The organism is Nocardiopsis sp. NPDC101807 (assembly GCF_044766605.1).
GTDB classification, from domain to species: domain Bacteria; phylum Actinomycetota; class Actinomycetes; order Streptosporangiales; family Streptosporangiaceae; genus Nocardiopsis; species Nocardiopsis tropica.
Window position 1 is genome coordinate 342,346 of sequence record NZ_JBIWMK010000004.1, and the last position, 57,671, is coordinate 400,016.

The following is a 57,671-nucleotide window of genomic DNA, read 5'->3' on the forward strand; positions in this document are numbered from 1 at the left end:
GGGCGGGCGGGCGCGGCCCCCCCCCCCCCCCCCCCCCCCCCGCCCCGGCCCCGCCCCCCCCGGCCCCCGCCCCCCCCCCCCGGGCCCCCCCCCGGGCCGGGGTCAGCGGCGCTCGGCCGCGGCCGGGGCGGCGCCACCGGCGGCCAGGCGCCGCTCCATGAGGTCTCCGTACAGGGCCAGGAGCTCGGTGCCCACACCCTGCTCCCGCGCCGTGCGCATCAGGGTCCTGTTGCCCTCGATCTGCATGGCGAGGTTGGAGTCCGTGTCCGTCGTGTAGTCGCCGGTCCCCGCCTGTTCGGCCATGACCGGGGCGGCCGCGGGGGCCATCGCGACGAGCCAGTCGGCGAGGAGTCCCGCGAACCCCCTCAGGGGCACGTCCTCGTCCCGGACCAGGGCGAGGGCGTGCTCCATCCCGGCGAACATGCCGTTCATCGCGCTGAGCAGGGCCACGTCCTGGAGCGGCCCCAGACCGGCGTCCCCGCCGACGTACCTCGCGCCGAGCGGCGCCTCCAGGGCGGTCCGGTGCTCCTCGAACACCTCGGACCCGCCGCTGTACAGCACGTAGCCGCCCGCCTCGGGGACGCCCACCATCGGGGGGACCGCCATGATGCCGCCGCTCAGGAACCGGGCCCCGCGCTCCCGGGCCCACTCCGCGCGGGCGCGGGCCTCGGCCGGGGTCCCCGTCGTGACGTCCACCAGGTCCCTGCCGGAGAGGTCGGCTCCCTCCAGGGCCTCGCCCACGGAGGCGTCGTCGAGCAGGCAGGTCACCACGAGGCGGGCGGAGGCGACCGCCTCGGCGGCGGTCGCGGCGACGTCGGCGCCCTCGGCGGCGAGCGGCTCGGCGCGGGACGGGGTGCGGTTCCACACGGTCAGCGGGTACCCGGCGGCGAGCCAGGTCCGGGCGAGGGCGGCGCCCATGGCCCCCAGCCCGAGCAGGGCGATACGGGGCTCGGCGGTCGGGTCGGTGCCCGGTGAGGTCTTCGTCATGTCGACTAGGCTCGTCCACGGCGCGGGGGCCGACAAGTACGCACTGTGGAGTGCGTGCTCACCCGCGGGTAAGCGTGCAGGCGGAAGGGGTGCGGGGATGGTCACCAGACGAGGGGCGGACGCCTACCACTGCGGTATCGACGCGGCGATGGACGTGATCGGCGGCAAGTGGAAGGTGCTCATCCTCTGGGCCCTGGACGAGCGTCCCCACCGCTTCGGCGAGCTGCGGCGCGCGCTCGACGGCGTCACCGAGAAGGTCCTCGCCTCCCACCTGAGGGAGCTGGAGGACGACGGCATCGTGCACCGCGAGGACTTCGGCGAGGTGCCGCCCCGGGTCGAGTACTCCCTGACCCCGCTCGGCCGCTCCCTGAACGACGCGCTCGCCCCGCTGGGCGACTGGGGGCGCGCCAACATCGGAGGGGTCCCGCCCGAACCCGGGGAGCCGGTCCGGGGCCCGGGGCAGCCGGTCGGCGGCTGACAGGGCGCCGGGGGAGGGGGAGGCGCCCCGGAACGGCACGGGCGGGGAGCCGCCGAGAACGGGCCGGATCAGGCCTCCGGCTCGTCGGTGTCCCCCTCGCGGCTCGCGAGCAGGCGGCGCAGGGACGCCACACGGGCGGGGTCGAGCGCGCCGCGCTCCAGCGCCGCGCCGACCGCGCAGTCGGCGGAGTCGGGCTGGTGCGCGCATCCGGGCGGGCAGCCCTCGGCCGCCTCGGCCAGGTCCGCGAAGCCCGCCACGATGTCCTCCGGGGAGATGTGCGCCAGGCCGAAGCTGCGCACCCCGGGGGTGTCGATCAGCCAGCCGCCCTCGAACGGCAGGGCCGCGGCCGACGTGGACGTGTGGCGGCCCCGCCCCGTCACCGCGTTGACGTGGCCCACCGCCCGGTCGGTGCCCGGGACCAGCCGGTTGACCAGGGTGGACTTGCCCACACCGGAGGAGCCCACCAGGACCGTGGTCCGGCCGGAGAGGCGCTCCCGCAGCCCCTCCAGGCCGCCCTCGGGGCTGAGGACCTCGAAGGGCACCCCCAGGGGCTCGTACACGCGCACCAGCTCGTCCGGTGCGGCGAGGTCGGCCTTGGTCAGGCAGAGCAGGGGGGAGAGCCCGGCGTCGTACGCGGCCACCAGGCAGCGGTCCACGAAGCGCGGCTGCGGGGCCGGGTCGGCGAGGGCGCAGACGATGGCCAACTGGTCCGCGTTGGCGACGATCACCCGCTCGACCGGGTCGGTGTCGTCGGCGGTGCGGCGCAGCACCGACCCGCGGTCGCGGACCCGCACCACCCGGGCCAGCGTGTCCGCCCGGCCGGACAGGTCGCCGACCACGTCCACGCGGTCGCCGACGACGATGGAGCCCCGGCCCAGCTCGCGGGCCTTCATGGCGACCACGGGGACGCCGTCGACCAGGCACCGGTACCGGCCCCTGTCGACGGCGGTGACCATGCCCTCCACGGCGCCCTCGTGCTTGGGCCGGTTGCGGGTACGGGGCTTGGAACCGCCCCGGGCGCGCACGCGGATGTCGTCCTCGTCCAGGTGGCGTCCCCCGCCCCGCGTGCGGCTCATGCCAGGGCCTCCGCCCACAGGCCCGGGAAGTCGGGCAGCGTCTTGCGCGTGGTGGCGATGTTCTCCACCTCCACCCCGGGCACCGCGAGCCCGATCACCGCGCCGGACGTGGCCATCCGGTGGTCGTCGTAGGAGTGGAACACCCCGCCGTGCAGGGGGCGCGGCCGGATGACCAGGCCGTCGGGCAGCTCCTCCACGTCACCGCCCAGCCGGTTGACCTCGGCGGCCAGGGCGGCGATCCGGTCGGTCTCGTGGCGGCGCAGGTGCGCGATGCCGGTCAGCCGGGAGGGCGTGGAGGCGAGCGCGGCCACCGCCGCGACGGTGGGGGTGAGCTCGCCGACGTCGCGCAGGTCGGCCTCGATGCCGCGGACCTCCCCGGTGCCGCGCAGGGTCAGGCCGGCCTCCGACAGGGTCACCTCCCCGCCCATCCGCGTGAACAGCGAACGGAGCTCGTCCCCGGGCTGGGTCGTGCGCCCGGGCCACCCCTCGACCGTCACCTCGCCCCCGCTGACCAGCGCGGCCGCCAGGAACGGCGCGGCGTTGGACAGGTCCGGTTCCACCGTGACGTCGCCGACCCGGACGGGTCCCGGTTCGACCCTCCAGGAGTTCTCCTCCACCGACACGGACACCCCGGCGGCGCGCAGCATCTCCACCGTCATGTCCAGGTGCGGCCGGGACGGCACCGGCGGCCCCGAGTGGCGTACGTGCACGCCCTCGGCGAAGCGCGCCCCGCTCAACAGCAGGGCCGACACGAACTGGGACGAACCCGAGGCGTCCAGGACCACCTCGCCCCCGCGCACGCCGCCGGTGCCGCGGATGGTCATGGGCAGCGCGCCCCGGCCGCCGTCGTCGATGTCGGCGCCCAGCGCCCGCAGGGCGCCGAGGAGCTCGCCCACGGGCCGCTCGCGGGCGCGCGGGTCCCCGTCGAAGCGCACCTCGCCCGCGGCCAGGGCCGCCAGCGGGGGCACGAACCGCATCACCGTGCCCGCGTTGCCGACGTCGACCGAGGCCGGTCCGCGCAGCGCGGCGGGCGTGACCTCCAGGTCGTCCCCGACCTGTGAGACCCCCGTGCCCAGCGCCCGCAGGGCGTCCACCATCAGCTCGCTGTCCCGGCTCACCAGGGGCCGGCGCACCACCGACGGCGTCTCGGACAGCGCCGCCAGGATCAGGGCGCGGTTGGTGACCGACTTGGAGCCGGGCAGGGCCAGCCGGGCGCGCACCGGCCGCTCGGCCACGGGCGCGGGCCAGTGGGGGCCCTCGGCGGCGGTCCGGGGGGTCGTGTCGGTCTGGGCGGGCTGCGAGGACATGGAGTCGGGCATGACCCAAGGTTATCGGGACCGGAAAAGGACGGGGAGCCGTGGAGACCGGCCTGTGGACGGCCGGGGACGGACGGCACACCCCTCCTCGGCACGGCCGGGAGGGGAGCGGCCCCCGCGGGGCCGAGGACGGCCCGGGACGGACGTATCCTTGGTGACGCCATGGTGTATCTGGATCACGCTGCCACGACCGAGGTCCGTCCCGAGGTGGTCGCCGACATCGCGGCCGAGCTCGGCTCCCTCGGCAACCCCTCCTCCCTGCACGGCCACGGCCGCGCCGCCCGCCGCACCGTCGAGGAGTCCCGCGAGCGGATCGCGCGGGCGCTCGGCTCCACCCCGCACGAGGTGGTCTTCACCGGAGGCGGGACCGAGTCCGACAACATCGCCGTCAAGGGCCTCTACTGGGCGCGCAACGCCGAGGACCCCGCCCGGCGGCGCATCCTCACCAGCGCCGTGGAACACCATGCCGCCCTCGACCCGGCCCACTGGATGGCCGAGCACCAGGGCGCCGTCCACGAGGCGCTGCCCGTGGACGCCCTGGGCAGGCTCGACCCCGCGGCCCTCCGCGAGGCCGTCGAGCGGGACCCCGGGTCGGTCGCGCTGGTCTCCGTCATGTGGGCCAACAACGAGGTCGGCACGGTCCAGCCCGTCGAGGAGCTCGCCGCCGTCGCCGCCCAGCACGGCATCCCCTTCCACACCGACGCCGTCCAGGCGGTCGGGGCGGAGCCGGTCGACTTCGCCGCCGCCGGCGTCACCGCCCTCACCGTCAGCGGGCACAAGCTCGGCGGCCCCGTCGGAGCCGGGGCGCTGCTGATCGCCCGCGGGACCGCCCCGACCCCCGTCCTCCACGGCGGCGGCCAGGAGCGCGACATCCGTTCCGGGACCCTCTCGACGCCCCTGCTGAGGGGCCTGGCCACGGCCGTCGACCGTGCCGTCGCCGAACGCGAGGAGCACGCCAAGCACCTCGCGTGCCTGCGCGACGAACTGGAGGAGGGCGTCCGCGCCGTGGTCCCGGACGTGGTCGTCAACGGCGACCGCGAGCGCAGGCTGCCCGGGATCTCCCACCTGTCGTTCCCCGGCTGCGAGGGCGACGCACTGCTGATGCTCCTCGACGCCCGGGGCATCTCCTGCTCCACCGGCTCCGCCTGCTCCGCGGGCGTCGCCCAGCCGAGCCACGTGCTCCTGGCGATGGGGGCGGACCCCGACACCGCCCTGAGCAGCCTGCGGCTGTCCCTGGGGCGCACCTCCACGCGCGAGGACGTCACGGCCCTGGTGGAGGCGATCGGCCCGGCCGTCGAGCGGGCGCGGGCCGCCCGCGCCAAGCGCCGCCGCTGAGGCGCGGGGCCTGCCCCGCGCCGGTCCCGGGCCGCGCGGACCGCTCCGCGCGGCCCCCGCGCCCTCGGGGAGGGCGGCCGGGGGCTCGGGGCGGCCGGGACCCGCGTGCCCGGCGTCTCGGGGCGGTGCGGCTAGCCGGCGCGGTTGACGGTGACGGACTCGATGACCACGTCCTGCGTGGGGCGGTCGTTCGCGTCGGTCTCCGTGACGGAGATGGAGTTCACGATCTCCATGGACTCCTCGTCGGCGACCTGGCCGAAGATGGTGTGCTCGCCGTTCAGGTGGGGGGTCGGCGCGACGGTGATGAAGAACTGGGAGCCGTTCGTGCTGGTGCCCCCTCCCCGGTTGGCCATGGCGAGGACACCGGGCTCGGAGAACTCCCGGCCGGATTCGACCTCGTCCTCGAAGGTGTAGCCGGGACCGCCCTGGCCGGTGCCCTGCGGGTCGCCCCCCTGGAGCATGAAGTCGGCGATGACGCGGTGGAAGACCGTGCCGTCGTAGAACGCCGCCTCGCCCGTCACCGGGTTGGGCACGCCCTCGCCCTCGGCCAGGCCGACGAAGTTGGACACCGTGACCGGCGCGTCCTCGGGGAACAGCTCCAGTTCGATGTCGCCCTCGCTGGTGTGCAAGGTGGCGCCCTCGACGTCGGTGACGTCCACCTCGGCGGGGCTGCCGGTCTGCTCCTGCTCGGGCGCCGCGGAGTCCCCGCCGGCGGGCTCCCCCTGGTCGGCCGGCGCCCCGTCGCCGCCGCAGGCTGTGGTGGCGAGCAGCGCGGTGCAGGCGAGTACGGCTGTCGCCGACAGGGTGAAAGGCTTCATCGGTTCACTTCCGGGGTGAGTGGCGCGGTCGGGCGGCACAAAGCGTACTCGGCGCCGTGGAGCACCCCGGTCCCGGGGTGTCGCACAGTCCGTCATGCCTCGACCACGATGCGGCTCCAGGGGCGCCCGGGTCAGGTGGGGCGGGGATCCCCGTCACCGTCACGCCCCTCGCCTCCGTCGCCGTCACCCCGTTCGGCCTCCTCGCCCCCGGCCTTCTCCTGTGCCTCGCGGGCGCGCCGCCGCTGGGCGTCGGCCCGCTCGCGGCAGCGGCGGAGGAACTCCTCGTCCTCCTCCGGGGTCGCGGCGCGCGCCCGGTGGGGGTGGTCGTACTCCGGGAAGGGCGGGGGCGGCCCGGCGGGCGCGGCGGACGGGGCCCGGCGGGGCCGGCCCAGGGCGAACCAGAGTATTGCCCCGATCTTGGGCAACAGCAGAACGACGACGGTCCAGGCGGGTTTGGGCAGCAGCCGCACCGCGTCGGCGTCGGAGCCGACAACGTCGAACAGGGCGTAGATCCAGACGCCGAGGGCGACGACGAACAGCAGGAGGGCGAGGTGGGACAACGGGGGTTTCCAATCGGGGGATCGCGCGAACGGCGGGCGGCATTGTCAGTCCTTGTGATGACTTATCACGGATCGCCGCACCCGCCCGATCGCTTGACCGGCGCCCCCGACGCGAGAGAGGGTCGGGGAACGAGGTCGGGGCGTCGACCCGAGGGTATGCGAGGCCGGCCCCGCCAGGCGACGGGAGGGGACATGGGTGTGAACAGTGCGTTGCCGTCTGCGATGTGGCTCCCCTTCGGCGCGCGGATCCTGCGCGCCCGCTCCGACCGGGGACTCTCGCGCGCCGAGCTCGCCGCCACGGTCGGCGTGACCGACGACAAGCTCCGGGCGGTCGAGGACGCCCACTGCAGACCGGCCCGTTCGCTGGTGGAGCGGGTCGACAACGTCCTCGGGACCGACCACCAGCTGGTCGAGGCATGGGCCATCACCCTCCAGGCGGAGGCCTTCCCCAACGAGTTCGGCGACGAGCGCGAGCTGGCCGTGCACGCGACCGACCTGTGGGAGCACCAGCCCATGGCCGTTCCGGTGTTCCTGCGCACGCGCGAGTACTCCCGCGCCGTCCTCGGACCCGGCCACCCCGCCCTGTCCCCGGACGAGGTGGAGCTGATGGTCGAGGAGGAGATGGCCAACCGGGCCGCGATGACGGGACCGGACGGCCCCGCGCTGCGGGTCGTGCTCAACGAGTCCGCCCTCCAGCGCCCCCAGGGCGGCGCCGGGGTCCTCAACGCCCAGCGGGACTTCCTCGCCGACCTGATCGGGGCCGGCATCGTCACCGTGGGCGTGATCCCCGAGCAGACCGCGCACCACCCCGGCCTGGGCGGCGCGTTCCGGATGATGGAGTTCGCCGACCGGCCCACGATGGTGTACGCGTTCGCGGCCGAGGGCGGCGACCTGACCGCGGAGTCCGAGCAGGTGGGGCGCTGCGCGATGGTCCGCGAGGCCATCGAGGAGGCCGCCGTGGAACTCACGCCCCGCTCGGAGCTGCTGACGGCGCGCTGGCCCTCCGGCTGACGGGCGCCGGCTCCCGTCCTTGGGGCGACGTCCCGTCATGGGCTAGGTTGCCCGCCATGGATATCGCGATCACATCCGGATACGTCGTCCCCGTGGACGGCGACCCCATCGACGGCGGCACCGTCGTCATCTCCGACGGCAGGATCACCGCGGTCGGAGCGGACGCCGACACCCCCGTCCCGGAGGGCGCCACCGTCGTCGACGCCTCCGGCAAGTGGGTGCTCCCCGGTTTCGTCGAGGCCCACGGCCACCTCGGCATCGACGAGGAGGGCGTCGGCTGGGCCGGGGACGACACCAACGAGATGACCGACCCCAACGGCGCCCGCATGCGCGCGCTCGACGCCATCAACCCCGCGGACCGGGGCTTCGTCGACGCCCTGTCCGGCGGAGTCACCTCCTCGGTCGTCAAGCCGGGCTCGGGCAACCCCATCGGCGGACAGACCGTGGCCGTCAAGTGCTGGGGCCGCAGCATGGAGGACCGCCTGATCAAGCAGCCGGCCAGCGTCAAGAGCGCCCTGGGCGAGAACCCGAAGCGGGTGTACGGCAAGAAGGACCAGGTCCCCTCCACCCGCCAGGGCGTGGCCGCGGTCATCCGGGACGCCTTCACCAAGGCCCAGGACTACAAGGCCAGGCGCGACCACGCCGCGGGCGAGGGCACCCCGTTCGACCGGGACAACACCCTGGAGGTGCTGACCAGGGTCCTGGACGGCGAGATCCCCTGGTGCCAGCACACGCACCGTGCCGACGACATCCACACGGCGATGCGCCTGGCGGACGAGTTCGGCTACCGGCTGATCATCAACCACTGCACGGAGGGCCACCTGCTCGCCGACGAGATCGCCGCACGGGGCATCCCCGTCATCACCGGCCCCCTGATGACCAGCCGCTCCAAGGTGGAGGTCAAGAACAAGACGCTGGCCAACCCCGGCATCCTGGACCGGGCCGGGGTGAAGGTCGCCCTGACCACCGACCACCCCGTCGTCCCGATCGAGTTCCTCGTCCACCAGGCCACCCTGTGCGTGAAGGAGGGCATGGCGCCCGAGTCCGCGATCCGCGCCCTCACGGTCAACCCGGCCGAGATCATGGGCATCTCCGACCGCGTCGGCTCGCTCACGCCGGGGCTGGACGGCGACGTGGTCGTCTGGTCCGGCGACCCGCTCGACGTGATGAGCCGAGCCCTGAGGGTGTTCGTGGAGGGGCGCGAGGTCTACACCTACGACGAGGAGAAGCGCTCGGGCTCGGCCCTGGACGCCTTCTACCGGGAGGACTAGGACGTGGGGGCGCGGTCCCGGGTGCGGTGGGGACCGGCCGGGGCCGCGTCCCGTGCCGCCCGCGGAGCGCCGGAACGGTCCCGCGGCCTCAGGCCCCTGAGGCCCTCTTAGGCCGAGGTGCGCGGTCGCGGGGGCGTTCTGAGGCGGGGCCCGCGCCGTATTCGGGTGATGTGCCGATGGCGGGCGCGGCCGCCTCAGACCGACCCTGGAGCCTGTCGGGAGGGGTTCTCCCGGCGCACGGACCCCGGGGAGGCCCCATGAACCACCACCACGACGCCGCGGCCGAGGCCGCCGCGGCCTACCGGGCCGAGAGGGAGCGCGAGGCGGCCCGGGACCGCCTCGTCCGCGGGGCGCGCCGCCCGGCGCATGCGGAGCGGCGCCGGGCCGACCGCGCCCGGCGGTCGGAACCGCCGGACCACGGGGAGGGCGGGACGCACGCCCCGGCCGTCTGAGGCGGCCGGGCCGCCGGGAGCCCCGGGGGACGCCCCGGGCGCGTCCCCCGGACGTCTCAGACCGGGCCGACCGACCGGAAGGGCATCCCGTCGAGGGGCGCCGTCCCGGCGGCGGTCCCCACCACCGTGACCTTCTCCATCTCCGCCCGCTCGACGACCTTCGCCGGGGCCGCGGGGTCCGCCGGGGTCACCACGATCGGAGAACCCGCCGCGACCGGTGCGAGCAGGAGCTCCGCACCCCCGCCCAGCGCCGTCATCGGCGCGTCCGGCTCCAGGAACAGGCCCAGGCGGTCGTCGGCCGACAGAGCCCAGGCCGCGGCCTGCTCCCGGGCCCCGGCCGCCAGGTCCGCGCCCGTGCGGGGGCCGGGGCCCAGGAGCGCCTGCCCGTCCGGGTCGACCGGGTAGGCCGGGAAGCGGTCGCCGTACCCCCGGACCTCGACGGAGTAGTCGAGCACCATCGGCGGGACCTCGGACAGCGGCAGGCCCAGCGGGTGCAGCGAGGTGCCGACGACCTCGTCGGCGCCGCTGTCCAGCGCGCTCTCCAGGAGCCCGGCTCCGGCGACCGCGACCTGCGCGCCCCCGGGGACGTCCCCGCCGTCCGGGACGAACTCCGCCACCGCGCCCACCGACCAGCACGAGAGGAGCCACGCCAGCGACTGCCAGTGCACCGGGAGGGCGATCACGACCCGGTCGCCCGGCTGCACGCCCAAGCCGTCCACCAGCATGTTCGAGGTCTTGGACACCCAGTTGTCGAACGTGGCCCGGGACAGCTCCACACGGCCGCCGGAGGGGTCGTAGGAGGTCACGAACGGACGGGACGGGTCGGCGGAGACGAGTGCGCGCCACAGCTGCGCGGGAGTTTCGGACATGACCGCCACTCTAGGTGTACTGCTCTGAGAGGTGAGGTAGCGAGGGAGGCGGGAGGGGCGCCGACGGCGGTGCGGAACCGGTGGACGCCTGCTCCGACCGGCCGGTCCCGGACCAGCCACCCCAGGACTCACGGTGATCGCAGTGGTGCGGCCGTCCGGTGAACGCCTCCCGCTTCCCGGTCCCGCACCGGCAGGGGCGGGCGTGGGCCCGTCCCCGGCCGGGATCCGGTCGAACCGCTCGACCCCGCCGTCGGCCCGGGGCCCTCAGGGGCGCCCCCGCACGGCACACCGTCCCGCGCCCGCCCCGTCCGCCGTGTCCGGGCGGTCCCGGACCGGTTCCGCCCGGCCACGGCGGGGCCCCGGAACCGGAACGTCCGACGAGAACCGCCGCACGGTGTGCACAGCCCGCCGGGAACTGCCAGAGTTGCCCCATGCGCTTGCTCCCCGGACGGCTCCTCGCCCGTGTCACCGCGCTCCCCGCGATCGCCGTGTCGGCCTGGCTCCTGGTGGCCTTCCCCCTCCTGGCCCTCGGCTCCTTCACCCCCGTGGCGGCGGCCGTCCTGGGGACGCCCGCCGTCATCGCGGCCTGCGTGCTCGTGCCGCGGTTCGTCCCGGACCCGCCCGAGGACGAGGCCGTCCCCTGGTGGCCCCTCGTGCTCGTCGCGGTGATCACGGTCGGCTTCGCCGCCGTCCAGGTGGCCTACCACGCCGAGGCCCTGGTCATCCGCCGCGACCCCGCCTCCTACGCCATGTACACCGTGTGGATCGCGGAGAACGGCCACCTCCCCATCCCGCAGCAGCGCGAGCTCATCGCGGGCGACGATCCGGCGCTCAGCTACCAGAGCCTCGCCCACTACGACCGGGACGGGGTGATCTGGCCCCAGTTCATGGCGGGCGCGCCGCTGGTGACCTCCATCGGCTACTGGCTGGGCGGGCTCGACGGCATGCTCGTGACCACGCCCCTCCTCGGCGCGCTCGGCGTGCTCGCCTTCGCCGGGCTCACCGCGCGCCTGGTCGGCGCGCGCTGGGCCCCCCTGGGCGCCCTCGTGCTCGCCGTGTGCCTGCCCCAGCAGTGGGTGAGCCGCTTCACCTACAGCGAACCCCTGACCCAGATCCTCCTGATCGGCGGGATGGTCCTGGCCTACGACGCGCTCGTCCGCCGCACCGTCCTCACCGACCGCTGGTCGGCCTCCCACACCCTCGCCGCCGCGGCGGGGCTGGCGTTCGGCCTCGCCCTGGTGGTGCGGATCGACGCGATCCGCGACCTGCTCCCCGTGGTCGGGTTCATCGGCCTCCTGCTCCTGGCCAGGCGGGGGCAGGCACTCCCCCTGCTCGGCGGGCTCGTGCTCGGCGTCGGCCTGGGCCTGTACGCCGGGTACGGGCTGTCCCTGCCCTACCTGGAGTACCTGTCCGACTCCCTCAACCCCCTCCTGCTGATCAGCGCGGCGGTCATCGCGGTCACGGCCGCGGCCACGGCCGCCCTGTGGCGCTTCGGCGTCCCCCGCGTGGAGCGCGTCCGCTGGCTTCCCCACGCGGTGACCGCGCTCGCCCTCCTCACCATGGTCGGGTTCGCGATCCGCCCCCTGTTCTGGCCCGACTACGGCCACGGCAGCGACTTCACCGATGCCTGGGTGGCCTCGGTCCAGGAGCGGGAGGGGCTGTGGCCCATCGAGGGCAGCCGCACCTACTACGACATGAGCCTGTACTGGGTGGGCTGGTACGTGGGCCTGGGCACCGTCCTCTTCGCCTCCCTCGGCGTGGCGCTGGTGCTGCGCCGCCTCGTCCTGCGCCGGGACCCCCAGTGGCTGCTGCCCGCCATGCTGCTGGTGTGGACCGTCACGACCACTCTCCTGCGCCCCGCCATCACCCCCGACCACCCCTGGGCGAGCCGGCGGCTGATCGTGCTGGTCATCCCGGCGTTCATCCTGTTCGCGGTCTGGTTCCTGGCGTGGCTCACCCGCTACTGCACGGTCGCCGCGGCCCCGGGGCGGCGCGGGCCGGCCTTCCAGGTCCTCCCCGCGGTGGTCGCCGCCAGTGCCTCCCTGGCAGTGCTCGGCCCCGCCGCGGCCACCTCGGCCGCCGGGATCATGGGGTACCGGCAGGACGTGGGATCGGTCGCGGCCACCGAGGAGCTGTGCGCGGCGCTGCCGGAGGACGCGTCGGTGGTCGTGGTCGACCCCGGCATGGCCGGGAACTACATGCCGCTCCTGAGGAACGTCTGCGGCGTCCCCACCGCGGCGATGGACGAGCCGACGCCGGAGGACGTCGACCGGGTGGTCGCCGAGATCCACGGCCGCGGGCGCGACGCGGTCCTGGCGGCCTCGCAGTGGCAGGTGCTGGAGGACCTGACCGGGAGCACCGAGAACGTCGAGCGGCCGTTCCACGTCCTGGCCGAGATGGATCCGAGTACCCTCATGGAACCCCCGACAGGCCACTGGACCTTCAACGAGAGCGTGTGGGTGTCCGTGCTCCCCGCCGGGGGATGACCCCGCCCCCGCGGACCGGCCCCGCCACGCCCCCTCCCGCACCCGCACCCGCTGAGAAGAACCCATGAGCCAGACGAGCGACGACACCCGCCGGCCCGACCAGACCCCGCCCGTGCGGGTCACCATCGTGCTGCCCTGCTACAACGAGGAAGACCACGTCGTCGACGAGGTCAAACGGATCTGTGCCGCCATGGACGGCTCCGGCTACGGCTACGAGCTGCTCGCGGTGGACGACGCCTCCACCGACCGCACCCTGGAGCGCCTGCGCGACGTGCAGGGCCTCTACCCGCACATGCGCGTCATCGCGTTCGGGCACAACGGCGGATCCGGCACCGTGCGCCGGCTCGGCAGCCAGCGGGCGCGGGGCGAGTTCGTGGTGTGGACCGACGCGGACATGAGCTACCCCAACGAGCGCATCCCCGAACTCGTCGCCATGCTCGACGCCGACCCCGAGCTGGACCAGGTGGTGGGCGCCCGCACCCAGGAGATGGGGTCGCACAAGGCGCTGCGGGTCCCCGCCAAGTGGATGATCCGCAAGATCGCCGAGCGGCTCACCAACACCCGCATCCCCGACCTCAACTCCGGGCTGCGCGTCTTCCGGCGCGACGTCGCCCGTCCCTACCTGAGGCTGCTGCCGCCCGGGTTCTCCTGCGTCACCACCATCACGCTGGCGTTCCTGTCCAACCAGCACCCGGTGAGGTACGTGCCCATCGAGTACGCGAAGCGGGCGGGCAAGTCCAAGTTCCACTTCGTCAGCGACGCCTACCGGTACATCCTGCAGGTGCTGCGGATGGTCATGTACTTCAACCCCCTCAAGGTCCTCATGCCGCCGGCACTGGTACTGCTGGGCCTCGGCACGGCCAAGTTCGTGTTCGACCAGGTGCGCAACCCGCTGTACATCCCCAACAACACCGTCATGATCCTGATGACGGGCCTGATCATCGCGGCGATCGCGCTGCTGGCCGACCTGATCGTGCGCTCCCGGGAGAACCCGTGACCGGCGCTCCGTCCCGGGTGGTGCTCGTGGGGCCCGCCCACCCGTACAAGGGCGGCGGGGCCAGGCACACCACCGAGCTCGCCCACCGGCTGAGCGCGCTCGGCCACCCCACGGCGATCGAGTCCTGGCGCGCCCAGTACCCCGCCGCCCTGTACCCGGGGCGGCAGACCATAGCCGCTCCCGAGGGGGAGCCGTACCCGGACACCCGCCACGACCTGGCCTGGTACCGGCCGGACGGGTGGTGGCGGGCGGGGCGGCGGCTGGCGCGCGAGGCCGACCTCGTGGTCCTCACCGTCTTCTCACCGGTCCAGGTACCCGCCTACCTCGGCATCCTCGCCGGGGTGAGGTCCCGTCGCGGCGCCGCCCGGGTGGTCGCGCTGTGCCACAACGTGCTGCCGCACGAGCGGCGGCCGGTCGACGTGTCCCTGGTCCGCGCCCTGCTGCGCCGGACCGACGGCGTGCTCACGCACTCGCCCGGGCAGGCCCTCCTCGCCGAGGGCCTGCTCGGTCCGGGCCGCGACCGGCCCGTGGTCGCCGAGATGCCGCCGCACCTGCCCGAGACGGGGGGAACCGCGACCCCGGACGGCGCGGCCCCGGGCGGCGAGCGCAGGCACCTGCTGTTCCTCGGCATCGTCCGCCCCTACAAGGGCGTCGACCTGCTGCTGCGCGCCCTGGCGGAGGGAGCGCCGCCGGACGTGACGCTGACCGTCGCGGGGGAGTTCTGGGGCGGGACGGCCGATCTGGCGGCCCAGGCCGCCGCGCTCGGGGTCGCCGACCGCGTCCGGTTCCTCGACGGGTACGTGCCCGCGGAGGACCTCCCCGGCCTGTTCGGCTCGGCCGACGCGGTCGTCCTGCCCTACCGGACCGCCACCGCCACCCAGAACGTGTGGCTGGCCCACGAGCACGGGCTGCCGGTCGTGGCGACCCGGGCCGGGACGCTCGCCGACCACGTGCGCGAGGGGGTCGACGGCCTGCTGTGCGAGCCGGGCGACGCGGCCGACCTGGCACGCGCGCTCGGCGAGTTCTACGCCCCGGGGGAGCCGGCGCGGCTGCGCGCCGGGGTCCGCCCGGTGGACGCCGACCCCTACTGGCGTGCCTACACCGAGCGCCTGCTCGGGGCCTGAGCGGGGCCCGGGGGAGGACGTGCTCCGGTACGCGGCGCGCCCGCGCGCCCGGCGGGGACGGTGAGAACCGCGGGTCGGGCCCCGGCGAGGACGGCCGCCCGGCGGGGCCTGGCCCGTGAGCGCGCTTGGCGAGGGCGGGAGGGCGAAGGGGGTCCGTGCGGCCCGCCGTCGGCGCGCCCGCGCGTGCCCGGCGGGGACGGTGAGAACCGCGGATCGGGCCCCGACGGGGCCTGGCCCGTGAGCGTGCCCGGGGAGGGCCCCACCGGGTCAGGGCCGGGTACGGCCGACGTCGGCGCGCCGGGCGAGGACGCGGGTCCGGGCTCAGCGAGCCCGAGCGGGACCGCCGCGCGAGGCGCCGGCGCCCCGTTCCGGCGCGGGCGACAACACGACCGACAGCCCGGCCCAGGCCAGGTCCGCGGCGGTCATCACCAGCCGCGACAGCACCGCCACCACCAGGGCCGCCCCGGCGTCCACCACCGGGGCCAGCGCCACGACCAGGACCGCCTCGCGCACGCCCAGCCCGGCAGGGGCGAACACGACCAGCAGGCCCAGCGTCCAGGCCAGCGCGTAGGCGCCGACGGCCGGGCCCAGCGAGCGCACCGCGTCGCCGCCGACGGCCCAGGTCAGCAGCCACACGTGGGCCCCCAGGGGGACCCACGCCACCAGGGTCCACCCCGCGGCCGCGGCCATCGCCCTCCCGCCGACGCCGAGCGGGCCGGCCTCCGCCACCTCCCGGAAGCGCGCGAACGGGCGGGCGGCCAGCCGGAAGCCCAGGCCGACCACGCGCGGGTGCAGGGCGGCGAGCAGGAGCGGGGCCAGGGCCAGCGCCCACCACCAGCGGCGGGCGGCCTCCGCCGACGACAGGGGCAGGGCGACCGCGGCGACGGCCAGGCTCACCGCGACCGTCACGCCGACGGCGAGCAGGGTCGCGGCGGCGCCCCGGGACCGCGGCACGGCCCGGTCTCGTGCCAGCTCGACCTGGGCGACGAACGCCCACACCGAGCCCGGGAGGTACTTGCCCAGCTGGCCCACGAACATCACGCGGGACGCCACCCGGCGCGGCAGCGGTGAGCCGAGCCCGGCCAGCAGGGCCCTCCAGGCGAGCATCTGCGCGGTCAGCCCCGCCATGCCGGAGAGGACCGCGGCCGGGAGCACCCACAGCGGGAGCTCGGCGGCGGCGTCCCGTGCCTGCGCCCAGTTCGCGTGCAGGGCCGCGCCCGCGCACGCGCACACCGCCAGGAAGAGCGCGGACCGGACCCACGGGTTGCCGCGCAGCCGACTCAGCACGCCACTCCTCCTTCGTTCACCTGACGACCCTATGTCTCTTCCCCCCGTCCGGGGACGGTCCGGTGTCCCCCCGTCCGGGGACGCTCCGGCGCCCCTCCGGGCCGGGACGCGCCCGCTCCGGTCCGGTACGGGCGGCGGGGAGGGCCCGGGGCGCGATCACCGCCGGGCCGCGAACGGGCGGCCCCGGCACAGGACGGGGGTTCCGCCGACGCGCGCCGGGGCGGCGGCCCCGGCCCCTCCGCGAGCGGCGGTGCGTCCGCGCGGGCGGAACGGGCGGGGCGTAGGGTGCGCTCTATGAGTGGTGCGAACGACCCCTTCCCCGTGTCCTCCCAGGCCCCGGCCTCCAGGCCGCCGACCCCCTCCGCGATGCGCCGGGCCCTGGCGAGGGCCCGGGACGGCAAGACGCTCGACGTCGCCGAGGCGGAGGTCCTCCTGCACGCGAGGGGGGAGGACCTGGAGACCCTCCTCGAACACGCCGGCAGGGTGCGCGACGCCGGGCTGGAGGCCGCGGGCCGCCCCGGCGTCATCACCTACAGCCGCAAGGTGTTCGTCCCCCTGACCCGCCTGTGCCGCGACCGCTGCCACTACTGCACGTTCGCGACGGTCCCCGGACGCCTGGAAGCGCCCTTCATGTCGCCCGACGAGGTCCTGGAGATCGCCCGCGAGGGCGCCCGGGCGGGCTGCAAGGAGGTGCTCATCACCCTCGGGGACCGACCCGAGGACCGGTGGAAGCAGGCCGCCGAGTGGCTCGACGCGCACGGCTACGACGACACCCTGTCCTACGTGAGGGCCACGGCGATCATGGTCCTGGAGGAGACAGGGCTCCTCCCGCACCTCAACCCGGGCGTCATGACCTGGGCGGACTTCCAGAGGCTCAAGCCGGTCTCCCCGTCGATGGGGATGATGCTGGAGACCACCTCCACCCGGCTCTTCACCGAGAAGGGCCAGGCGCACTACGGCAGTCCCGACAAGGACCCCGCGGTGCGGCTGCGGGCGCTGGAGGACGCGGGCCGCTCCAGCGTCCCCTTCACCACCGGCATCCTCCTGGGGATCGGCGAGACGGTCGCCGACCGCGCCGAGTCCGTCTTCGCGATACGCGGGGTCTCCCGCCGCCACGGCGGCGTCCAGGAGGTCATCGTGCAGAACTTCCGCGCCAAGCCCGGCACCGCGATGATGCACCGGCCCGACGCAGAACGCGAGGAGATGGCCGCCACGATCGCGGTCACCCGCCTGGTCATGGGCCCCAAGGCGCACATCCAGGCGCCCCCGAACCTCATCGGGGCGGAGTCGGGCGGCGTGGACGAGTACGCGCTGATGCTGCGCGCGGGCATCGACGACTGGGGCGGCGTCTCGCCGCTCACCGCCGACCACGTCAACCCCGAGCGCCCCTGGCCGCAGATCGACGACCTGGCCGCGCGCACCGCCGGCCAGGGGTTCACGCTGCGCGAGCGGCTCACCGTCTACCCCGAGTACATCCGCGCGGGCGAGCCGTGGCTCGACCCCCGCCTGGCCGGGCACGTCGCCGCGCTCGCCGACCCGGAGACCGGCCTGGCACGGGAGGACGCGGTCATCGAGGGGCGGCCCTGGCAGGAGCGCGAGGCCGTCCTGGTCTCCTCCGGCCGCACCGACCTGCACACGGGCATCGACGCCGAGGGGCGCACCGGCGACCGCCGGAGCGACTTCGACTCCGTCTACGGCGACTGGGACGAACTGCGCTCCGGCGTGGACCGGGACGGCGCCGTGCCCCGCAGGTTCGACCCGGACATCGCCGCGGCGCTGCGCAGCGCGGAGGCCGACCCCGCGGGACTGGACGACGACGAGGCGCTCGCCCTGCTGCACGCGGACGGCCCCGAGCTCGAAGCCCTCGCCGATCTGGCCGACCGCGTACGGCGCGACGTGGTCGGCGACGACGTCACGTACGTGGTGACCAGGAACATCAACTTCACCAACGTCTGCTACACCGGCTGCCGGTTCTGCGCGTTCGCGCAGCGCCGCACCGACGCCGACGCGTACACGCTCTCGCTCGACCAGGTGGCCGACCGGGCCGAGGAGGCGTGGAAGGCCGGTGCGACCGAGGTGTGCATGCAGGGCGGCATCCACCCGGACCTGCCCGGCACCGCCTACTTCGACATCGCGTCGGCCGTGCGCGAGCGCGTCCCCGACATGCACGTCCACGCGTTCAGCCCGATGGAGGTGGTCAACGGGGCCGCCCGCACCGACCTGCCGGTGCGCGAGTGGCTGACCCGCGCCCGCGAGGCGGGGCTGGGCTCGCTCCCCGGCACGGCCGCGGAGATCCTCGACGACGAGGTCCGCTGGATCCTCACCAAGGGCAAGCTGCCCGCGAGCGAGTGGATCGACGTGATCACCACCGCGCACGACCTGGGCATCCCGACCACGTCGACGATGATGTACGGCCACGTGGACTCGCCGAGGCACTGGGTGGCGCACATCAAGCTGCTGCGCTCCCTCCAGGAGCGTTCGGTGGAGCGCAACGGGCGCCGAGGGTTCACCGAGTTCGTGCCGCTGCCGTTCGTGCACACGAACTCGCCCATCTACCTGGCCGGGCTGGCCCGCACGGGCCCGACCGTCAGGGAGAACCGGGCGGTGCACGCCCTGGCCCGCCTGCTGCTGCACGGCCACATCGACAACATCCAGTGCTCGTGGGTGAAGCTGGAGGAGGACACCTGCCGACTGCTGCTGGCGGGCGGCGTGAACGACGTGGGCGGCACCCTGATGGAGGAGACCATCAGCCGCATGGCCGGTTCGGGGCAGGGGTCGTTCAAGACGATCACCGACATCCGCTCCATGGTCGGGCCGACCGGCCGGCCGGTCCGGCAGCGCACCACCCTCTACGGGGAGGTGCCCCAGGAGCGGCAGCGCGTCGCGGAGGCCAGCGACGGCGTGGCGCCGAGCGTTCTGCGCCCGTCCCTCCCCCTGGTCTGAGGGGCGGGACGGGCCCGGGGACCCCGGTGCCGGGGAGAACGAAGGGGCGGAACGCCGTGTGACGGCGTTCCGCCCCTTCTCCTGGGAGGCGGACCCCCCGGGAGGGGAGTGGCGGGGGTCCGCGGGGGCCGCGCGCAGCGGGAGGGGAGGGGACCTCCGCGCGGTCGTGGTCCTAGCAGGCGCCGACGTCGGTCCAGACACCCCACTCGCCGGTCGTGCCGGGCTCCTCGCCCCGGGTCCACCAGCGGGCCTGGTACTCACGGCCGCCGTGGGCCACGCGGTCGCCCTGGGTGTAGGTGGAGCCGGACGACCAGGCGGAGGCGGTGCACTCGCCGGGCTGCTGGGTCGGCTGCTCCGTGGGCTGCTCCGTCGGCTGCCCGCCGCCGCCCGGGTTGTCCAGGCGGGCGGAGACGGTGTTCGCGAAGGCGTAACCGCTGGTGGCGTCCCAGTTGATCGACCAGGTCATCACACCGCCGATGGGGCCGTACGGCGTCCGGGGGGAGAACGAGCCGCAGTTGGCGCCGGTCTCCAGGCAGTCGAGGGCGCGCACCACCTGGCTCGGCGCCATGTAGCCGCCGCCCGCCGCGGAGCGCACCGCGGGCAGGCCCAGGCCCACCTGGTCGGGGCGCAGCCCCATCTCCAGCTGGATGCAGGCGAGCGCCGCGACGAAGTCCGGGGTGCCCTGGCTGTACACCTGGCCGTCGCAGCCGAGCATCGACCCGGAGTTGTAGTACTGCATGTTCACGATGGTGAGGATGTCGGCGATGTCCGTCGCGAGCTTGTAGTACTCGCGGTCGGGGCTCTGGAAGTCGATGGTCTGCGGCGCCATGGTGACGATCAGGCCCGGGCCGACCCGGGAGCCGAGGTCGTGCAGGGCGGCGGACATGTGCTGGGCGTTGATGCCGTGCTCCAGGTCGATGTCGACCCCGTCGAACCCGTAGTCCTGCATCAGCCCGTAGGCGGTGTCGGCGAAGTTCCGCGCCTGGGTCGGGTTGGTGACGTTCACGTGGCCGAGCTCGCCGCCCACGGAGATGATGACCTTGCGCCCCTGGGCCTGGACGGCCGCGATGTCGCTCCGGAACTGCGCGTCGGTGTAGCCGCCCAGCTCGCTGCTCGCGAGGTTGAAGGTGATGCCGCCGTCGAGGGTGGCGTGGTTGTCGGCGAAGGCGACGGCCACCATGTTGTACTCGGCGGGGATCTCCGTCAGCGGCATCACCCCGGAGCCGTTCTCGAAGTTGTGCCAGTAGCCGGTGAGCCACTGCCCGGTCTGCTGGGTCTGGACGGTTTCGCCGTCGGCCACGGTCTCCGCCTCGGTGGGAGAGGGGGCGATCTGGGTGAAGCCCGCCACGAGGGCGGCGGCCAGAACCGCGAAGGTGCCGGTGAGAGCGGCTTTGCGCCCCTTGGACCGGCGGTGGCGTTGAGTCCTGAGCATGGGGGTGCTCCTTTCGTCGAGCGGGGGAGACGAAGGGGGCTCCCGGGGGAGCCGCTTAATTGTTAAGAAACTTTAAAGTTGGCTTCCGGTCCCGTCAATGGAAATGGTAAGGAAAGTTTGTAGTTTTCTTTGGGATCGCGTACCACTTTCTTCGGGTCAGCCTTCCGCGCAACGGCCCGGGCGCCTCGGGGTACCGGTCCCCGCCGGGACCCGGGCCCGGCCCCGCTCACGCGCCGTACGGGCCGGTGCCCGTGTCCCGGATGTCCAGGTCGCGGCTCATCGCCCGGAACACCTCGTGGTCGATGTCGCCCTCCCGGTACATCGACATCAGCGTGTCCCGCCTCGCCTGCGTGATCTGGGCGTGCACCGCCTTGCCGCTGTCCACCCGCCGCCGGGCCCGGCCGTCCTCCGCGTCGAGGAGCCCCCGCACCTGGCCCACCCGGCGGACGTACACGCCGCGCAGGGAGTCGGCGGTCTTCTCGTCCAGCTCCCCCTCGCGGAGGAGCTCGTCCACCTTGCTCAGCGCCGCGCAGCTCATCTGCTCGTCCGCCCGCAGGAACTCCCGCTGCCGGGCGCCCTCCTCGGCGAGGCCCAGCCGCCGCAGCACCAGCGGCAGCGTCGTCCCCTGACCCACCAGCGTCCCCAGCACCACCACGCCCGCCACGAACACCAGTGCGCCCCGGTCGGTGAAGGGCTCCCCGCCCAGGGTGGCGGGCAGGGACAGGGCGATCGCCAAGGACACCGCCCCGCGCATCCCGCTCCACCCGATGACGATCCGCTCCCGGAAGGACGAGACCTCCAGGTTGAGGAACCGCACCACCCGCTGCACCGGGATGACGGCCAGCATCAGCGCCATGCGCAGGACGACCGCCGCGGCCGTCGTCGCCAGGGCGACCCCGAGCAGCCACAGGAGGGCGAAGTGCTCCCGCACGGCCGCCGCCACCGCGTCCAACTGGAGCCCCAGCACCACGAACAGCATCGACTCCAGCAGGCTCACCAGCGTCGACCAGATCGTCTGCCCGTTCACCCGCACCCTCGGCGGCAGCAGGCCCTCGCCCCGCGTGCCCAGGTAGAACCCGGCGACCACCGCCGCCAGAACGCCGGAGAACCCGGCCATCTCCGCCGGGATGTACGCGACGAACGGCGTGACCAGCACCACCATCAGCTGGAGGGACGGGTCCCGCATGCGCATACGCGACCACGCCACCGCCGCGGCCACCACGGCCCCGTAGAGGAGGCCGCCCGCCACGACCTTCGCCAGCTCCACCACGCCCTCCTGCGGCGTGAGCGGACGCGCCATCGCGGTGACGGCCAGGCTGAACAGGGTCAGCGCCACCCCGTCGTTGATGAGGGACTCGCCCTCCAGGATCGTCAGCACCCTGCGCGGGGTGCCCACCCGCTTGAGGATGGCCGACGCCGCCACGGCGTCCGTCGGCGCGATCGCCGCGCCCAGGGCGATCGCGGCCGGCCACCCCACCGAGGGCATCAGCAGGTGGACGACCGCGGCCAGGCCGAACGCGGTGGCCAGCGTCACCCCCACGGCCATCACGGCGATGGGCCGCATCAGGTCGCGCATGTCCCGGGGCGAGGAGAAGAACGCCGCGTTGTAGATCAGCGGCGGCAGGAACACGAGGAGGATGACCTCGGGGGAGATCGACAGCGAGTGCATCCACGGCACGGCCCCCAGGGCCATGCCGAGCAGTGCCAGGACGACCGCGCCCGGCACCCGGAGCCGCCCCGCGACCAGTCGGCCGCAGATCACCGCGACCACGATCACCAGCGTGGCGACCACGTACTCCTCGACGTTCATCCCGCGCCCCCCGCTCGACTCCCGGCCGGACCAGGATCGCGCCGACGGCCCCCCGGCGCCTCCGGACGCGCCGGGGGACCGGCGGGAGGGGACGGTCCCGGGGCCGCGCCGTCCGACTCGGAGCCGCCGACGCGGGCAGGCCCCGGACAGGACGGACGCCGGCCCCGCGGTGCGGGAACCGGCGTCCCGGGGCGGCGGACGCGGGCCCGTCCGGGGCCGCAGCGCCCGCTACCGCACCGTGACGAAGTCCTCCGGGTCGCGCGGCGGGCGGTCCCGCGGGGGCTCGGCCGCGTGCCCCACGGCCACCGAGCCCATCGGCTGCCAGTCCCGGGGCACGTCCAGCACCTCGCGCACCACGTCCGCGCAGAACATGGTCGAGGAGATCCAGGCCGAGCCCAGCCCCTCCATGGCCAGCCCCACCAGCAGGCTCTGCACCCCGGCGCCCATCGCCACCTGGAACATCGACCGCTCGGCGTCCGCCCGGCGCGCGTCGGGGTAGGGGTGCGCGCCGTCGGCCGCCAGGAAGGGCACCACCAGGTACGGCGCACCGCGCAGCACGTCGCCGCGCCGCGTCCGCCGGGCGATCTGCTCCTCGGTGAAACCGTCGCCGCGCAGGTCGGCCACCCATGCCTGCAGCATGGCGTCGAGCAGCCTCTTCCGCGTCTGCGCCGACTCCACCAGCACGAACCGCCACGGGGTCGTGTGGTGGGGCGCGGGGGCCGTCACCGCCGCGGCCACCGCGCGCCGCACGGCGGCGGGGTCCACGGGCTCGTCGGTGAACGAGCGCACCGTCCGCCGCGCCGGGACCACGTCCCGCGACCCGTACCGGAAGAGGTCCTCGTCCGCCGGCCGGACCAACGCGGCCGCGCCCGTCCCGTCCTCCTCGGTGACCAGCGAGCCCAGGCCGGTGACGACCGCGACCGGGACACCGCTCGTCTTGCCCTTGACCAGTTCGCCCGCCGCGGCGATCTCGTCGGCGACCGCGTTGACCGTCGCCTCCATCAGGTTGCCGTGGGAGTCCTCGGTGCCGCGCAGGTCCTGGACGGCCGAGAGGCCGGCCGCGCCGATGGCGACGTCGGTCTGGCCGATACGCCACGGGCGTCCGAAGGTGTCGGAGACGATCACCCCCACGTTCACACCCGGTCGCGCGCGCAGCCCGGCGCGGAGCGCCCGGGCGGAGGCGTCGGAGTCCTCGGGCAGCAGCAGGACGGTACCGGGCTCGACGTTGGAGGCGTCCACCCCGGCCGCGGCCATGACCAGGCCCTGCCGCGTCTGCACGATCCGGGTGCGGCCCGCGCGGGCGACCACCCGGACGGTCTCCGCGTCCACGGCCTCCTCCCGGTCCATCCGCCGGGAGCGCCCCTCGGCCTTGCTGACCACCTTGGAGGTGACCACGACGATGTCGCCGTCGGCCAGGGGGGTCCCGGAGGCCTCCGCCGCGTCGGCGACCAGGGCGGCCAGGTCGTCGCCCTCGCGCACCTCGGGGATGCCGCCGAGGCCGCGTACCCGCAGTTCGGCGCTCAACCCGTGGTCCCCCCGTCCGCGGCGCCGCTCCCCGACAGCTCCACGGCCAGGTCGACCGCGGCACGGGCGATCGCCTCGGTGGCGGCCGGATCGCTCATGTAGAGGGGGCGCGAGCGCACCTCCACGCCCTCGACCCGGGTGCCGGCGTCGGCGTCGTCCACCAGCCAGCCGTCCAGGAGGTCGGAGCCCAGGTGCTCGGCGACCGCGCCCGCGCCCGTCTCCACGCCGATCGCGGTCAGGCAGGCGTCGGCCATGCCGCGCACCGGCGCCCCGCCGATGATGGGGGAGACGCCCACGACGGTCTTGCCGACCATGGCCTCGCGGATGCCGGGCACGTTGAGGATCGACCCGACGCTGACCACTGGGTTGGACGGGGGGATGATGACGGCGTCGGCCTCGGCGACGGCGGCCAGCACGCCGGGGGCGGGCGCGGCCGCGTCGGCGCCGACGCTGATGATCTGCTCGGCCGGCAGGGCGGCCCGGTGCCTGATCCACCACTCCTGGAAGTGGATCGCCCGGCGCCCGCCGCCGTCGTCGACGACCACGTGCGTCTCGACCTGGTCGTCGGTCATGGGGAGCAGGCGCACGCCCGGCCGCCAGCGGTCGCAGAGCGCCTCGGTGATCGCGGAGAGGGGGTACCCGGCCGCGATCATCTGGGCGCGCACGATGTGGGTGGCGGTGTCCCGGTCGCCCAGGCCGAACCAGGTGGGCTTCATCCCGTAGGCGGCGAGCTCCTCCTTGACGGTGAAGGTCTCGTCCGCCCTGCCCCAGCCCTGTTCCTCGTCGATCCCCCCGCCGAGGGTGTACATCACGGTGTCCAGGTCCGGACAGATCCTCAGCCCGAAGAGGGTGATGTCGTCACCGGTGTTCCCGATGACGGTGATGGTGTTGACCGTGGTCTGCTCGTCGGTGGCCGGTGCGCCGATTCCGAGCGCGGCCTTGAGGCCGCGGAGGAAACGCGCACCGCCGATACCGCCGGCCGGTACGACTATCCGCATGCGTCCAAGTCTGGCAGGCTGGGGGCGTGTATGGGTCGTCTGCCCCGCCGTGGGCTCGCGCCCCTCGTGTGACCGTTCCGGTACCGGGAGTCCGTGAACCCCGGGGCGAAGGTCGCCGTCTCACCCCTTCGGCCCGCTCCGGTGTCCCCCCGCACCTTCACCAGGACGCGGCCGATTCACCCGACAGTCCGACGATATGCCAAGCTTCCACCGACGCGACGGCGAAGAAGCAGCAGAGGGGAACCTCTCTTGAACAACGAAACACTAGAACGCCTGCGCCTTCCCGGGGCCTGGGTCCTGGTCGGCGCGGTGGGAGCGTCCATGCTCTCGGGCCTGATCCGCCTGATCGCGGGCTCCGTGTACCCGGGCAGTTTCTCCGGTGCGATGGGCGGGGCGAGCGGGTCGTTCTTCGGCCTCCACGTCCCGCTGCTGCTGGCCGCCGCGGCCGCACTCGTGCTGACGAGCGAGCGCACGCGTCGGGCGGCGTCGCCGATCGTGCTCATCGGCATGGTCATGAGCGCGGTCGGCCTGCTGTTCGCCGCGATCAACCTCATCACCGAGTTCGTCGGCGCGGCCGACGCCGGGAACATCGGCCTGGGCTTCGCGGGCTTCGTGTCCACGCTCGGCTCCGCCGCGGTGCTCGGCGTCGTCGGCTTCGCCCTGCTCAAGGTGTTCGGGGACCCGACGCTGGTGCCCCGGCCCGCGCCGCAGCAGCAGTACCAGTACCCGCCGCAGCAGTACCCGCCCGCGACCGGCGCGCAGCAGTCCTTCGCGCAGCCCGCGTACCCGGCGCAGGACGCGGGCTTCCCGGCCCCGGCCGACCCCGCGCAGACCGGGTCCGGGATCCAGCAGGGGTACGAGGCCTCGCAGCAGTACGGTCAGCAGTACGCGGCCGACGCCGCCCAGCAGCAGTACGGGACGGGTGCCCAGCAGGGTTACGCCCAGCAGGGGTACGACGCCTCCCAGCAGTACGGTCAGCAGGCGGACGCCTCCGGGCAGCAGCAGGCCTACGACGCCTCGCAGCAGTACGGTCAGCAGTACGGGACCGACGCCGCCCAGCAGCAGTACGGGACGGGTGCCCAGCAGGGCTATGCCCAGCAGGGGTACGACGCCTCCCAGCAGTACGGTCAGCAGGCGGACGCCTCCGGGCAGCAGCAGGCCTACGACGCCTCGCAGCAGTACGGTCAGCAGTACGGGACCGACGCCGCCCAGCAGCAGTACGGGACGGGTGCCCAGCAGGGCTATGCCCAGCAAGGGTACGACGCCTCCCAGCAGTACGGTCAGCAGGCGGACGCCTCCGGGCAGCAGGCCGAGTACGGCCAGGCCTACGACCCGGCCCAGTACGCCCCGCAGAGCACCGAGCAGATGCCCGTCGTCGGCGATCAGGCCGCCCAGGACGCCATCCAGTACGGCTGGTACCAGGGCGCCGACCAGGGACGGCCCGCGCAGGACGCCCAGTCCGAGGGTAAAGTTGATCCATTCTTTAACTCGGGTGAGAACAACGGTACGGACGCGTCCGGACAGGGCGGCGGATCGTACGGAGCCCAGTACGGCTCCGGTGCCGGATACGGCTCTGACCAGCAAGGACAGGGCGGTACCGGTGGCCAGCAGGGCTGGTACGGCAGCGAGGACAAGCGCTGATCCCCGATCGGGGCTCCACGCACTCCACCGCCCTGGAAGGCCGTGAATTGCGTGGTAATCCACAGAACGGACATCTCCGAGTCGCCGTTGGCGGTTCGTTACATGATATTCAGTGGATTACCACGCAGGGCGCTTGACTCGAAGCAAGCGGCGCGCGTGTAATTTCAAGGTGGGATTCCACCCGGCCCGGGGGACGAAAATGGGTCGGGGACATCTATGGGGGGCAACAGGAGGTGCGCATGAGCGAGGTCATCCCGCTGGCGCACGGCTCGGACGAAGATCTGGGCTGGCAGGAACGTGCCCTGTGCGCGCAGACGGACCCGGAGGCGTTCTTCCCCGAGAAGGGCGGCTCGACACGGGAGGCCAAGAAGGTCTGCCAGTCGTGCGAGGTACGTGCGGAGTGCCTGGAATACGCGCTGGAGCACGATGAGCGCTTCGGCATCTGGGGGGGACTCTCCGAACGCGAGCGCCGTAGGCTGAAGAAAGCCGCCGGGGGAGATTTCGATTTCCTGGCGGACATGCTCTAGGGCACGCGTCCACGACGCGCGTCCGGGCCACGAGCCCGGGCGCGCGTCTTTCATGTTCCCGGCCCTTCCGGGGGTCGGGTGACGATTGCCGCGCACGCCCCCGGGTAGTGAATAAGCCGATATGGCGGTCCGGTGTCGGGGCGAGACGAATAGGCCCGTAATGGCGCCGGGTGGCGTATCGTGATGTCCCGCGCGCGCGAGCCGCCCCCGGCGCACCCACGCACCCACGCGCCCGCCGGCCCCACGGCCGGACCCACGCGGACCCGAACGGGGTCCTGCCCCTTCTCCCGGAGAGACCCCACCCAGCCGTGCTCGACCCCGCTTCCGACCGACACGTCGTCACCGCGGTCATCGTGTCCCACGACGGCGCCCGCTGGCTGCCCGAGACGCTGTCGGCCCTGCGCGCCCAGTCCCGCCCCGTGCAGCGCGTCGTGGCCGCCGACACCGGCAGCGCGGACGGCAGCGCCGACATCCTCGCCGAGCACCTGCCGTCCGGCGCGGTCGTCGACCTGCCCGCGCGCACCGGATACGGCGACGCCGTCCGCGCCGCCCTGGAACTGCCCCGCGCGAGCATCGCCGTGCGCGGGGCCGACGAGGACGCCACGGAGTGGATCTGGCTCGTCCACGACGACCTCACCCCGGAGGAGGACACCCTCGCGCACCTCCTGGCCGCCGCCGACCGGGACCCGCGCGCCGCCGTCCTCGGGCCCAAGCTCCGCGACTGGTTCGACCGCCGCCTCCTCGTGGAGGTCGGCGTCACCATCGACGGGGCCGGACGCCGCGAGACCGGCCTCGAACAGCGCGAGTTCGACCACGGGCAGCACGACGGCAACCGCCAGGTCCTCGCCGTCTCCAGCGCGGGCATGCTCATCCGCCGCGACGTGTGGGACCGGCTCGGGGGCTTCGACCCGGCGCTCCCCCTGTTCCGCGACGACATCGACTTCTGCTGGAGGGTGGGCGGGGCCGGGCTGCGCGCCCTGCTCGTCACGGACGCGGTGGCCTACCACGCCGAGGCCTCCGCCCGCAGGCGCAGACCCATCACCGCCACCCGCAACCACCCGCGCAGGGTGGACCGCCGCCACGCGGTCTTCGTCCTCCTGGCCAACCTGCCCTTCGGCGGCATGGTGGGCGCCCTGGTCCGCAACTCCGTGGCGTCGCTGCTGCGCGTGGTGACCTACCTGCTCATCAAGCAGCCCGCCAACGCGCTGGACGAGGCCGCGGCGATCACACTGGTGTACGTGCGGCCCTTCCAGCTCGCGCGGGCCCGCTTCCGGCGCCGCCGCGACCGCCGCCGCACCTACAGCGCCATCCGCCCGTTCCTCGCGCGCGGGGTGGCGGTGCGCCAGTTCTACGACGTCGTCACCGGCCTGCTGTCCGGAGAGCCCGTCCGCAACACCCCCGGCCGCCACCAGGCCGTCACCGCGCCGCCCGCGGCCGAGGACGAGGACGAGGCCCCGACCGACAGCAACGGCTTCGTGCGCAGGGTCCTCCTCCAGCCGGGGGCGCTGCTGTTCCTCGGACTCACCGCGGTCACGCTCGTCGCCGAGCGCTCCCTGCTGTTCGGCGACCTCCTCGCCGGAGGCGCGCTGCCCCCGGCCGCGGGCACCGCCGGCGACATGTGGGCCCTCTACCTGTCCGGCAGCCCCGACAGCGGGCTGGGCTCGGACGGGCCCGTTCCTCCCTATGTCGGATTCCTCGCCCTGCTGTCCACCGTCACCCTCGGCAAGCCGTGGCTGGCCGTCACCGTCGTCCTCCTGGGCTGTGTGCCCCTGGCTGGTGCGACCGCGTACGCCCTCGCCCGGCAGGTGCTGGGGTTCCGCCCCGCCCGCCTGTGGATGGCGGCCGCGTACGCCCTGCTGCCGGTCGCCACCGGCGCCGTCGCCCAGGGCCGGATCGGGACCGCCCTGGTCCACGTCCTGATGCCCGTGCTCGGTCTGCTGCTGGTGCGGCTCGTCGCCATGCCCCCGCGGTCCTCGCGCCGGGCCGCGTGGGCCCTCGGCCTGGTCCTGGCCGTCGCGACCGCGTTCGTGCCCATGGTGTGGCTGCTGTCCCTGGTGACCGGCGTCCTCGTGGCCCTGGCCTTCGGGCACCTGGGCCGCCGCGTCTACGTCAGCATCGCGATCGGGCTCGGGCTCCCCCTCGTCCTCCTGCTCCCGTGGTCGGTGGAGCTGTTCCTGCACCCCACCCTGTGGCTGCTGGAGGCCGGGCTGCACCGCCCCGAGCTGTCCGCCCCGGGCGCCGCCCCGCAGGAGCTCCTCCTGCTCTCGCCGGGCGGCCCCGGCACCCCTCCGTTCTGGGTGACGGCGGGGCTGGTCGTCGCCGCCCTGTGCTCACTCCTCCTGCTCCGCAACCGCGTCCTGGTCGCCGCCGGGTGGTCGCTGGCGCTCTTCGGCGTCCTCGTGGCCGTCCTGACCTCCCGCGTCGTCATCGAGCCCTACTACGGGGGGCCGCCCGCCCCGGTCTGGCCCGGCGTCGCCCTCGCCTTCGCCGCGACGGCGGTCCTGCTGTCGGCGGCGACCGCCGCCCGCTCCTTCGGCGACATGGTGCGCCTGGGCGGGGCGCGCCGGGTCTTCGCCGTGGCCGTGGCGGTGCTCGCCCTGGCCACCCCCGCCTCCGCGGCCGCCCTGTGGATGTGGAACGGCGTGGAGGGGCCGCTCACCGCCCGCGCGACGCCCGTCGTCCCCGGGGCGCTGGCCAGCGCCAGCGGCGGCGGCACCGAGCCGCGCACCCTCGTGGTCACCCCGGACGGGGACGGCGGGGTGGACTACGTCGTGGTGCGCGGGCGCGAGCCCCGCCTCGGGGAGGAGCGCGTCGTCCCCCCGGCCGGGGCGCGCGCGGCCATGGACCGCGCCGTCGCCGGACTCGCCGCCGGCCAGGGCGGCGACCAGGTCCACACCCTGGCCGACCACGGCATCCAGTACGTGCTCTACCCGCGCCCGGAGGTGAGCGGCCCCGCCGACGCGACCATGGTCGACACCCTGGACGGCACCCCGGGGCTCGGCAGGCAGTCGCTGTCCCAGCACTACGCGCTCTGGGAGGTGGGGGTCCCCACCGGAGTCCTGCGCGTCGTCTCCGAGGACGGAACCGGGTCCGAGCCGCTCCAGGTGAGCGGGTCGGCGGACGAGTGGACCGCGGAGGCGCCCCGGGGCCGCACCGGGCGGCGCCTCGCCCTCGCCGAGACCGCGGGCCCCGGGTGGCACGCCGCACTCGACGGGGCCGAACTGCCCCCGGTCGCCACCGAGGGCGGGACCCAGGCGTGGGAGCTCCCGGCGGACGGCGGCGAGCTGCGCGTGTGGCACACCGACCCCGTCCACGTCGCCTGGCTGGCCACCCAGGGGGTCCTGCTCCTGGTGGCCGCGGTCATCGCCGCGCCGGGCGTGCGCACCGAGGAGGAGGTGCGCCTGATCGAGTCGACCCCCGCCCCGCGTCCGCGCCGGCCCGAGCGGCTGCGCGTGAACTCGCGCCGGAGGGGGCGCTCCCGGCGCGGAGGCCCCGCCCCGGGCACGGACCGCTCCCCGGCCGGGGCGGAGGACGCCGAGGGGCCGGAGGAGGGGGCGGCCGTGTCCGCGCCGGAGCCCGGCGCCGGGCCGGGCACGGGCTCCGTGCCCGTCACCCCCGAGGGGGGACGCCGACGTGGGACGCGGGGCGCCCGCGGGGTCCGGAGGAAGGCCCCCGGCAGGCGCCGCGCGGGCGGCCGGCCCGGAGCCGACGACGGGGGCGCCGGAGCGTCCCGGACCGAGCGGGAGGAGTAGTCCGTGCGACTGATCGTGGAGAACCGGTTCGCGCTGTTCGGCCTGGTCGCACTGGCCCTGGCCGCGCTGTTCGGCGTGGCCTTCGCCACCCGGCCCGTGACCGCCGAGCTGGGGGTCACCGGGCCGGGCGCCGTGCGACCCGACCGCGCGGTGCGGGTCTGCCCGGCCCCGCACGAGGAGGGCGACAGCACCGTCGCCGCGTTCGCCCCCCGGGTGGGCCGCGACGACGAAGGGGAACTGTGGGCGGAGTCCGTCCCGGCCGCACCGGAGGAGGACGGGGACGAGGAGGGCGGGACCGGGGACGCGGACGCGGAGGACGCCGCGGGACGCGACCTCCTCGGTGAGGAGCTGACCGAGCCCGGCCGGGTGTGGAGCGCCGACGCCTCCGACGCCTCCGACCCCACCGCCGTCCGGGCCGAGGGCTCCCTGGCCTCGGGCCTGGACGCCGCCCAGACCACCCTCTCCGGCGGCTCCGTCACCGAGGTGCGCTGCGTCGAGCCCTCCATCGGCACGTGGTTCGCCCTGCCCGGAGCCGGCGGGGGCGAGGCCGTGGAGGTCGACGCGGTCACCGCCCGCCTGGCCAACCCCGAGGACTCCCGGGCGACGGTCAGCGTGGACGTCTACACCGAGGGCGGCCCCTCCTACTCCTCCGAGAGCCGGGGCATCTCCCTGCCGGCCGGGGAGTCGACCGAGCTCGACCTGACCGAGCTGGTCCGGAGCACGGGGGCCATCGGCGTCCACGTCCGCACCAGCACCGGCAGGGTCGCCGCGTCCCTCCTCGCCGAGCACGCCTCCGGCGGGGCCGACTGGGTGCCGCCGACGGCGGCGCCCGCCGTGCACCACGTCGTCCCGGGGATCCTCGGCGGGGACGGGCGCCGCCACCTGTTCCTGGCTGCCCCGGGGGACGAGCCCGCCGAGGTGCGCGTCCACGCGGTCGCCCCGCCCGGGGACGGCGGGGAGGAGGACGCCTCCGGAGCCGGCGGCTCCGGGACGGCGGAGGACCCGCTGGTCGTCGCCGTGCCCCCGGCCGCGGCAGCCTGGGTGACCCTGGAGAGCGTCCTGGGGGGAGAGGCGGGGGCGGTCGTCGTGGAGTCGGACGTGCCCGTGGTCGCGGGCGTCGCCGCCGAGGCGATGGACGGCGACGACGTCGTCGAGACCGCCTACACGGCCGCCGTGCCGCCGCTCGGCCCGCCGCTGGACGCCACGGCCGTCCTGCCCGACGTCCCCGAGGGCACGGACACGGAGCTCGTCCTGAGCGCCACGGAGGGCGACGCCTCGCTGATGGCCACCCCGGTCACCGCCGACGGCACCCAGGGGGACGCCGTGCGCGTCGCGGTCGCCGCGGGGACCACCGTCGTCTTCGGCGCGGAGGAGGACCCCTGGGAGGCCCCGCCGGGCGCCGATCCGGAGGACGGGTACGCGGTCCGCCTGGAACTCGTGGAGGGCTCCTCCCTCCACGTCGCCCGTGTGCTGCGCGACGGGGACGGCGTGAGCGTGCTGCCGGTACGCCCCGCCCCGGTCCAGATCCCGCTCCCGGTGGTGCGCGACAGCATGGTGGGGATCGTCCCCTAGGAGTACCGGCCGCGGCGGTCGGGGACGCCTGCCCCGGGCGCAGGGGGCCTCCGGCGCCGGTGCGGACGGTGACGTCCGCCACCGGGCCGGGGGGCCTCGACGCCCCGCCCCGCCCGTGCCGGAGCCCCCGGCCCCCGTGGGGCGCCCCGCGGGGCGTCAGCTCTCGGGGTCGACCGACTCCGGTTCGACGCCGAGCAGGTTGGCGACCTCCTCGACCACCGTCTCGTGGACCAGGAGGGCCATCTCCTCGGGGTCCTTGGTCCGGATCTCCACCGGGCGCCGGTACACCACGATGCGGGACCGGCCCGAGGGATCGGTCTCCAGGCGGGAGAAGGGGATCGCCTCGGAGAGGGGGCCGTGGCGCGGGATGGGCGGGACGTCCTCCACGAGGAAGTCGACATTGGCCAGCTCGCGCGCCCACAGACGTTCGAGGCGTTCGACGGCGTCCAGGACGAGATCGTCGAAAGCCTGCGCCCGGCTGCGGAACACCGGCAGGTCAGAGGGCACGAGAGGACCGCGGATGCCTCGGCCGCGGCGGTCCCGGCGCCGCATTCGGTCTGGTTGGCCACTGGAAAGGCGCACTCGTCGCACACTTCGAGACTAAGCCATCAGGGGCCCCGCGCGTAGTCCCCTCCGCCGCGAAGGTGGCCGACTCCCGGAACCGGGGCCTCCCGGTCCCTCCCGGGGACCGCCGGAGGCGGCGCGCGGGGCCGTGGATGGAGCGCGAACAGACCAGCTCGTGGAACGATGCTGGCGTGTCCCTCAGTAAAGGCATACAGTCGAACGCTGTGAGCCCTGTTCGCCGCTGCTCCCGTACCGCCTGCCGGCAGCCTGCCGTCTTCACGCTCACGTACGTCTACGCCGACTCGACGGCCGTCCTCGGTCCGCTCGCCGCCTACGTGGAACCGCACTGCTACGACCTCTGCGCCATGCACGCCGACCGCCTGACGGCGCCGCGCGGCTGGGAGGTCGTCCGACTCCCCGTCGAGACGGCGGGGGGCGGCCCCGGCAGCGACGACCTGGAGGCCCTCGCCGACGCCGTACGTGAGGCGGCCCGCCCCCCTGCCCGGAGCACACCCCCCGAGGAGGTCGGGGAGGGCGCCGAGACGCTGCGCAGAGGTCATCTGCGCGTGGTCAGGTCCGACCCGGGCCGGGGCGACCAGCAGCGGCCGGGCGGTCCCGCCGGCCGGCCGTACACGGGCCCGTCCGAACCCCGCTAGACACCGCGGTGCCGGTGGGGCCGCCGCGCCGCCGCTTGCTAGCGTGGTACCGCGCGGCAGGTTCCGCGCGGGACCGAACGTGGAGCAGGACCGACCGTCCGGAGAAGACGTGGCTGATCTCGGAAGCATCTTCAAGGCATACGATGTGCGCGGTGTGATCCCGGACACCCTGAACGCGGACATCGCGCGCGCGATCGGCGCGGCCTTCGCCCGTGTCGTCGGCGGTGACGCCGTCGTCGTCGCGCACGACATGCGTCCCTCCTCGCCGGAGCTGGCGGCGGCCTTCGCGGACGGGGTCACGGGCCAGGGACTCGACGTGGTCTTCGCCGGACTGGGCTCCACCGACCTGCTCTACTACGGTTCGGGCCACCTCGGCCTGCCCGGCGCCATGTTCACGGCCAGCCACAACCCCGCCGAGTACAACGGCATCAAGATGTGCCGGGCCGGGGCGGCGCCCATCAGCGCCGACACGGGCCTGGACGAGATCCGGCGCCTGGCCGAGGAGGGCGTCCCCGTCCACGACGGGCCCTCCGGGACCGTCACCGAGAAGGACCTCCTCCCCGGCTACGCCGACTACCTCCGCGGCCTCGTGGACCTGTCGGGCATCCGCCCGCTGAAGGTCGTCGTGGACGCGGGCAACGGCATGGGCGGCCACACCGTCCCCGCCGTCCTCGAACAGGGCCTCCCGCTGGAGATCGTGCCCCTCTACTTCGAGCTGGACGGCACCTTCCCCAACCACCCCGCCAACCCCCTCGACCCGGCCAACCTGGTCGACCTCCAGGCGAAGGTGCGCGAGACGGGGGCCGACATCGGCCTGGCCTTCGACGGCGACGCCGACCGCTGCTTCGTCGTCGACGAGCACGGCGACGCGGTGCCGCCCTCCGCCCTCACCGCGCTGGTCGCGAGCGAGGAGCTCGAGCGCGAGCCCGGAGCCACGGTCATCCACAACCTGATCACCTCGCAGGCCGTCCCCGAGATCGTGCGCGAGCGGGGCGGGGTCCCCGTCCGCACCCGGGTCGGGCACTCCTTCATCAAGGCCACCATGGCCGAGACCGACGCGATCTTCGGCGGTGAGCACTCCGCCCACTACTACTTCCGCGACTTCTGGCGTGCCGACACCGGTATGCTCGCGGCCATGCACGTCCTGCGGGTCCTGGGGACGGACGACCGCCCGCTCTCCCGGATCACCGAGGAGTACTCCCGCTACGCCGGATCGGGCGAGGTCAACTCCAAGGTCGCCGACGCCCCCGGGCGCCTGGCGGCCGTGCGGGCGGAGTTCGCGGGCAGGGACGGCGCCACCGTCGACGAACTCGACGGACTGACGGTCTCCCTCCCCGGCGGCTCGTGGTTCAACGTGCGGGCCTCCAACACCGAACCGCTCCTGCGGCTCAACGTCGAGGCCCCCGACGAGGCGTCCATGGCCGGGCTCCGCGACGAGGTGCTGGCCGTCATCCGCGCCTGAACAGGCATCATGGCGGGAAGGGGACGGCCGTACCGCCGTCCGGCGCGACGGCCGCCCCCGGCCCGCACACACACGAGGAACGAGGACCATGAGCACGAAGATCGACGACTGGCTGCTGGAGATCCTGGCCTGCCCCCAGAGCCAGGCCCCGCTGCGCCACGACCCCGAGACGGACGAGCTGGTCTGCGACGAGAGCGGCCTCGCCTACCCCATCCGGGACGGCATCCCGGTCCTGCTCGTCGACGAGGCGCGAAAAATCGGTTGAGGTCGGATGGAACGGCACGGCTGTTCCGGCAGTCATATCGTGTGCGGCAGGGGTTGAGGTCCCTCCCCGGGGCATGACGGGACGCACCCCCGCATTCCCCGCAACCCGTACCCTGTTCCTGCGCGCCCCGCTCAAGACGACCTCCCTGGAGGACCCCGATGCCCGGTTCCGAATCGCTGCTTCCGAGCGACCCCTCCTCGTTCGGTGAGTACAGCGTGACCGGACGGCTGGGCAAGGGCGGGCAGGGCGTCGTCTACCTCGCGGAGGACGCGGACGGCGGGGAGGTCGCGGTCAAGGTCCTCAACGACCAGTGGTCGCAGGACTCGGACCTGCGCAAGCGGTTCGAGAAGGAGGTCCGCGCGGCCCAGAAGGTCGCCTCCTTCTGCACGGCCGCGATCATCGACGCCCAGCTCGACAGCGACCCCCCGTACGTGGTCAGCGAGTTCGTCCCGGGCAAGGACCTCCAGGAGACCGTGGCCAAGGGCGCGGTCCTGCGCGGGTCCACGCTCCAGCGGCTCGCGGTCTCCACCGCCACCGCCCTGGTCGCGATCCACAGGGCCGGCATCGTCCACCGCGATTTCAAGCCCGGCAACGTGCTGCTCGGCCCGGACGGGCCGCGCGTGATCGACTTCGGCATCGCCCGGGTCGACGACGGCACCGCCACCATGACCAACTCGATCGTCGGCACGCCCTCCTACATGGCCCCCGAGCAGATCGAGGGCCGCGGCATCACCGACAAGTGCGACATCTTCGCGTGGGGGTGCGTGATCGCGTTCGCGTCCTCCGGACGCGCCCCGTTCGGCTCGGACACCGTCCCCGCCGTGGTGCACCGCGTGGTCAGCGCGCCCCCGGACCTGGACGGAGTCGACGAGGCGCTGCGCCCGGTCGTCGAGTCGTGCCTGGACAAGAACCCCGCCAACCGGCCGAACGCCCAGACGCTGCTGATGCGCCTGCTCGGCCACGACGGACCGGCGACGAGCGGCCCGTCCACCGACGACGTCGTCAGGCAGGGCGAGCAGATCGCCCAGGCGACCCCGGCCACCGGCGGCCAGACGCCGTACCGGGCCCAGCCGTCGACGGGCCCGCAGGCCGGCGCCGTCGGCTACCCGCCCGTCTCCTCCGGCCCGCACCCCGGCCTGCCGGGCTACCCCGGGGGCCCCGACCCCCGGCACGGGTTCGCCCACCCCGGCGCCTCCGGCCCGCGGCCCGGCGTGCCCGGCCACCCCGGCACGTCCAACCCGCGTCCGGGGTACCCGCAGCACCAGCAGCCGCACGCCATGCACCACGGCGCGCACAACGTGGGCAACCCGATGCTCACGGGCATGGCCGCCAACCAGACCTACTCCCGTCCCGGCCCCCGGCAGCCCATGCCGCGCCCGGTCGAGCAGAACTCCGTGCTCCAGCAGAGCTGGGTCATCCCGGCGGTCCTCATCACCATCGTGATCCTCCTGCTGCTCCTGATCCTGATCGCCCTCGGCGGAGGCTGATCCGCACGCGTGCCGACCGCTCCGGCGGAACCGGCCCGCGGCGTCCGCGCGCGTCCTCCGGGCCCCGCCCCGGCCCGGCCCCGCGCCACACCGTCCCGGGCGTCCGGCGCGGTCGCCACCGACCCCCGCGCGGACCGGGCCCCGCACGGACCGGGGCGGCCGGCCGCGTCGGACGGACCGGCGGCGCGACCGCCCCCGCGCGGACCGGGGCACGCGCGATCCCCTCCCGCGAGGAACGCGGTCGCGCGTCACACCCGCGTGAGCTCGTTCATGGCGCGGGACACGGCCTCGTCCACGAGGTCGCGCACCTGGGGCCAGCGGTCGTCCACGCAGTCGGTCGGCATCACGGTGACGCTGTCGGTCCCCGACATGCCCAGCGCGTCCCGCACCCCGTCCGGCGTGGTCAGGCGCGCGTCGGCGGACACCGCCAGGACGCCGGTCCGGGGCCGTCCGATCTCCTGCACGACCACGCACAGCGACAGCGAGGCCTCGCCCACCACCAGTTCGAGGGCCGTCCACCAGTGCGCCGCGCCCGGGGTGAGCACGGCCCGGGCCGCGGTCGCCGCGACCGGGCCCTCCGGGGCCGGGTCGTCGGAGCCGCCCGAGTGCACGAGGGCCCGGGCGCCGGGGTCCAGGGCCCGCAGGATCAGGGCGACGGGCTCCCTGCGCGACCGCACGTAGTCCTGGACGCGGCGGCGGGTCACCGCGGCCAGCGGAGAGGCCGGCGACCGCGGCGCCGGGGCGGTGCTGTCGGACGACCAGCTCAGCTCCTCGCGCAGGGACCGGTTGACCAGCTTGGCGAAGTGCCGCACCAGCCCGGCGAGGCGCTCCTCGGGGTCCGCCCCCGAGGACGGGGGCTCCGTGAGGCGGTCGGGCACCAGCGGGGGGAAGTCCGCCCTCCGCAGCACCAGCGAGGCCAGCACCCAGGGCAGGGCCCAGGGCCGGTCGTCGGGGTCCGCCCGCTCCCGGGGAAGGTCCCCGGCGGCCGAGGCGAGTTCGTCCAGGACCGCGGAGCACTCCGCGAACACGTGGGCCGCGCGCACCACCGGGTGGACGGGGGCGGAAGCGGCCCCGGCCAGGCGAAGCGCGTGCTCGGAGTCCAGGGTGAGTCCGGGGGACCGGGTGGGGCCGTCCTCGGGCAGGGCGCGTGCGCGCTCGGCGAGTTCCGCGACGTGGGCGGCCGTGACCGGCTCACCCCACCTCCGGTCCTCCGAGGCGGACTCGACGAGCTCCTCCAGGGCCGGACCGCCGCCCAGCGAACGGACGCGGCGGCGGGTGAGCTCCCGCCGCGCCTCCCCGCGGGGACGGCCCTGGCGGTGCTGGGCCCAGATCACCCGCAGCCGGTCGACGTCCATCAGGTCTTCGCGCACGGGGTTCGGGAGCCGGTCCGGAGCCGCGCCGCTGCGTAGGGTATTCACGTCCTCTCCGTAGCCCGTCGGCACTTTGCCAAAACATGCCGAACGCCTTCACCTGTGGCCGTGACCGGACGCACGTGCGTGTGAACCCTTCGTGTTCACGCGCGTCCACACCCGTCACATCAGGAACGGCGACCGTCGAGCAGCCGCATGGCCTTCTGCTTCTCGAAGTCGAGGGCCCGCGCGGGGGCGGCCGCGAGCCTGCCCAGCCGCTCCCCGTGCGCGCGCACGCGGGCGAGGACGTCGGGCTCGGCGAGCACGCGCAGGGCGAACGCCAGGGCGGCGGGAGGGATGTCGAACTCCCGCTCCAGCTCCAGGCCGACGCCGATCGTGCGCAGGTCCTCCTCGGTGAAGCGGCGGTGCCGGTGCCCCCGCCCGGTCGGCTGCTCCTGGGTGCGGGGCAGCAGTCCCAGCCCCTCCCGGTAGCGGAGCATCCGGGCCGTGGTGCCCACCCGCTCCGCCGCGGCGGAGATCGGCACGGGGCCCGCCGGCCAGGTGGTCCGGTCGGGGGCGGGCGGGGCGTCGTCGAGGGCGGCCATGCACGCGACCCTAACCGAACGCCGCCACCGGTCGGCGCGAATCTGACAGGACTTTGTCAGCTTTGTGCTGGTGCCGGGGCCGCGGGCCTAGAATCGTGGTCGCAACGACCACCACGAGTGAGGAACGCATGGCTTTCGACTTCAAGGTCGCCGATCTTTCCCTGGCTTCCTTCGGCCGCGACGAGATCCGACTCGCCGAGCACGAGATGCCCGGTCTCATGGCCACCCGCGCCGAGTACGGGGACAGCAAGCCGCTGAGCGGGGCCCGCATCATGGGTTCGCTGCACATGACGGTGCAGACCGCGGTCCTCATCGAGACCCTGGTCGCGCTGGGCGCCGAGGTCCGCTGGGTCAGCTGCAACATCTTCTCCACCCAGGACCACGCCGCGGCGGCGGTCGTCGTCGGCCCCGACGGCACCCCCGAGGACCCCAAGGGCGTCCCGGTCTTCGCCTGGAAGGGCGAGACGCTGGAGGAGTACTGGTGGTGCACGGAGCAGGCGCTGACCTGGCCCGGCGCCGACGGCCCCAACATGATCCTGGACGACGGCGGAGACGCCACCATGCTCGTCCTCAAGGGCGCCGGCTTCGAGTCGCTCGGGTCCGTCCCCGACCCCTCCACGGCGGAGAGCGAGGAGTTCGCGGTCGTCCTCTCCCTGCTCCAGAGGAGCCTGGCCGAGGACCCCGCCAAGTGGACCGGGATCGCCGAGGGCATCAAGGGCGTCACCGAGGAGACCACCACCGGTGTGCTCCGCCTGTACGAGATGCAGCGTGAGGGCACCCTCGCCTTCCCGGCGATCAACGTCAACGACTCCGTCACCAAGAGCAAGTTCGACAACAAGTACGGCATCCGCCACTCGCTGCCGGACGGCATCATGCGCGCCACCGACGTGCTCATCGGCGGCAAGGTCGCCGTGGTCTGCGGCTACGGCGACGTCGGCAAGGGCGCGGCCGAGGCGCTGCGCGGCCAGGGCGCCCGCGTCATCATCACCGAGATCGACCCGATCAACGCCCTCCAGGCCGCCATGGACGGATTCCAGGTGACCACCCTGGAGGACGTGCTGGAGACCGGTGACATCTTCATCACCACCACCGGCAACTTCAACGTGATCATGGCCGACCAGATCACCCGTATGAAGCACCAGGCGATCATCGGCAACGTCGGCCACTTCGACAACGAGATCGACATGGCCGGCCTGGCGAAGGTCCCCGGCATCGTGAAGAAGGAGATCAAGCCGCAGGTCCACGAGTGGACCCTCCCCGACGGCAAGTCCGTCCTGGTGCTGTCCGAGGGCCGCCTGCTCAACCTGGGCAACGCCACCGGCCACCCCAGCTTCGTGATGTCCAACAGCTTCACGAACCAGGTCATCGCGCAGATCGAGCTGTTCACCAAGCCCGACGAGTACCCGATCGGCGTGTACACGCTGCCCAAGATCCTGGACGAGAAGGTCGCCCGCCTGCACCTGGACGCCCTCGGCGTCAAGCTGACCACGCTCACCAAGGAGCAGGCCGCCTACATCGGGGTGGACGTCGCCGGCCCGTACAAGGCCGACCACTACCGCTACTAGTGCCGGGCGCCGGCCGGGAGGCCGGCCGACCGGGCGCCGCCGGGACCGCCGGCGGCGCCCGTGCCCCGTCCCGGCCCCGGGCGGGCACGGGGCCCGGACCGGCGAAGGGACTCTGGTGAGCACATGACCGACACCGCGCACGAGGTGGCCGACCTCGGCCTGGCCCGTGCCGGGATCCGCCGCGTGGACTGGGCGGAGCACTCGATGCCGGTGCTGCGCAGCGTGCGCGAGCGCTTCGCGTCGGAGCGCCCCCTGGAGGGGCTGCGCGTGGCCGCGTGCCTGCACGTGACGGCCGAGACCGCGAACCTGCTGCGCGCCCTGCGCGCGGGCGGCGCCGAGGTGGCGCTGGCGGCGTCCAACCCGCTGTCCACCCAGGACGACACCGCGGCGGCACTGGTCGCCGAGTACGGTGTTTCGGTCTACGCGTGGGCCGGGATGGATCCGGCATCCTACGACCGAAACCTGGTCACGGTCCTGGAGACGCGCCCGCACCTGATCCTCGACGACGGGTGCGACCTGGTCAACACCGCGCACGCGGACCGGCCCGACCTGCTGGAGGGCGTGCTGGGCGGCTGCGAGCAGACCACCACCGGCGTCATCAGGCTGCGCAGGATGAGCGCCGAGGGCGAGCTGCGCCTGCCGATGGTGGCGGTCAACGACACCGCCACCAAGCGCATGTTCGACAACCGGTACGGCACCGGACAGTCCACCATCGACGGCATCCTGCGCGCGACCAACGCGCTGCTCGCCGGGCGCACGGTCGTGGTCGCCGGGTTCGGCTACTGCGGACGGGGGCTCGCCGAGCGGGCCCGCGGCATGGGCGCCAGGGTGGTCGTCACCGAGGTCGACCCGGTCAAGGCCCTGGACGCGGTCATGCAGGGCTACACCGTCACGACGATGGAGGAGGCGGCGCCGGTCGGTGACGTGTTCGTCACCGTCACCGGCAACCGCGACGTGGTCCGGGCCGAGCACCTGGAGCGGATGAAGGACGGCGCCGTCCTCGCCAATTCGGGCCACTTCGACCTGGAGATCGACCTGGCCGCCCTGGAGCGGCTGGCCGTCGCGGTCGACCGGGGGGTCCGCGACCAGGCCGAGGAGTACGTGTTCGCGGACGGGCGCCGCGTCCTGCTCCTGTCGGAGGGGCGCCTGGTCAACCTCGGCGCCGCCGAGGGCCACCCCGCGGCCGTCATGGACATGTCGTTCGCGGTGCAGGCCCTGACCACGGAGTGGCTGGCGGCGAACCACGCCGGCATGGGGCCGGGGGTGCTGGAGGTGCCCGCGGGCATCGACACGGAGGTGGCCCGGCTGGAACTGGCCTCGCTCGGGGTGCGGATCGACTCGCTCACCCCGGGCCAGGAGGACTACCTGCGCTCCTGGCGCCCCTGAGCCCCGGGCGCGCCGCGCCGCCGGGGCCCGTCACCGGTGGGGGTACGGTCCGCCCTGCGGGGGCCCCGCCTGCGGGTGGCCGCCGTACTGCTGCGTGTACCCCGGCCGGTGCGGCTGGCCCGGGGCCTGCCCGAACCCGCCGTACTGCTGCGGGTGGCCGTCCGGCCGCCCCGGGTACGGGTACCCCTGCGGGGGCGGCTGAGCGGCGGCCTCGTGGCGCCGACGGCGCTCGGCGAGCACGGCGGCCAGGAAGTACGGAGGGGTGGTGCCGGGCGGCGGAGGCGGGCTGACCTGCGCGGCGACGGCGTCGGCCAGCCGGATCCCCATCTCGTGGCGGGTGTGCTCGGCGAGCTCGCCGTAGCGGAGCACGTACTGGCGGGCGGCGGCCGCGGTCTCCGCGGACAGCCGGGACAGCTCGACGCCCGCCGCCCACCCGGCCAGGTGCTGCGGCATGGGGACGACCTCGTCGCGGCGGCTCCCGCCGCGCTCCTCCACCACCATGGTCCCGGCGACGAAGTCGCCCACACGGCGGCCGTCCCGGTTGACCATCGACGTGATGAGGGCGACCATGCCCGTGGTCATCCAGATCTCCACGAACGACGCGAGCCCGCGCCCCAGCGCCTGCCGGAACCGCTCGGGCGAGCCGTCGGTGCCGACCACCCTCAGCCCCAGCGCCATCTTGCCGAGCGAGCGCCCGCGTGAGACCGTCTCGAAGACGGTCGGGTAGCCGACCAGGACCAGGACGAGGCCGGCCAGCGAGACCGCGGCCGTCGCCGCCGCGTCGATGCCGGTGCTGATCCACGACGTCAGGATGCCGAGCGCGATCAGCGCGATGATCTGGACGATGACGTCGATGGCCAGGGCCGCGGCCCTCGTGGCGAAGCCCGCCGGACGCAGGTCGAGCACCACCGCGTCACCGGTGACCAGTGGTGTCACGCCGTACACGTCGCCGCGGGTGTCACCGTTGCCGGGATAGGACACCAGCACACGCTCCCTCAGGGCTGTCTGAAACCGTCCCCATGACATTACCCGCCACATGGGACGGCGGGTTCGCCGCGCAGCCGCCGCCCCGAGCCGAACCGATAGGGTCCGATGCGTGGATATCGACGTGTTCGCCGCGGTGCACGCCCGGGACTGGGAACGGCTGGACGATCTGGCGCGCAGGCGCCGTTCGCTGGACGGTGAGGAGATCGACGAACTCGTCGAGCTCTACCAGAGGGTGTCCACCCACCTCTCGGTCGTGCGCTCCTCCGGCCAGGACCCGGCCCTCGTCGGCAGGCTGTCGGCACTGGTGGCGCGCGCCCGCTCCGCGGTGACCGGCGCCCACGCGTCCGCGTGGCGGGACGTCGGGGGCTTCTTCACCCGGGTGTTCCCGGCGGTGCTGTACCGGCTCCGGTGGTGGTGGATCGGGACGACCGCGGGCACGGTCGCGGTCGCCGCGGTCACGGCCGCGTGGATCGTCAACGACCCCGACGTGCTCCACGCCCTCGGCACCCCGGAGTCGATGGCCCGGTACGTCGAGCACGACTTCGCCAACTACTACGTCGAGAACCCCGCGGGCTCGTTCGCCGCCCAGGTGTGGACGAACAACGCGTGGGTGGCCGCCCAGGCGATCATCTTCGGGGTGGCGTTCGGCCTGCCCACCATCGCGGTGCTCGCCCTGAACGGGGTCAACATCGGCATGGCGGCGGGCATGATGATCGCCCACGGGCGCGGCGACGTGTTCTTCGGGCTGATCCTCCCGCACGGCCTGCTGGAGATGACGGCCGTGTTCGTGGCCGGGGGAGTGGGCCTCAAACTCGGCTGGACGATCATCTCCCCGGGGGACCGCACCCGCATGCGCGCCCTGGGCGAGGAGGCCCGCGCCGCCATCGCCGTGGTGCTGGGCCTGGTGGTCGTGCTGTTCGTCTCGGGCCTGATCGAGGGCTTCGTGACCGGCTGGGTGCACGTCACCTGGCAGAGGATCGGCATCGGCGTGGTCGCCGAGGCGCTGTTCGTGCTCTACGTGTTCACGGTGGGCCGCAGGGCGTACCTGGCGGGCGAGACCGGCGACATCAGGGACGCCCCGCAGGCCGTCCCGGTGGCCTGAGACACCTGACACCGCCGGGGCGCCCGTGCGACCATCGGGGCATGGACGACGACACCCCCCGGCACGGCCCGCGCGGCGACGTCCGGGGGAGCCGGCCCCGGGAGACGGCGCCCGACGTGCCCGTGTGGTTCACGAGCTCCCACAGCGCCGCCGAGACCTGCTGCGTCGAGGTGGCGGTCACCGCGTCCGCCGTCCGCGTGCGGGACTCCGCCCACAGGGGGGCGGGGACGCTCGGGCTCGACGCAGGGGGGTGGGCGGCCCTGGTGCGTGCGGTCAACGGCTCCTGAGGCGGAGGCTCAGCGGGTCGCCCCGGGACCGGGCCCCGCGACCTCCGCGATGCGTCCCCTGACCGTCTCCACCTGCGGGTGGTCCTCTCCCAGCTGCTCCTCCCAGTTCCGGAGGACGTCGGTGAAGATCCTGAGCGCCTCGGCGCGCTCCCCGCGCTCCTGTGCCGCGCGGCCCACGTAGTAGGCCGCGTCCGTGGTGAGGTGGTGCCCCGCCCCCAGCAAGCGTTCGCGCACGCGGTGCACGCGGCGGAACCCGGTCTCCGCCGCGGCGGGGTCGCCGAGGCGCATGGTCACGTAGGCGAGGTTCTGGGCGGCGAACAGGTGGAGGGGGTCCTCCTCCCCGGCCGTCCGGAGGCGCGCCTCCCCCACCTCCGACAGGATCTCCCCGGCCTCGGCCCAGCGCTCGCGGCGGATCGAGATCAGGCCGAGCTGGTAGGCGGTGTCCAGGGTGTCGGGGTGCTCGGGCCCCAGGGCCGCGGCCCGGTCCGCGCGCAGCTCCCGGAAGGACCGCCCGGCCTCGTCCACGCGGCCCAGGTTCAGCCGGGCCTCGGCGAGCAGGTGGCGCCCGGAGAGCACGGCGGGATGGGTCCGGCCGAGCTGTTCCTCCGCGGTGGACACGACGGGGGCCAGGGCGGCCTCCGCGGCCTCGGGACGGCCGAGGCGCAGGAGCGTGCCGCCGAGCGACACGACGGTCCGGACCGCCTCCGCGTGCACGGCGGCGGCCGTGGCCGTCAAGGCCCTGACTGCGTCCTCGTCGGCGGGGCGCACGCGGACGCGGAGGGAGACGATCGCCGTGAGGGCCTGGAGCTCGAACCGGAGGTCCCTGTGCCGTTGGTGGTCGAGCAGCCGTTCGGCGAGTGCGACCAGGGGCAGGTCGGCTTCGGTGAGACCGGCCCGAACGGTCTCCGCGACCAGCGGGTGCAGGCGCAGGAAGGCCTCCGCCTCCCGCCGCTCCACGGTGACCAGGCCGTGGACGACGAGGGCGTTGACCGCGCGGGCGAACGCGGCCTCGTCCAGCGGCCCGAGGACGCCTCCGGCGAGCTCGGACAGGGGCAGCCTGCGCAGGGGGACGGGTACGGCGCCGGAGCCCAGGACGGCCAGGATCCGCAGCAGCGGCGCGGCCTCGGGCTCCCTCTCCGCGACCAGCCGCAGGGACAGCTCCCACACGCCCGCCAGCAGCCCGCGGTCGGCGTCGGCCACGGGGACGAAGGGCGCGGCCAGCCCGTCCAGCGCGCCGACGTCCTCGCGCAGCCCGTCCAGCAGCGCGTGCGCGTCGGGGAAGAGCACCCCGTGCGTGGCGAGGATGCGCCCGGCCAGGGACAGGGCCAGCGGCACCCCTCCCAGCCGCTCCGCCAGCTCCTCCGCCCCGGCGAGCTCCGCGAGGCCCGCGTGGTCGGCCAGCGCGGCGGCTGCCGCCGGGGCGTCCAGCTCGCCGACCCGGTGCACCCGCGCGGGGGACCAGAGCAGGGGGTCGTCCACCCGGCTGGTCACCAGGACGAACCCTCCCGGGCTCGGCCGCATCCATCCCAGCTGGTCCCCGGGGCGGTTCCCCGGGTCCAGCTCCTCCGGCCGGTCGGCGTTGTCGATCACCAGCAGCCAGGGTCTTGGCGCCGCGTCCAGGTGGCGCCACGCCCATCGCAGGGCCCGGTACCGGCCGGTCCCCACCCGTTCCGCCTCCCGCCGCGGGCCGCCCGCCTCCACGGCGGCCTCGACCATGCTCGCCGCCACGTCCCCGGGCCGCACCCAGAACACCGTCCACCCCTGGGCCCGCGCCCGCTCGGCCAGCGCCGCGGCGACCGTGGTCTTGCCGAACCCGCCGGGGCCGGTGAGCACGTGGGGGACCGGGGCGCCGGCCCGCATCTCCCGGCCCAGGGCCTCCAGCAGCCCGTCGCGTCCGCGCACGGCGGTCGCCGGTCGCGGGGCGTCCAAGGACACGTCGGCCGGGGCCGGGGGCGGGGGCGGGGGCGGCGCCTGCGACGCGTGGATCGTGACACCGCCGTGGATGTCGCGGGCCTGCACCAGCTGCCCGTGGACGTCGCCCCGGAAGGCGTTGGCGGACCTGTCGTCGCACGAGCCGTCGGCGGCTCCGGGGGAGAGGGGCATGAGGCCATGGTGCCCGCCCGGAGGCCGTCCCGGGAAGGGGACGGGGGTCCGGGCGGGCGCCCCGGGAGCGTCGCAGGCCCCTACAGCCGCCCCTGCGCCTTCAGGTTGATGTACGCGTCCGCCAGCGCGGGGGCGATGTGCTCGGGGTCGGCGTCGACCACCTCCACGCCCAACCTGCGCAGCTCGGCGGTCACCCGCCGCCGCTCGCTCAGCGTCCGCTCGGCCGCCGCGGCCCGGTACAGGGCGTCGGCGCCGCCGCGCTCCCCCGCCATCCCGTCGACCGCAGGGTCCCGCACGGCCGCGACCAGCAGCAGGTGGCGCGACGTCAGCAGGGGCAGCCTCGGCAGCAACCCCTCCTCCAGAGCCGCCGCGTTCAGGTCGGTGAGCAGCACCACGAGCCGCCTGGCCCGCCCCTGGGTGCCCAGGACGGTTCCGACGAGCCCGGCCGGATCGGACTCCACCAGCTCCGCCTCCAGCGGGGCCATGGCCTCCACGATCCGGTTCACCTGGCTGCCCTTGCCGGACGAACGCACCTGGGCGCGCGTGCGCCGGTCGTAGGCCATGAAGTCCACCCGGTCGCCCGCCCGGCCCGCCAGCGCGGCCAGCAGCAGGGCGGCGTCCATGGCGTGGTCCAGCCGCGGGGTGTCGCCCACCCGTCCCGCCGAGGTGCGCCCCGTGTCCAGCACGATGAGGATGCGCCGGTCCCGTTCGGGGCGCCACGTCCGCACCACCACGCCGTCGTTGCGGGCGGTGGCCCGCCAGTCGATCGACCGCACGTCGTCGCCGGGCACGTAGTCGCGCAACGAGTCGAACTCGCTGCCCTGCCCGCGCACCATCGCCGTGTGCTGGCCCTCCAGCTCGCGCAGCCGCGAGAGCTTGCCGGGCAGGTGGCGGCGGCTGTGGAACGGCGGCAGGGTCCGCACGGTCCACGGCGCGGGCAGCGTCCTCTGCCTGCCCGCCAGGCCCAGCGGGCCGATGGTGCGCACGGTCACCCCGGCGGCCCGGGCGTCGCCGCGCCGGCTCGGGGTCAGGGTCGTCGTCACCCGGCGCCTCTCGCCCGCGTCCACCCGGACCGGCTGCCTGCGCGGCGTCGCGTGCGAGCTCGGCGGCCACGCGTCCCGCACCGAACCGCGCAGCCTGCGCCGGGTCGGGTTGGCGAGGGTCACGTGCACCGCCGCGGAGTCGCCCAGGCGCAGCGAGGAGTCCCCGTCCCGGGACAGCCGCAGCGCCGCCGGGCTCGCGGCGAGGCACACGTCGGCGACGAGCAGCAGCGCCAGCAGCGCCAGGGCCCCGACGGCGACCCAGGCGCCGACCAGGCCGGACAGCGCCACCGCGACCGTCGCGAGGAACGCCAGCAGGACGGCCCTGCCGGTGACCACCATCAGCGCGGTACCGGGACGGAGGCGAGCACACCGTCCAGGATTCCGTCGGTGGTCGCGCCCTCCAGCTCGGCCTCCGGACGCAGGGCGATCCGGTGCCGCAGCGTGCCCTTGGCGAGGGCCTTCACGTCGTCGGGGATCACGTAGTCGCGGCCCGACAGCCACGCCCACGCGCGGCTGGTGCGCAGCAGCGCCGTGGCGCCGCGAGGGGACGCGCCCAGCTGCAGGGACGGCGAGTGCCGCGTGGCCCTGCACAGGTCGACGATGTAGCCGAGCACCTCGGGCGCGATCCGCACCCGCTGCACGGCCTCGCGGGCCGTCCGCAGCTCGGCGGCGCCCGCCACCGGGACCACCCCGGCGGCGGCCAGGTCGCCCGGGTCGAAACCGGCGGCGTGCCGGCCCAGCATCTCCACCTCGGCGGCCCGTTCGGGCAGCGGGACGGTGACCTTGAGCAGGAACCGGTCCAGCTGCGCCTCGGGGAGCGGGTAGGTGCCCTCGTACTCCACCGGGTTCTGGGTGGCCGCCACCATGAACGGGTCCGGCAGCGCGACCGGGCTGCCCTCCACCGTCACCTGCCGCTCCTCCATGGCCTCCAGCAGCGAGGCCTGGGTCTTGGGCGGCGTCCGGTTGATCTCGTCGGCCAGCAGCAGGTTGGTGAAGACCGGCCCCTTGAGGAACTCGAACTTCGCGGTGTGCTGGTCGTAGACGAGCGAGCCCGTCACGTCGCCCGGCATCAGGTCGGGCGTGAACTGCACCCGCTTGTGGTCCAGGGACAGGGCCGCGGAGAGGGTGCGCACCAGCAGCGTCTTGGCGACGCCGGGCACACCCTCCATCAGGACGTGGCCGCGGCACAGCAGTGCCACGACCAGGCCGGTCACCGTCTCGTCCTGGCCCACGACCGCCTTGGCCACCTCGCGGCGCAGGGCGACCAGCGCCGCGCGTGCCTCGTCGGCGGATGGCGGTGCCTCGGGTGTGAAGGCGCTCACGTGCCGTCTACCTCTCTCGATACCTGGTCGTTCACTGTGTCGTGGCGGGGGGCGGGCGCCCGGCGGGGCGCCGCGGGGGTCACCTCAGCCTCCGGGCGCGCTCGTCGAGTTCGTCGGCGAGCCGGACGAGCGCGTCGTCGTCGGCCGCGTAGGGGTCGTGGCCGTCCGGGTGGAGGAGGGCGCGCAGGTGGGCGGGGTCGTCCCCGGTCCTGGCGGCGACGGTCTCCACGACCGCCTCCGGCGGCGTTTCCGCGCTGAGGCCGAGCTTGGGCACCGTGCGCTCCAGGAAGCCCGAACGCAGGGCGTACGCGGCCCTGTCCCGCGCCTTGCGCGCCTGGTACAGCCCGGCGCGCCCCTCCGTGGTCTCCGAGGCGCGCACGACGACGGGGAGGGCCTCGGGGACCAGGGCGCCCATTCGGCGGCCCCGCCACAGGGCGAGGAGCAGCAGGGTGGCGACCAGGGGGGCCAGGGACCAGCGCAGGCCCGGCGGCACGAGCTCCCACAGGGTGGCGCTGCCCTCCTGCCGCGGCGGGTCGGGACGGAGCCACACCACGTTCTCCGCGGCCATGAGGTTCATCGCGAGCGCGGCGTTGCCCCCGGTGTCGAGGGCGGTGTTGGTCAGGGGGGTCCCCGTGCCGAGGACGGTGGTGGCCGTCCCGCCGTCCTCCACGCGGAGGAGGGCGTCGCCGCTCCCGCCCGGGTAGCACCCGGTGGCGTCGGCCCCCGCCGGAGCCGAGTAGAGCTCGCCGCCGACGGTGGCGTTCCCCGCGGCCTCCGCGGCGGGGAGGCCGCACTCGGGGGAGAAGCCGTACTCCAGGATGTTGTCGGGCACCTCCCGCCCGGTCACCTCGACCCCGGGCGCGAACGCCGCGAGGGAGGCCACGGAGGGCTGCACCAGGACGGTGTCCGTGTCGAGGGCGGCCAGCTCCTCCAGTTCGGAGGGCAGCAGCCGGTGGTCGAGGAACACCACGAGCACGGCGTCGCCGCCGGCCCGCCCGAGGGCCTCGACCGCGGCGGACGAGGAGCGGACGACGTCGACGTCGCGGTCCTCGCCCAGGACCTCGACCAGGGCGCGTGTGCCGTCGGGGGACACGGAGCCGGGTTCCAGGTAGCCGGTGGGGAACCGCTCGGTTCCCAGGGAGAGCAGCACCGAGACGACGACGAGGGCGGTGACCACGGCGACGGGCGCGCGCGCCGAACGCCACAGGCGGAGCGCGCGCGGGGCGTCCCGACCGCCGTCCCGGGGCGGCGCGGCGGGGGCTGTGGCCGTCATCCTCGCGCCTCCTCGGCGGGGCGGGCGGCCCTGAGCCGCGTATCCAGTTCGCGCATGGTCCGCGCCGAGTCGGCGGTCGCGGAGCGGTCGCCGTACGCCACGTCGTTGAAGATCCGGGCGCCCTCGCGCAGTCCGTCCGTCTCACCGGGCAGCAGCACGGAGGCCTCGGCGGCCAGTTCCGTGGCCGTGCGCCCCGCGCGCGGCGCGACGATCACCCGGTCCTCCAGGTCGACGCTGATGGCGCGCAGGCGCTCGGCGACGGCGGCGGCGTACTCGCCCGCGGCCTCGTGGCGGTCGGAGGCGGCCCGGTGGTCGGTCGCGGACAGGACCGCGCCCTCGTGCACGGGCGGTCCGGCGGCGCGGCTCCGCGAGGGCCGCAGCCAGACGATCAGCCAGACCGCCAGGGCGGCGACGACCAGCAGGAGCGGGGCGAGGACCACCCAGCCCCCGAAGACCCCGGAGCCCGCCTCGGCGAGCCCGTCGATGAGGCCGCCGAGCCAGTCGAGGAAGCGGTCGAGGAGGCCCGGCTCCTGCTCCCCGTACAGGGGGTCGCTCAGCTCCTCGACGGCGCGCCTGCGGCCCTCGTCCCGGCTGACCTCGCCGGCGGCCGAGAGGTGGAGGCTCACGTCCGCGGCTCCGGCAGGTAGATCTCCGGTCCGGCCTCGTAGCCGGCCCGGGCCGCCTCGTGCAGCCTCAGGTCGAGGCCCTCGCGGCGCATGCGCAGGTCGACGTAGAGCAGTGTGGTGACGCCGGCCGAGAAGGGCTGGGTGACCGCGTAGACCAGCACCGTGCCCACGTAGGTGAGGGCGGCGGAGGCGACGACGGTCCAGGTCGCGGTCGCGTCGATGAAGGTGAACATCCCGGCGGCGATGCCGAACGGCATGTTGAGGATCGAGCCGACGAGGAGGACGATCACCAGCGTCAGCAGCCAGTAGCCGCACGTGCGCCACCACTGCCCCTGGGACAGGCGCCAGGAGCGGGCCATGGCCTGTCCGGGGCCGAGGCGTTCGAGCACGATCATCGGCATGGCGTAGTAGAGCCGGACCCAGATCCACGTGCTCGGCGCCACGACGACGGCGGTGGCCAGCAGGAACACCAGGAGGCCGACGACGATGCCGGCGCCCGGTCCCCCCTCGATGCCCACGATGACGCCGAGCACGAACGCGAGGGACGCCGCCACCACGAAGGCGGTCCACATGACGAACTGGATGGCCAGCTTGACGAGCGCGAGGCCGATGATGGCCCCGATCCGGCCGCGGGCGGCCTCCCACGCCTGGCGGGGCGTGAGGCGGTGCCCGAGCACGGCCATGCCGATGGCGGCGGCGAGCAGGCCCAGGAGGACGAATCCGCCGAGGTAGACGATGAGCTCGCCCGCGAACATCAGGACGAAGGTCAGCGGGGAGCCGGGGAACAGCGGGGCGTTCGGGTCGACGGCGGCCGGGTCGACGAGGACCTCGTCCATCCAGGTCGTGTAGTCGTCCAGGTACCAGGCCGAGGCCAGCGAGGTCAGCACGGCGGCGATGGCCATGACGACCAGGGAGAGGCCGACCGTGGTCCTCGGGTTGCTCCGGATGAGGCTGAACGCGCCGTTGAAGACGTCGCCGAGGGTCAGGGGGCGGAGCGGGACGACACCGGGCTTGGGCGCGCGGGGGACCCCGGGGGGGAGGGGCGCGCCGTATCCGGGCTGCTGTCCGTACCCGGGCTGCGGTCCGTAGCCCTGCGGCCCGTGTCCGGGGGGCTGACCGTACCCCGGCTGCGGCCCGTACCCGGGGTGCTGCCCGTGCCCCCGGGGTCCGGCGCCGGGCGCCCCGTACGGGTCCTGCGGCGGCGCGTCCCCGTGGACGGGCCCGCCCGAACCCGGCGCGGCGAAGCCCGGCACGCCCTGCTCCGGCGCCGCGAAGCCGGGCCGCTCCTGCGGGCCGGACGGGGCCGCCGGCCCGCCCGCGGGGGGCTCGGGCGCGGACGGCGCGCTCCCGGGAGCGGCCCACCCGCCCGGCTCCGAAGGTGCACCCCCGGAGGAACCGCCATCGCCAGGGGCGCCGGGGCTGCTTCCCGACGTGTCCCGGTGGTCGTCCTCCTGGGTCATGTGCTCCGCCCTCCGTGGTGTTCGGTTACGCTGCGCGAGCGGATCCGCGCGATTTCTCCCGTGTTGGAATCCAACCTACCGGCCGGTTCCACCGGTGCCCGGCGGGCCTGGCGTGCGTCCAGCAACAACCGACGCACTTCATTCCTTTTGTATGCTTTCTGTTACCAACAGGCCAAGTCTCGAAGGTTTTCGGACCTGCGCAGCCAGGGCCGACGCCGCCGGTGGTCGAAATCGGTCCGCACGGAGCGAAATGCATCGACCACTCTCCCAACCCCGCCCGAAGGTGGCAAGGTTGGGGGGACAAAGCAGTTCCTTGCGTCGGGGAGCAAGGGCGCACCGACCGTTTACGCCGCTTGAGTGTTCCAGAGAGAGGAGTAGGCGCCGCGAAATCCGCCCGCGAGGCGGTGCTGACGCCCGGCGCCGGACACACACATGAAGGGACGTGTACTGGTTGTCGACGATGACCTCGCCCTCGCCGAGATGCTGGGCATCGTGCTGCGGGGTGAGGGATTCGAGCCCTCGTTCGTGCATGACGGGGACAAGGCCCTGGAGGCCTTTCGCGAAACCAAGCCCGACCTGGTCCTCCTCGACCTGATGCTGCCCGGGGCCGACGGGATCGACGTGTGCCGCCAGATCCGCGCGGAGTCGGGCGTGCCCATCGTCATGCTCACCGCCAAGAGCGACACCATCGACGTCGTCCTGGGCCTGGAGTCGGGGGCCGACGACTACATCGTCAAGCCGTTCAAGCCCAAGGAGCTGGTGGCCAGGGTCCGGGTGCGGCTGCGCCGCACCGAGGAGCCCGCTCCCGAGGTCCTCCAGATCGGTGACATCACCATCGACGTCGCCGGGCACGCCGTGCGCCGCGACGGCGAGCAGATCAGCCTCACCCCCCTGGAGTTCGACCTCCTGGTCGCCCTGGCCCGCAAGCCGCGCCAGGTCTTCACCCGCGAGGTCCTGCTGGAGCAGGTGTGGGGCTACCGCCACGCCGCGGACACCCGCCTGGTCAACGTCCACGTCCAGCGCCTGCGCGCCAAGATCGAGAAGGACCCCGAGCACCCCGAGGTCGTCGTGACCGTCCGCGGTGTCGGCTACAAGGCCGGAACCGCCTGATACCGCAGGGCCGCACATGACCGCAGGTACACCCGAGGAGGAGCGGGGGGCCGACTCCGAGGGGCAACGGTCCGTCCCGCCCTCCGGGCTGCCCGGGCCCGGGGGGCGGTGGCGCGACGGCGAGACCGGCCTGACCCGCACCTACCTGTTCGCCCAGCGGGCCGCCCGCGCCCTGGTGCGCGGCGTGCACACCAACTGGCGCCGCTCGCTCCACCTGCGGGTCATCTCCACCACGCTGGTGCTGTCCCTGCTGGTCATGGTGGGGCTCGGGTACGCGATGATCTCCCAGGTGCGCGGCGGGCTGCTCGACGCCAAGATCGCCACCGCGGTCACCGACCACCGGGCCGGGCTCAACTACGCCCTCGCCGAGCTCCAGGAGAACGACGGGGGCGACCGCGACCGGCTCCTGTACAACCTCGCCAGCGAGCTCACCAGCCGCAGCGGCGACACCGGTCTCTACAGCGTGGTCATCCTGCCCTCGGTGAGCGACGAGCTCGGGTGGGCGACCGGCGAGGGCAGCGTCCCGCCGCGCCTGATCGAGCAGGTCCGCCAGTCCGAGACGAACGACCAGCAGTACCACACGTACACGCGGGTCACCACCGAGCAGGGCGAGGAGGAGCCCGCGCTGGTCGTGGGCGCCCAGCTCACGCACGCCTACGAGCTGTACTACCTGTTCCCGCTCCAGCACGAGCAGGAGATCCTCGACCTCGTCCAGAACACGGTCGCGCTGGTCGCGGTGCTGCTGGTCATACTCCTCGGGCTGATCGCGTTCGTCATCACCCGGCAGGTGGTGAGCCCGGTCCGCTCGGCCGCCCAGTCCGCGGAGCGGCTGGCCGCCGGCGACCTCACCGAGCGCATGACCGTGCAGGGCGAGGACGACCTGGCCAGGCTGGCCGTGTCCTTCAACGACATGGCGGGCAACCTGGAGGAGAAGATCAAGGAGCTGGAGGAGCTGTCCAAGCTCCAGCGCCAGTTCGTCTCCGACGTCTCCCACGAGCTGCGCACCCCGCTGACCACCATCAAGATGGCCGGCGACCTGCTCTTCGACGACCGTGACGAGCTCGACCCCAGCATGCGCCGCTCCGTCGAGCTGCTGCAGAGCCAGGTCGAGCGCTTCGAGGAGCTCCTCGCCGACCTGCTGGAGATCAGCCGCCACGACGCGGGCGCCGCCACGCTGGGCATCGAGTCGGCGGACGTCCGCGACGCCGTCATGAAGGCCGTGGGCGACGCCGAGCAGATCGCCGAGCGCCGGGGCATCAAGGTGGTGCTGCGCCTTCCCGCCGAGCCCTGCCTGGCCGAGTTCGACACACGGCGGATCAACCGCATCCTGCGCAACCTCGTCGTCAACGCCATCGAGCACAGCGAGGGCCGGGACGTGGTGGTCACCGCCGCCGGGGACCGCGACGCGGTCGCCGTGGCGGTGCGCGACTACGGGGTGGGGCTCAAGGAGGGGGAGGAGCACCTGTGCTTCGACCGCTTCTGGCGCGCCGACCCCGCCCGCGTGCGCACCACCGGGGGCACGGGCCTCGGCCTGTCCATCGCCAAGGAGGACGCCGTCCTGCACGGCGGCTGGCTCCAGGCGTGGGGCCTGCCCGGCCAGGGGTCCCAGTTCCGGCTGTCCCTGCCCCGCCGCTCCGGCAGCGAGCTGCGCGGCTCCCCCCTGCCCCTGGTACCGCCCGAGATCGCGCTCGGCCGCACCTTCGCCGCGTTCGGGGACAAGGACGGCGCGGTGGGGCCCAAGCCCGCGGCCAACGGCCACGCCCGCCCCGAGCGGACCCCGGGCCGGGGCGACCGGGAGGGCGCGCAGTCCGGCGCCGCCGACGACACGGCCGTACGCTCCGAACGCGACCCGCGCGAGGGTGGGGAGGACGGGTCATGACAGGACCGGGCCGGATCGCCCGCGCCGTGCGCGCCTCGCTGGCGGCCGCGGTGGTCTGCGCGGCCATGGCGGCCTGCGCCTCCGTCCCGACGACGGGCCCCGTCGTCCCGGGCGCCGGGGGCGACTCCGCTGGCGACCCCTACGGCGGCTACGTGCGGCTGCTGCCCGCCGGCCCGCAGCCCGGGGTCGATCCGGAGGGTCTCGTCAGCGGCTTCCTCAAGGACATGGGCAGCTTCGAGGAGGAGCACAAGGCGGCGCGCAGCTACATGCTGCCCGAGACGGGGGAGACCTGGTCGCCCGACGGCACGGTCAAGGTCTTCGCCGACCTCGACACCGTCGACCTCGACGCCGAGATCAGCGCCGACGGGCTCACCGCGACCGTGCGGATGCGCAGCTCCCTCGTCGCCACGATCGACGAGAGCGGCAAGTACGTCTCCAGCGACAGCGGGCGCCTGCTCGACGAGCCGTTCCTGCTCGCGCGCGAGAACGGCGACCCCGACGGCGACTGGCGCATCCGGAGCCTGCCGGACGAGCTGATCCTCAGCCAGCTCGACGTGGAGCGCACGCACCGGCCCTTCAACCTGTACTTCTTCAACCCCGCGCGGAGCGCTCTGGTCCCGGACCCGGTCTACCTGCCGGTGAGCAACGAGCAGCTGCCGGAACGCCTGCTCCGCAAGCTCATCGGCGGCCCCAGCGAGTGGCTGGACCCCGCGGTGGAGTCCGCCTTCCCCCGGGGGGCCGCGCCCTCCCTGGAGGTCGACGCCGAACACGCGGTCATCGACGTGGGCGTCTCCGGGGAGGTCGACGAGTTCGCCATGGGGGCGCAGATCGCCTGGACGCTCCGCCAGCTGCCGGAGATCCAGGAGTTCACCCTCAAGGTGAACGGCTCGGAGGTGGACTTCCCGGGCTCCGACGGCGAGAGCGCGGACCGGCCGCGCCCCGGCAGCGACCACTGGTCCCGGGTGAACCCCGGTGCGATCTCGGGCGGCGTCCGCGCCTACTACACGCACGAGGGGCAGCTCTGGTCCGCCGAGGACTGGGACGAGGGCGTCTTCGAGGAGGTCGAGCGGGTCCCGGGCCCCCTGGGGGCCGGCGACAGCCTCCTGGAGCGGTTCGCGGTGTCCGTCGACGAGAGCACCGTCGCGGGGATCACCCAGGGCTCGGGCGAGGTCGTGACGAGCTTCACCAGCCCGGGGGCGCAGATCGAGGAGGTCCTCTCGGACGGGGTCTTCACGGAGCTGTCCTGGGACGTCAACGGCAACCTGTGGGTGGTCGAGGAGACCGAGGACGCCGGATCGGCGGAGCGCGACCCGGACGCGGAGGAGACGGCCGAGGAGGAGGCCGACACCGAGGACCCGGTCGAGGAGGGGCCGCCCCCCGCCCCGGGGACGACCGCGCTGTGGCTCCTGCGCGGCGGCGAGGAGGTGGTGCGCGTGGACGTGTCCGGGCTGCGCGACACCTCCGTGGTGCACTTCCAGATCTCCCGCGACGGCACCCGGGCCGCGCTGGTCACGGAGGAGGACGGCGAGCGCGCGCTGCAGGTGGGCCGGGTCGTGGAGGACGCCGACGGGCAGGTCGTGCTGGGGTCGTTCGTCACCCTCGCCAGGGAGCTGCAGGACCTCACCGACGTCGCCTGGCGCAGCTCCGACCAGCTGGTGGTCCTGGGCGGCCGGGACGGCGGCACCGCCCAGGCGTTCCTGGTCTCCCTGGACGGCGGGACCCCGCCCGCCAGCGCCGGGACCCCGGTCGCGAGCATGATGACCATCTCCGGAGCCCCCGGGCAGCCCCTGGTCGCCGGTTCCGACGACGGCAACATCTGGATCTCCAACGATCCCCTGAACTGGCAGAACGTGGTGGAGGGCGGAGCGCCCACCTTCCCGGGGTGACCCGGGGCCGGGCCCGTGGAGCCCTCCCGCGCCGGGTGCCCCCGGGGCCTTCCGGCCTGGGGGCGTCCCGCGCTCCTGCGGTCCGTGTCCGGTTCGGCCGTGATCCGTGCCCGGTTCTGGGGCGTTCCGTGCTCCTGCGGTCCGTGTCCGTGGCCCGCCGGGAGTCTTGGGGCCGCCTTGCGGTCCGTGCGCCGTCCCGACGCGTGTGCGGTTCGGGGGTCCGCGCTCCTCCGGCCCGTGTCCGGTTCGCGGCCGTGACCCCTGCCCGGCCTGGGGGCGTTCCGTGCTCCTGCGGTTCGTGCGCCGCCCCGGCGCGGCCGTCTCCCGGGCCCTGTCCACAGGTTCGGGAAGGGACTGGCGCCGGCCCCGGCCGGGCCGGATCCTGAAGGGGTGAACCACACGACTCCCCTGGTCGGCGCGGTGCGCGAAGCGTTCTCGGCCCTGCTCGACCTGGTCCTTCCCCAACTCTGCGCCGGGTGCTCGGGCCCCTCGGGGCCCCTGTGCGCGGACTGCCTCACCCTGCTGCAACGCCGGCCCCACCGCTGCGCGCCGAGGCCGGGGTGCCCGCCCGCGTGGGCGGCGGGCCCCTACGCCGGACACCACCGCCGGGTGCTGCTCGCCTACAAGGAGGGCCGGGCCGACTCCCTGGCCCCGGTCCTGGGCGGACGCCTGGCGTCCGCCTACGAGGCGTCGGGGCTGGCGGGCCCGGACACGCTCCTCGTGCCCGTGCCGGGCCGCGGGCCGCCGCGCGACCCGCACGCCCCCGTCACCCGGCTGGCGCTCGCCTGCCTGGCCCGCGCGGGCGGTCCGGCGGCGGGGACCGTCCTGCCGCTCCTGCGCTACCGGGGCAGGCCGAGGCGCCAGGCCGGCCTGGGACGGGCCGAGAGGCTCGCCAACCGCGAGGGGACCCTGGTCGCCGTGCCCCCCTCCCGGGGGCGGGCCGGGGGAGCGGCGGTCGTCGTGGACGACGTCCTCACCACGGGCGCGA

Annotated in this window: 46 protein-coding genes (1 of these 46 running past the window's edge); 25 read left to right on the forward strand and 21 right to left on the reverse strand. The window is 74.6% G+C overall.

The features are described 5' to 3' along the window. Nucleotides 1-102: 102 nt before the first annotated feature. Nucleotides 103-987: an NAD(P)-dependent oxidoreductase gene (locus ACIRPH_RS14480; RefSeq protein ID WP_402914001.1), complete on the reverse strand. Its 885-nt coding sequence runs from the start codon at nt 985-987 to the stop codon at nt 103-105. A gap of 97 nt (nt 988-1,084) precedes the next feature. Here ACIRPH_RS14480 and ACIRPH_RS14485 point away from each other — a divergent pair, with 97 nt between their 5' ends. After that, nucleotides 1,085-1,465 (forward strand): winged helix-turn-helix transcriptional regulator, encoded by a 381-nt coding sequence (locus ACIRPH_RS14485; protein ID WP_402914003.1) that lies wholly within the window; start codon nt 1,085-1,087, stop codon nt 1,463-1,465. A gap of 68 nt (nt 1,466-1,533) precedes the next feature. Here ACIRPH_RS14485 and rsgA read toward each other — a convergent pair whose 3' ends face one another. Next, nucleotides 1,534-2,541 (reverse strand): ribosome small subunit-dependent GTPase A, encoded by a 1,008-nt coding sequence (rsgA, locus tag ACIRPH_RS14490; protein ID WP_402914005.1) that lies wholly within the window; start codon nt 2,539-2,541, stop codon nt 1,534-1,536. Beyond that, nucleotides 2,538-3,860, reverse strand: a complete 1,323-nt coding sequence (gene aroA / locus ACIRPH_RS14495; RefSeq protein ID WP_402914008.1) for a 3-phosphoshikimate 1-carboxyvinyltransferase — start codon at nt 3,858-3,860, stop codon at nt 2,538-2,540. Before aroA ends, rsgA begins: the two co-directional genes overlap by 4 nt. 159 nt (nt 3,861-4,019) lie before the next feature. Between aroA and ACIRPH_RS14500 the strand changes: the two genes are divergently transcribed. Continuing rightward, nucleotides 4,020-5,192 (forward strand): cysteine desulfurase family protein, encoded by a 1,173-nt coding sequence (locus tag ACIRPH_RS14500; protein ID WP_402914010.1) that lies wholly within the window; start codon nt 4,020-4,022, stop codon nt 5,190-5,192. 131 nt (nt 5,193-5,323) lie between these two features. Here ACIRPH_RS14500 and ACIRPH_RS14505 read toward each other — a convergent pair whose 3' ends face one another. Further along, complete coding sequence (locus ACIRPH_RS14505; protein WP_402914012.1) at nt 5,324-6,010, reverse strand: peptidylprolyl isomerase; 687 nt, start codon at nt 6,008-6,010, stop codon at nt 5,324-5,326. A gap of 131 nt (nt 6,011-6,141) precedes the next feature. Beyond that, nucleotides 6,142-6,570 (reverse strand): PLD nuclease N-terminal domain-containing protein, encoded by a 429-nt coding sequence (locus ACIRPH_RS14510; protein ID WP_402914014.1) that lies wholly within the window; start codon nt 6,568-6,570, stop codon nt 6,142-6,144. 192 nt (nt 6,571-6,762) lie between these two features. Here ACIRPH_RS14510 and ACIRPH_RS14515 point away from each other — a divergent pair, with 192 nt between their 5' ends. The 3 genes from ACIRPH_RS14515 (at nt 6,763) to ACIRPH_RS14525 (ending at nt 9,304) form a co-directional block, all read left to right on the forward strand. After that, complete coding sequence (locus ACIRPH_RS14515) at nt 6,763-7,581, forward strand: Scr1 family TA system antitoxin-like transcriptional regulator (protein ID WP_402914016.1); 819 nt, start codon at nt 6,763-6,765, stop codon at nt 7,579-7,581. Between the two features lie 56 nt (nt 7,582-7,637). After that, nucleotides 7,638-8,852: an amidohydrolase gene (locus ACIRPH_RS14520; RefSeq protein ID WP_402914018.1), complete on the forward strand. Its 1,215-nt coding sequence runs from the start codon at nt 7,638-7,640 to the stop codon at nt 8,850-8,852. A gap of 257 nt (nt 8,853-9,109) precedes the next feature. Next, on the forward strand, nt 9,110-9,304 hold the full coding sequence (locus tag ACIRPH_RS14525) for a hypothetical protein (protein WP_402914020.1): 195 nt from the start codon (nt 9,110-9,112) through the stop codon (nt 9,302-9,304). A 56-nt stretch (nt 9,305-9,360) separates the two neighbouring features. On the opposite strand, the gene ACIRPH_RS14530 is transcribed toward ACIRPH_RS14525, so the two are convergent. Further along, on the reverse strand, nt 9,361-10,173 hold the full coding sequence (locus ACIRPH_RS14530; RefSeq protein ID WP_402914022.1) for a TIGR03089 family protein: 813 nt from the start codon (nt 10,171-10,173) through the stop codon (nt 9,361-9,363). Nucleotides 10,174-10,604: 431 nt separating this feature from the next. Here ACIRPH_RS14530 and ACIRPH_RS14535 point away from each other — a divergent pair, with 431 nt between their 5' ends. From ACIRPH_RS14535 to ACIRPH_RS14545, 3 genes are all read left to right on the forward strand, one after another. Further along, nucleotides 10,605-12,659 carry a hypothetical protein gene (locus ACIRPH_RS14535; protein ID WP_402914025.1) on the forward strand — a complete coding sequence of 685 codons (2,055 nt, stop codon included), beginning with the start codon at nt 10,605-10,607 and terminating at the stop codon, nt 12,657-12,659. A gap of 64 nt (nt 12,660-12,723) precedes the next feature. After that, entirely contained in the window at nt 12,724-13,656 is a 933-nt protein-coding gene (locus ACIRPH_RS14540; protein WP_402914026.1) for a glycosyltransferase family 2 protein, read from the forward strand. Further along, nucleotides 13,653-14,780 carry a glycosyltransferase family 4 protein gene (locus ACIRPH_RS14545; protein WP_402914029.1) on the forward strand — a complete coding sequence of 376 codons (1,128 nt, stop codon included), beginning with the start codon at nt 13,653-13,655 and terminating at the stop codon, nt 14,778-14,780. The genes ACIRPH_RS14540 and ACIRPH_RS14545 overlap by 4 nt, the downstream gene beginning before the upstream one ends. 321 nt (nt 14,781-15,101) lie before the next feature. On the opposite strand, the gene ACIRPH_RS14550 is transcribed toward ACIRPH_RS14545, so the two are convergent. Then, nucleotides 15,102-16,067: a lysylphosphatidylglycerol synthase domain-containing protein gene (locus ACIRPH_RS14550; protein ID WP_402914031.1), complete on the reverse strand. Its 966-nt coding sequence runs from the start codon at nt 16,065-16,067 to the stop codon at nt 15,102-15,104. Between the two features lie 294 nt (nt 16,068-16,361). Here ACIRPH_RS14550 and ACIRPH_RS14555 point away from each other — a divergent pair, with 294 nt between their 5' ends. Further along, complete coding sequence (locus ACIRPH_RS14555; protein ID WP_402914034.1) at nt 16,362-19,010, forward strand: bifunctional FO biosynthesis protein CofGH; 2,649 nt, start codon at nt 16,362-16,364, stop codon at nt 19,008-19,010. Between the two features lie 172 nt (nt 19,011-19,182). Here ACIRPH_RS14555 and ACIRPH_RS14560 read toward each other — a convergent pair whose 3' ends face one another. From ACIRPH_RS14560 to cofD, 4 genes are all read right to left on the reverse strand, one after another. Next, nucleotides 19,183-20,442 carry a glycosyl hydrolase family 18 protein gene (locus tag ACIRPH_RS14560; protein WP_402914037.1) on the reverse strand — a complete coding sequence of 420 codons (1,260 nt, stop codon included), beginning with the start codon at nt 20,440-20,442 and terminating at the stop codon, nt 19,183-19,185. Between the two features lie 226 nt (nt 20,443-20,668). Further along, nucleotides 20,669-22,252 carry a Na+/H+ antiporter gene (locus ACIRPH_RS14565; RefSeq protein ID WP_402914040.1) on the reverse strand — a complete coding sequence of 528 codons (1,584 nt, stop codon included), beginning with the start codon at nt 22,250-22,252 and terminating at the stop codon, nt 20,669-20,671. A 228-nt stretch (nt 22,253-22,480) separates the two neighbouring features. Beyond that, complete coding sequence (locus ACIRPH_RS14570; protein ID WP_402914043.1) at nt 22,481-23,776, reverse strand: coenzyme F420-0:L-glutamate ligase; 1,296 nt, start codon at nt 23,774-23,776, stop codon at nt 22,481-22,483. Next, entirely contained in the window at nt 23,773-24,774 is a 1,002-nt protein-coding gene (gene cofD, locus ACIRPH_RS14575) for a 2-phospho-L-lactate transferase (RefSeq protein ID WP_402914046.1), read from the reverse strand. The genes ACIRPH_RS14570 and cofD overlap by 4 nt, the downstream gene beginning before the upstream one ends. Nucleotides 24,775-25,023: 249 nt before the next feature. Here cofD and ACIRPH_RS14580 point away from each other — a divergent pair, with 249 nt between their 5' ends. From ACIRPH_RS14580 to ACIRPH_RS14595, 4 genes are all read left to right on the forward strand, one after another. Further along, nucleotides 25,024-26,415, forward strand: coding sequence for a hypothetical protein (locus ACIRPH_RS14580; RefSeq protein ID WP_402914048.1), 1,392 nt, complete (start codon nt 25,024-25,026; stop codon nt 26,413-26,415). Between the two features lie 239 nt (nt 26,416-26,654). After that, nucleotides 26,655-26,942: a WhiB family transcriptional regulator gene (locus ACIRPH_RS14585; protein ID WP_014908913.1), complete on the forward strand. Its 288-nt coding sequence runs from the start codon at nt 26,655-26,657 to the stop codon at nt 26,940-26,942. 308 nt (nt 26,943-27,250) lie between these two features. Continuing rightward, nucleotides 27,251-30,694 carry a glycosyltransferase gene (locus ACIRPH_RS14590; protein WP_402914051.1) on the forward strand — a complete coding sequence of 1,148 codons (3,444 nt, stop codon included), beginning with the start codon at nt 27,251-27,253 and terminating at the stop codon, nt 30,692-30,694. A gap of 3 nt (nt 30,695-30,697) precedes the next feature. Continuing rightward, a complete protein-coding gene (locus ACIRPH_RS14595; RefSeq protein ID WP_402914054.1) occupies nt 30,698-32,266 on the forward strand; it encodes a DUF5719 family protein in 1,569 nt (522 codons plus the stop codon). Nucleotides 32,267-32,422: 156 nt separating this feature from the next. Here ACIRPH_RS14595 and ACIRPH_RS14600 read toward each other — a convergent pair whose 3' ends face one another. Continuing rightward, the gene (locus ACIRPH_RS14600; RefSeq protein WP_267948297.1) at nt 32,423-32,818 is read right to left on the reverse strand and encodes a metallopeptidase family protein; all 396 of its coding nucleotides are present in this window, start codon (nt 32,816-32,818) and stop codon (nt 32,423-32,425) included. A gap of 236 nt (nt 32,819-33,054) precedes the next feature. Here ACIRPH_RS14600 and ACIRPH_RS14605 point away from each other — a divergent pair, with 236 nt between their 5' ends. The 4 genes from ACIRPH_RS14605 to ACIRPH_RS14620 all read left to right on the forward strand — a co-directional run bounded on the left by ACIRPH_RS14605 (nt 33,055) and on the right by ACIRPH_RS14620 (nt 36,700). Then, nucleotides 33,055-33,486 carry a DUF3499 domain-containing protein gene (locus ACIRPH_RS14605; RefSeq protein WP_402914057.1) on the forward strand — a complete coding sequence of 144 codons (432 nt, stop codon included), beginning with the start codon at nt 33,055-33,057 and terminating at the stop codon, nt 33,484-33,486. 109 nt (nt 33,487-33,595) lie between these two features. Next, nucleotides 33,596-34,948, forward strand: a complete 1,353-nt coding sequence (locus ACIRPH_RS14610; protein ID WP_402914059.1) for a phosphomannomutase/phosphoglucomutase — start codon at nt 33,596-33,598, stop codon at nt 34,946-34,948. 88 nt (nt 34,949-35,036) lie between these two features. Next, nucleotides 35,037-35,213 carry a Trm112 family protein gene (locus ACIRPH_RS14615; RefSeq protein ID WP_082376097.1) on the forward strand — a complete coding sequence of 59 codons (177 nt, stop codon included), beginning with the start codon at nt 35,037-35,039 and terminating at the stop codon, nt 35,211-35,213. A gap of 158 nt (nt 35,214-35,371) precedes the next feature. Further along, complete coding sequence (locus ACIRPH_RS14620) at nt 35,372-36,700, forward strand: protein kinase (protein ID WP_402914063.1); 1,329 nt, start codon at nt 35,372-35,374, stop codon at nt 36,698-36,700. Nucleotides 36,701-36,948: 248 nt separating this feature from the next. On the opposite strand, the gene ACIRPH_RS14625 is transcribed toward ACIRPH_RS14620, so the two are convergent. Both ACIRPH_RS14625 and ACIRPH_RS14630 read right to left on the reverse strand, forming a co-directional pair. Beyond that, nucleotides 36,949-38,118, reverse strand: a complete 1,170-nt coding sequence (locus ACIRPH_RS14625) for a hypothetical protein (protein ID WP_402914065.1) — start codon at nt 38,116-38,118, stop codon at nt 36,949-36,951. A gap of 119 nt (nt 38,119-38,237) precedes the next feature. Then, a complete protein-coding gene (locus ACIRPH_RS14630) occupies nt 38,238-38,654 on the reverse strand; it encodes a MerR family transcriptional regulator (RefSeq protein WP_402914068.1) in 417 nt (138 codons plus the stop codon). 128 nt (nt 38,655-38,782) lie between these two features. On the opposite strand from ACIRPH_RS14630, the gene ahcY (ACIRPH_RS14635) reads away from it, so the two are divergent. Next, nucleotides 38,783-40,219, forward strand: coding sequence for an adenosylhomocysteinase (ahcY, locus tag ACIRPH_RS14635; RefSeq protein WP_402914071.1), 1,437 nt, complete (start codon nt 38,783-38,785; stop codon nt 40,217-40,219). Between the two features lie 123 nt (nt 40,220-40,342). Continuing rightward, nucleotides 40,343-41,605: an adenosylhomocysteinase gene (gene ahcY / locus ACIRPH_RS14640; RefSeq protein ID WP_402914074.1), complete on the forward strand. Its 1,263-nt coding sequence runs from the start codon at nt 40,343-40,345 to the stop codon at nt 41,603-41,605. 30 nt (nt 41,606-41,635) lie between these two features. Here ahcY (ACIRPH_RS14640) and ACIRPH_RS14645 read toward each other — a convergent pair whose 3' ends face one another. Next, complete coding sequence (locus ACIRPH_RS14645; RefSeq protein ID WP_402914077.1) at nt 41,636-42,592, reverse strand: RDD family protein; 957 nt, start codon at nt 42,590-42,592, stop codon at nt 41,636-41,638. Nucleotides 42,593-42,701: 109 nt separating this feature from the next. Between ACIRPH_RS14645 and ACIRPH_RS14650 the strand changes: the two genes are divergently transcribed. After that, nucleotides 42,702-43,694, forward strand: a complete 993-nt coding sequence (locus ACIRPH_RS14650; protein WP_402914080.1) for a stage II sporulation protein M — start codon at nt 42,702-42,704, stop codon at nt 43,692-43,694. Nucleotides 43,695-43,735: 41 nt separating this feature from the next. Beyond that, a complete protein-coding gene (locus tag ACIRPH_RS14655; protein ID WP_402914082.1) occupies nt 43,736-43,981 on the forward strand; it encodes a DUF397 domain-containing protein in 246 nt (81 codons plus the stop codon). Between the two features lie 9 nt (nt 43,982-43,990). Here ACIRPH_RS14655 and ACIRPH_RS14660 read toward each other — a convergent pair whose 3' ends face one another. The 6 genes from ACIRPH_RS14660 to ACIRPH_RS14685 form a co-directional block, all read right to left on the reverse strand. After that, nucleotides 43,991-46,084 (reverse strand): tetratricopeptide repeat protein, encoded by a 2,094-nt coding sequence (locus ACIRPH_RS14660; protein WP_402914084.1) that lies wholly within the window; start codon nt 46,082-46,084, stop codon nt 43,991-43,993. A gap of 80 nt (nt 46,085-46,164) precedes the next feature. Continuing rightward, nucleotides 46,165-47,466 (reverse strand): DUF58 domain-containing protein, encoded by a 1,302-nt coding sequence (locus ACIRPH_RS14665; RefSeq protein ID WP_402914087.1) that lies wholly within the window; start codon nt 47,464-47,466, stop codon nt 46,165-46,167. Further along, nucleotides 47,466-48,449, reverse strand: coding sequence for an AAA family ATPase (locus ACIRPH_RS14670; protein WP_402914090.1), 984 nt, complete (start codon nt 48,447-48,449; stop codon nt 47,466-47,468). The genes ACIRPH_RS14665 and ACIRPH_RS14670 overlap by 1 nt, the downstream gene beginning before the upstream one ends. 79 nt (nt 48,450-48,528) lie before the next feature. Then, on the reverse strand, nt 48,529-49,722 hold the full coding sequence (locus ACIRPH_RS14675) for a DUF4350 domain-containing protein (protein ID WP_402914092.1): 1,194 nt from the start codon (nt 49,720-49,722) through the stop codon (nt 48,529-48,531). Continuing rightward, nucleotides 49,719-50,348 (reverse strand): DUF4129 domain-containing protein, encoded by a 630-nt coding sequence (locus ACIRPH_RS14680; RefSeq protein WP_402914095.1) that lies wholly within the window; start codon nt 50,346-50,348, stop codon nt 49,719-49,721. Before ACIRPH_RS14680 ends, ACIRPH_RS14675 begins: the two co-directional genes overlap by 4 nt. Beyond that, nucleotides 50,345-51,601: a glycerophosphoryl diester phosphodiesterase membrane domain-containing protein gene (locus ACIRPH_RS14685; RefSeq protein WP_402914097.1), complete on the reverse strand. Its 1,257-nt coding sequence runs from the start codon at nt 51,599-51,601 to the stop codon at nt 50,345-50,347. Before ACIRPH_RS14685 ends, ACIRPH_RS14680 begins: the two co-directional genes overlap by 4 nt. A 639-nt stretch (nt 51,602-52,240) precedes the next feature. Between ACIRPH_RS14685 and mtrA the strand changes: the two genes are divergently transcribed. The 4 genes from mtrA to ACIRPH_RS14705 all read left to right on the forward strand — a co-directional run. Further along, entirely contained in the window at nt 52,241-52,918 is a 678-nt protein-coding gene (gene mtrA / locus ACIRPH_RS14690; protein WP_017570965.1) for an MtrAB system response regulator MtrA, read from the forward strand. Between the two features lie 16 nt (nt 52,919-52,934). Continuing rightward, on the forward strand, nt 52,935-54,797 hold the full coding sequence (mtrB, locus tag ACIRPH_RS14695; RefSeq protein WP_402914101.1) for an MtrAB system histidine kinase MtrB: 1,863 nt from the start codon (nt 52,935-52,937) through the stop codon (nt 54,795-54,797). After that, complete coding sequence (locus ACIRPH_RS14700) at nt 54,794-56,683, forward strand: LpqB family beta-propeller domain-containing protein (RefSeq protein WP_402914103.1); 1,890 nt, start codon at nt 54,794-54,796, stop codon at nt 56,681-56,683. The genes mtrB and ACIRPH_RS14700 overlap by 4 nt, the downstream gene beginning before the upstream one ends. 390 nt (nt 56,684-57,073) lie before the next feature. Further along, nucleotides 57,074-57,671, forward strand: the 5' portion of a protein-coding gene (locus ACIRPH_RS14705) for a ComF family protein (RefSeq protein ID WP_402914106.1). The gene runs 137 nt beyond the window's last position; only the first 598 of its 735 coding nucleotides appear in the window; the start codon lies at nt 57,074-57,076; its stop codon lies beyond the right edge, outside the window.

Excerpts from the sequence above, each read along its gene's own strand:
- ahcY (WP_402914071.1), top strand. The coding sequence starts at position 38,783 with ATGGCTTTCGACTTCAAGGTCGCCGATCTTTCCCTGGCTTCCTTCGGC.
- ACIRPH_RS14565 (WP_402914040.1), bottom strand. The coding sequence starts at position 22,252 with ATGAACGTCGAGGAGTACGTGGTCGCCACGCTGGTGATCGTGGTCGCG.
- mtrB (WP_402914101.1), top strand. The coding sequence starts at position 52,935 with ATGACCGCAGGTACACCCGAGGAGGAGCGGGGGGCCGACTCCGAGGGG.
- ACIRPH_RS14560 (WP_402914037.1), bottom strand. The coding sequence starts at position 20,442 with ATGCTCAGGACTCAACGCCACCGCCGGTCCAAGGGGCGCAAAGCCGCT.
- ACIRPH_RS14600 (WP_267948297.1), bottom strand. The coding sequence starts at position 32,818 with ATGCGGCGCCGGGACCGCCGCGGCCGAGGCATCCGCGGTCCTCTCGTG.
- ACIRPH_RS14585 (WP_014908913.1), top strand. The coding sequence starts at position 26,655 with ATGAGCGAGGTCATCCCGCTGGCGCACGGCTCGGACGAAGATCTGGGC.
- ACIRPH_RS14535 (WP_402914025.1), top strand. The coding sequence starts at position 10,605 with ATGCGCTTGCTCCCCGGACGGCTCCTCGCCCGTGTCACCGCGCTCCCC.
- ACIRPH_RS14520 (WP_402914018.1), top strand. The coding sequence starts at position 7,638 with ATGGATATCGCGATCACATCCGGATACGTCGTCCCCGTGGACGGCGAC.
- ahcY (WP_402914074.1), top strand. The coding sequence starts at position 40,343 with ATGACCGACACCGCGCACGAGGTGGCCGACCTCGGCCTGGCCCGTGCC.
- ACIRPH_RS14540 (WP_402914026.1), top strand. The coding sequence starts at position 12,724 with ATGAGCCAGACGAGCGACGACACCCGCCGGCCCGACCAGACCCCGCCC.
- rsgA (WP_402914005.1), bottom strand. The coding sequence starts at position 2,541 with ATGAGCCGCACGCGGGGCGGGGGACGCCACCTGGACGAGGACGACATC.
- ACIRPH_RS14530 (WP_402914022.1), bottom strand. The coding sequence starts at position 10,173 with ATGTCCGAAACTCCCGCGCAGCTGTGGCGCGCACTCGTCTCCGCCGAC.
- ACIRPH_RS14675 (WP_402914092.1), bottom strand. The coding sequence starts at position 49,722 with ATGACGGCCACAGCCCCCGCCGCGCCGCCCCGGGACGGCGGTCGGGAC.
- ACIRPH_RS14525 (WP_402914020.1), top strand. The coding sequence starts at position 9,110 with ATGAACCACCACCACGACGCCGCGGCCGAGGCCGCCGCGGCCTACCGG.
- ACIRPH_RS14480 (WP_402914001.1), bottom strand. The coding sequence starts at position 987 with ATGACGAAGACCTCACCGGGCACCGACCCGACCGCCGAGCCCCGTATC.
- ACIRPH_RS14620 (WP_402914063.1), top strand. The coding sequence starts at position 35,372 with ATGCCCGGTTCCGAATCGCTGCTTCCGAGCGACCCCTCCTCGTTCGGT.
- ACIRPH_RS14700 (WP_402914103.1), top strand. The coding sequence starts at position 54,794 with ATGACAGGACCGGGCCGGATCGCCCGCGCCGTGCGCGCCTCGCTGGCG.
- ACIRPH_RS14660 (WP_402914084.1), bottom strand. The coding sequence starts at position 46,084 with ATGCCCCTCTCCCCCGGAGCCGCCGACGGCTCGTGCGACGACAGGTCC.
- mtrA (WP_017570965.1), top strand. The coding sequence starts at position 52,241 with ATGAAGGGACGTGTACTGGTTGTCGACGATGACCTCGCCCTCGCCGAG.
- ACIRPH_RS14485 (WP_402914003.1), top strand. The coding sequence starts at position 1,085 with ATGGTCACCAGACGAGGGGCGGACGCCTACCACTGCGGTATCGACGCG.
- cofD (WP_402914046.1), bottom strand. The coding sequence starts at position 24,774 with ATGCGGATAGTCGTACCGGCCGGCGGTATCGGCGGTGCGCGTTTCCTC.
- ACIRPH_RS14615 (WP_082376097.1), top strand. The coding sequence starts at position 35,037 with ATGAGCACGAAGATCGACGACTGGCTGCTGGAGATCCTGGCCTGCCCC.
- ACIRPH_RS14630 (WP_402914068.1), bottom strand. The coding sequence starts at position 38,654 with ATGGCCGCCCTCGACGACGCCCCGCCCGCCCCCGACCGGACCACCTGG.
- ACIRPH_RS14665 (WP_402914087.1), bottom strand. The coding sequence starts at position 47,466 with ATGGTGGTCACCGGCAGGGCCGTCCTGCTGGCGTTCCTCGCGACGGTC.
- ACIRPH_RS14505 (WP_402914012.1), bottom strand. The coding sequence starts at position 6,010 with ATGAAGCCTTTCACCCTGTCGGCGACAGCCGTACTCGCCTGCACCGCG.
- ACIRPH_RS14500 (WP_402914010.1), top strand. The coding sequence starts at position 4,020 with ATGGTGTATCTGGATCACGCTGCCACGACCGAGGTCCGTCCCGAGGTG.
- ACIRPH_RS14515 (WP_402914016.1), top strand. The coding sequence starts at position 6,763 with ATGGGTGTGAACAGTGCGTTGCCGTCTGCGATGTGGCTCCCCTTCGGC.
- ACIRPH_RS14655 (WP_402914082.1), top strand. The coding sequence starts at position 43,736 with ATGGACGACGACACCCCCCGGCACGGCCCGCGCGGCGACGTCCGGGGG.
- ACIRPH_RS14555 (WP_402914034.1), top strand. The coding sequence starts at position 16,362 with ATGAGTGGTGCGAACGACCCCTTCCCCGTGTCCTCCCAGGCCCCGGCC.
- aroA (WP_402914008.1), bottom strand. The coding sequence starts at position 3,860 with ATGCCCGACTCCATGTCCTCGCAGCCCGCCCAGACCGACACGACCCCC.